The sequence below is a fragment of the Weissella sagaensis genome (assembly GCF_005405285.1).
Lineage (GTDB): Bacteria > Bacillota > Bacilli > Lactobacillales > Lactobacillaceae > Weissella > Weissella sagaensis.
Window position 1 is genome coordinate 173,015 of the sequence record NZ_BJDT01000003.1, and the last position, 54,449, is coordinate 227,463.

Below are 54,449 nucleotides of genomic sequence, written 5' to 3' on the forward strand. Positions count from 1 at the left end.
TCCTAACAATAAAATTGAAATTGGCCTACCCGATTTCATAACACTTGAAACATCACGCGCCTTTTTCATTGTTGGTTCTACATATGATTTATCGATTGCCCCTTTGGTTTGCATATAAGCATAACCAAATAAACCAGCGACTATCAAAATCACCAATAATATTAAACTTAAAATAGTATTGCGTATTTTATGTGATTTTTTAGGGCTTTTCTTCTTACCACTGCGATTACTGCGTGATACTTGTTGCTCGTCATTCATGAGCTTTTCCTCCTAATATAGTGATCATCATACCTATCTATGCGATTAAAAACAAGCACTCTAACATGTATGATAATTAATACCTATAAAACATTATACACAAATAAGTTCATAAATAGCTGCTAAAATTATTAAGATAAAAAAAAGAATTGAAAACCTGTGCAGTCCCCAATTCTTTTTGAATAATTAACTAGCTTAAATCGTTAATAATTCTTTTTCTTTTTCAGCAGCAATTGCGTCAACATTCTTAATGGCTTCATCTGTCGCCTTTTGAATATCATCCTCAATACTGTGTGCTTCATCTTCAGATAAGTCATTGTTCTTTAAAGCCTTTTTAGCTTCATCCATCGCATCACGACGAACGTTACGAACAGCAATCTTAGCACTTTCTGCTTCACCCTTAACTTCTTTAGCTAAATCTTTACGTGTCTCTTCTGTCAACGCTGGGATAACCAAACGAATAACTGAGCCATCATTAGCTGGTGTTAAGCCTAAATCAGATGCGAAAATAGCTTGTTCAATGCCTTTAAGAGCTGTCTTATCAAAAGGCGTAATCAACAAAACTCGTGCCTCTGGCACAGTAACTGATGCCAATTGATTCAAAGGTGTTTGTGCACCATAGTATTCTGCAGTAACATTACGCAAAATTGATGGGTTGGCAACACCGGCACGAATATTTCCTAATTCACGCTGTAAAGCATCCCCTGCTTTACTCATGCGCGTTTTTGCTGATTCAACAATTGCATTGGCCATAATACTAATTTACCTCCACGGTTGTTCCAATATTTTCACCCAAGGCAACACGTTTAATGTTCCCTGTTGTATTCATATTAAAGATTACCAAATTGATATCATTATCCATAGATAGTGTTGAAGCGGTTGAATCCATAACCTTCAAACCTTTATCAATAATGTCTTTATGTGTTAACTTTTCAAACATTGTTGCATCTGGGTTCTTACGAGGATCGTCGCTGTAAACACCATCAACACCGTTTTTAGCCATTAGAATAGCTTCAGCATTAATTTCAGCTGCACGCAAAGCAGCAGTGGTATCAGTTGAAAAATATGGTGAACCTGTACCTGCACCGAAAATAACAACGCGTCCCTTTTCTAAGTGGCGCACTGCCTTACGGCGAACATATGGTTCAGCAACTTGACGCATTTCAATAGCAGTTTGTACGCGTGTTGGAACATCGTGTGATTCAAGTGCATCTTGCAATGCTAATGCATTCATAGTAGTACCTAGCATACCAACATAATCAGCTTGTGCACGTTCCATACCTAGTTTGGCACCAGCTTCACCACGCCATAAATTACCACCGCCAACAACGATTGCAATTTCAACACCTAGTTCATAAACTTCCTTGATTTCCGCTGCGATATTGTTAACAGTTTCTGGATCAATACCATAACCACGTTCACCAGATAATGCTTCACCTGATAATTTTAACAATACTCGTTTGTACTTTACATCTGCCATTCTTTAATTGCCTCGGACTTCTTATTCACCCATTTGTGCTGCAACTTCAGCAGCAAAGTCATTTTCAGCCTTTTCGATTCCTTCACCCACTTCATAGCGAACGAATGAAACAATCTTGCTGTTATTGCTTTCAACATACTTTGCAACAGTTTCTTTACCATCACCCTTAACGAATGGTTGGTCAACTAGTGCAATTTCAGCCAAGAACTTGTGCAAACGTCCTTCAACCATCTTTTCCTTGATGTTGTCAGGCTTTCCTGCCAAATCTTCTGACTTCATTTGAACGTCTTTCTCATGAGCCAAAACTTCAGCTGGTACTTCTTCACCTGAAACATACTTAGGTGCAATAGCTGCGACGTGCATTGCAACGTCCTTTGCAACTGCTTCATCAGAACCATCTACCAAAACAAGTGATGAAATACGACCACCCATGTGTGAGTAAGTTCCGAATACTTGTCCATCTGTCTTTTCAATAACAGCAAAACGACGTAGTGTAATCTTCTCACCAGTAATTTGAGTTGTATGAACAATCATGTCATTCAAAGTTTCATTTTCAGCCACTTTTAATGCCAAAGCTTCTTCAACATTAGCTGGTGCATATTCAACAACTGCATTTGCAACAGCATGTAGCAATTCGTTAAATTCTGCATTACCAGCAACGAAATCAGTTTGTGAATTCAATTCGATGATAGCAGCTTTATTATCCTTTGAAACAACATAAGTCATTCCTTCTGCAGCAACAGCGCCAGCCTTTTTAGCGGCTTTTGCCATTCCCTTTTCACGCAAAGCATCAATTGCCTTGTCCATGTCACCTTCAGTTTGAACCAATGCCTTCTTGGCATCCATCATACCAACACCGGTCTTCTCACGTAACTCTTTAACTTGTGAAGCAGTAATAGCCATTTTTATGGTCTCCTTGTATATGCTAAATCTTATCTAAACTAGTATACACGAAAATTAAGTCATTTTCTATATAGTTAGCTAGATATCTACTACCATTTTACATGAGTTTTGCTCATAGCGCAAAAAAAGCTTACGCCCAATTAGGCGTAAGCTTTTTTATATCTTGAAAAGCAGAATTAGTTCTTCTTACCTTCAACAAGATCAGTCAATTCTTCGATTGAAGCTGGCTTGTCACCTTCGGCAGCAAAATCAGCCTCTTCAACAGAATCTTCACCTTGGTTACCTTCAATAATAGCATCAGCCATCTTTGAAGTAATCAAACGTACGGCACGGATTGCATCATCGTTTGATGGAATCTTAACGTCAATTTGATCAGGGTCAGCATTAGTGTCAACCATAGCCACGATAGGAATGTTCAACTTGTGTGCTTCTTGCACTGCCAATTGTTCCTTGTGAGGATCAACGATAAACATCAAATCAGGAATCTTAGGCATATCTGCGATACCACCCAAGAATTTGTTCAACTTTTCACGTTGCTTGATTAGCAATGAAACTTCCTTCTTTGGCAAACGATCAAAAGTACCATCTTCTTCCATTGCACGTAATTCCTTAAGACGGGCGATACGTGCTTGGATAGTATTCCAGTTTGTCAAAGTTCCACCTAACCAACGGTGGTTAACGTAGAACATGTTTGCACGAGTTGCTTCTTCAGCAATTGAGTCTTGTGCTTGCTTCTTAGTACCAACAAACAATACCGTTGCACCATCAGCTGCTGCATCACGAACATAGTTATATGCTTGATCAACCAACTTAACTGTCTTTTGCAAATCGATAATGTAAATGCCGTTACGTTCCGTAAAGATGTAATCTGACATCTTTGGGTTCCAACGACGAGTTTGGTGTCCAAAGTGTACACCAGCTTCAAGTAATTGCTTCATTGAGATTACTGCCATGAGTATCTGCCTCCAAATGTTTTGTCCACCTAGCCTCGCATGTAGCCTGGCGACCCGTAAAAGGGGCACCCGTCAAACTATTGAGAACTAGTGAGTATTTTTGGTATAAAACCAATTACTTACTATACTCATTTTTTTCATAAATGTCAATAAATTAATCCATAAATACACTAACTTGATGATTTCGCAAAAAGGCCTCTTTTTGCTTTCTACTTAATTGTTTAAACATTGCCTCAGCATGAAGTGCATCATGTTTCGATTCAAAAGCTTCTGCATAAATTAATTGTAATGGATGCCGCTTAGCTGGTCGCGTAAATTTTGCCCCCTTACCGGCCTCATGCGTTGCAAAGCGTTGCCCAACATCATTTGTAAAACCACAATACAACATATTATCTGCTGTTAATAAGACATACATATAATAAAGTTTATTCATGTTGTTGCCGGCCTTCATAAATTGACCATACGGCATCAGTATACGTATCGTCTTGATTATGTGTAATAATTGGTGGTAGTATTTGTGCACCTGACAATTTACCATCTTTAATAGCATCAATTAATAGCACATTAGCAGGTTCACCTGCTTTAGGATAAACAAACTGAATTCGCTTAGGGGACAAATGATTTTTTTGTAAGGTAGCTAAAATTTCAAATAAGCGATCTGGTCGGTGCACCATATAAAAATGGGCTTTATTTTTTAACAATTTTTTTGCTGTATATATTACCAATTCTAAATCAGCCATAATTTCATGACGTGCAATCGCATAATGCTCATTTTCATGAATAATGGTTTGATCATTATCTATTGAAAAATATGGTGGGTTTGACACAACCATATCAGCTGATCCTGGCCGGATATCATCAAAAATATCACGCATATCTGCGTTTATGATTCTAATTTTATCCGTCAAATCATTCATCATAACTGAACGTTTAGCCATATCAGCAAGCCTTTCTTGAATTTCTACACCAACAATATTACCCGTGACTTTATGTGCCATAAATAATGCCACTGCCCCATTTCCTGTCCCCAAATCAACAGTTAACCCACGTCCGCCCTTACGTGGTTGCGCAAAGTTTGCAAGTAAGACTGCATCTAGTGAAAATGAAAAAACATTTTTACTTTGAATAATATGAACATCATCGTTATATAACATGTCAACACGTTCATCAGGTAATAATTCAACTTTCATAAAAATTAAACTCCTTATTTCATAATTATTTGCCAATAACGCCATTTTTGTGGGATAATAAGGCGTTATTATTAGGGAGGATGAACAAAATATGTTCTATTCATTCATACGTTATGTTGCTGCTGGCGTTGTCTGGCTAATTAATGGTCGTTATAAATTACTTGGCACAGATAAATTACCAAAAGGCAATTATATTTTAGTCGGCCCACACCGTACTTGGTGGGAACCAATTTTCTTTGCACTAGCAGGCTGGCCACATCGTTTTAGTTTTATGGCTAAAAAAGAACTTTTTAAAAACCCCATTTTAAAGTGGATTTTAATTCATGCCAATGCTTTTTCGGTTGATCGTGATCATCCTGGTCCTTCAGCAATCAAGACGCCTGTTCAAAATCTTAAAAAGACTGACTTAAGTTTGATTATGTTTCCATCGGGCAGTCGGCATTCTGAGGAAATGAAAGGTGGTGCATTAATAATCGCCAAACTTTCTGGTGTACCATTAGTCCCAATTGTTTATCAAGGACCTGTTAAATTTTCGGGATTGTTTAAACGTAAAAACGTGACTATGGCCTTTGGTGATCCCATTTATATTGATAAACGAACGAAAATCAACGAAGAAACGACCAATGAATTTGGTAATACTCTCCAAGCTTCATTTGATAAATTAGATCAAGAAATTGATCCTAATTGGGTGTATGTGGATCCTAAGCCAACAAAGAAAAACAATCATTAAATATGAGTGGGATATTTTCTCACATAAAAAGGTAAACTCATTTTAAACAAATGTTTTTACCTTTTTTATTGCCCTCGTGCATAAACATATGCCTAATAAAAAAGTTGAGTTGTTGTCAACTCAACTTTTTTAATCACACTATTTCTTCTTTGAAGAAGTTTGTGCTTGATTCTTCATTTGTGACATCATTTGGTTCAAACGCTTTTGTGACGGCTTTTGTCCCATTGAAGTCATCATTGATTTCATCATTTCTTCTGAAATTGGTGGATTATTCTTAATATACGTCTCCATTGAGCGACGTGCAATAAAGAAACCAGCGACAGCACCAAGTATCGCAGCAAGAATGACAATAAAAATCCAAATTGTTGTGTTCATTTTATTACTCCAAAAATATATTCAAATGCTATTATATCTAATTATACGCCTTTTTACTAGTTATTAGAACGTTTAATTATCGCGAATACCTTTGTCACGTTGAATTTTCTTTACTTTTTCAGGCGTGACTTCATTACCATCTTCATCATAAACCTGAAGCATTTCTACTTGTGAACGAAATGCTTTTCTAAAATTATCCAAAAATTCAGCTCGCAATTCAGCACGTTCTGAAATTTCTTCCTCTGTTAACCCTTCTGAGGTTTTTGCTTTAGCAGCTAATTCGTTAATTCGTGTACGAACAGCCATCATATGTTCAGTTTCAGCCATGCCCATTCCACCTTTTCATTGAAGTTAATGGTATCATTTTAACATAATTCACTCGATTCATTACATAATTAATTATACAAATATCAACAAAAACAATATTTAACGTAGAATAGAATTGATAAAAAGGAGTACTCGATGATGACTAACAAGTCTACCAAACAATTAGATATTTTGAAATTTATTTATGAAAAACAACAACAGCGTGGTTATCCACCAACCGTCCGTGAAATTGGTGATGGTGTTGGCTTAGCTTCTTCTTCTACTGTTCATGGTCACTTAACAAGATTACAAGATAAAGGCTTTATTCAAAAAAAAGCAGAAAAAACACGCGCTATTACGGTGACACCTACAGGTATTCAAGCCCTCAAAAAGGCAGATATACTCACTTTAGCTGATACACCAGCTCCTATGATTAATACACCTCAAGATATAGTAGCCTCACTAGATGAAGAAACTATTATACTAAAACATAATAGCAACACGATGATTAATATTGGTATTTTAAATCATGATTATCTGATTATTAAAAAAGAGACTGCTATTCCAGATGGTGCAATTGTTGCCGTAATTTTAGATAAGAATAGTGATGGTGCACGCCAAACAAATGTCTATCGTTATTTTAAAGAAAGAAATCAAGTCCGTTTACAACCAGAAAATAGTAATCTCAAACCAGTTATTACTAATAACGTTGAAATTATTGGCCAAGTTATTGGTGTTTATCGTAACGAAATTAATTAAAAAATGAGTGATGTCAATTAAAACATCACTCATTTTTACTATTTATTACGATTATCGTAGTAATCTTTTTCTTGTTGTTCCCAATTAGCTTTATCAGCTTCTGTAATTGGGCGCATTACTTTAGCTGGATTACCAACAGCAACAGTATCAGCTGGGATATCTTTAACCACCACAGCACCGCCACCAATTACAACGTTATCACCAATCGTGGCCCCCGGGCCAACAAAAACGTTAGCACCAATCCAAACATTGTCACCAATTGTTATTGGCTTACCATATTCTAACCCACGTACACGGACAGCTGCATCAATCGGATGACCAGCAGTAATTAAACTAACACGTGGTCCAATCATAACATTATTACCAATATGTACTTCACAAGTGTCTAAAATCGTTAATCCCGTGTTGCCGTAAAAGGTATCGCCAATATAGATATTTTTCCCGTAATCAATATACAGATCAGGCTCAATATAACTATCTTTACCAATTTTCCCCATTAAATCTTCTAATAATTCTTGTACCTGTTCTTCATCTTCATGGGCCGTTTGATTATACAATGCCACACGTCGTTTACCAGCTTTACGAGCAGCAATCAGTTCTTTATCACCTGATTTATAAAGCTTACCCGACAACATAATTTCACGTTCTGTTTTCATTAAATCACCCCAAATATATAAGTATGGCTATTATTTTAACATAAATTATGAGGTACATCTAAATGCTAAAAATTCTATTAAAGATAAAATATGGGATATATATTAGCGTTATAATAACTTAAAGATTATTTATACAATGAGGTGTTCTTTTAATGAGTAAACAAATGCAACGTGATGCCACTTTTGACATCGCCAGGGCAATGGGCGTTTTGGGTGTAATCATTGGTCACACTTTAATGGGTGGCCATTTAAATTTCTTACAAAATATTATCTTCGAAATGAATTTACCCATTTTTTTCTTCGTTTCAGGCTATTTTTATCGAAATAAAAAGATAATGTCACTAATAAAAGGCGGCTTCAATACCTTACTGTTTCCATACATAATTTTGGCTATAATTTGGATTATTTTAAATTACATAAAAATTCCGACACTACACACTATTAAAGTTTTTACAATAGCTGCATTTTATGCCTCAGGTGCACCCGGAATAGCATTATTTGGAGATGGCAACATTGCAATTGGTGCCCTTTGGTTTTTACCAGCCATGTTTATCGGTAACATACTATTTCATTTTATTATGAAGTTAAAAAGTCATTCTCTACAAATTATTTTTGTCCTAATTTGCGTTTTACTTGGTTTTTATCTAGGTCCTTTATATCGATTCCCACTTTCCTTGGCAGCAGTTCTTCAAGTACAACTTTATTACTATGCTGGACATTTATGGAAAAATTATCGTCAAAAAATTGAAAATAATTGGACATATTATTTACTGATATGCATTTGTGCAACTTTTTGGATTGTCGGTGCTTTATCAGGTTGGTATGGTTTAACCGCTGGTACAGCAAATCATATTTTATTAGCAACACTTGGCGGACTTGGTACACCGTTTATTTTACTATTACTGGCCAAAGGTATTATTAAATTTACAACTAATTTTGCTGCTCTTTTTAAATGGATTGGGCAAGTGTCGATTTTGTTTTTCATCTTTAACTGGCTTGATATTATCTTCATAGATTCGATGGTTAATACACACCTATTGATACCACTATCCGCTGCTGTGAGTGAAAATGCTGCTTATATCATCATTAGTCTTATCAGAGTATTATGGTCCATTATTGCTGTTTTTATCGTTCTAAAATTTAAATTTATTAGAACCATTTTTTTAGATAAAAATGCACCTCTTCATATTTAACAAAAACTTCATCCCGTGAGAGTTCCGGGATGAAGTTTTTGTTTGTGCTCATATTTTTTGCATAAAAAATCCCCTATTGATAGATAAAGAATATAATGCAAATTCATCTTTATCTATCAACTGGGGACTCCAACAATGTATTTAAACTGGCCCGTTAATCTTTTATTACACCTTATTGATTATCTGTAAAACTATCATCTAAATAATGATTACCAGCAGTAATATCATATTGTACTAACATGAATTCATGTAACAATTTTTTCTGCTTTGACGTCAAATCTTTTGTATTTAACTTATGCCCCTGCTCATCAACAAATGTGTCTCGTGTGTAATTAGCAAGTGCTGGTAATTCATCAACAAATTTGGTCTGCAAAGCAAAGAACGGTGTCAATTTACTGTTAGTAGCTTTTAATGCCAATGCTGGAAAATCACTTGGTGATGCGTACGGACGCTCATCATGCTGTAACTTACTCTTATTCATTTTACGGGCAGCTGCATTCTGATAAATAAAGTAATCAGTTTCATGACTTGTTTGCATTTGCTTATTTTGATCGACAAAAGTAAATACAACCGGCCAATGATCACCATAAAAAACCATCGTTATTGGGCGCTTAATCTTTTCAACTTTAGCAATTAATTTTTTCGTTGCCAAATCGGTTTGGTGTACACCTGTAATGTATGTTTCAATTTGATCCTTAGTTGAATTTGAAACAGCCGGTTCTTTCATCTTATAAGGACTATTCGGATATTCTTTAGCTGAATATGGTAAGTGATTCTGCATTGTCATTAATTGTAAAAACTGTGAATCTTTATTATTTGTGGTATCCACTTTATCTAATAAGAATTTATACGCATTTTCATCAGTTGGATACTCTGCACGAGATGATAATTTACCAGTGTACTTGTCCGGATACTTATAGGTTAACCCATCAGTTGTGTAGAACTTTTGAATTCCCATATCTTTGTAAGCATCACGCCGGTTATAAAACATTCCTGCATATGGATGAAGTACTTCTCGTTTATCAAATAGACTTGGTAGAATGGGTGTTTTATGTGCAAATGGTACAACTTGTGTATAAGGAACTGCCATTTCTGGTGCAAAAGTTGCTAAAGGAAGCCCAGCAATTGTCATATATTCAATGTTGGCTGTACCACCACCATGACCTGACGACAGCATTTTACCAGAAATTACTGCTTTATCTTTAATAGCATCAATATTTTTATAAGCATCTGGCCCTTTATATGCTAAATTAGGAACATCATCTGGATTGGTTAATGATTCACTCAAAATAGAAATAACTGTTTGTCCTTTTAAATTATCCTGTCTTGTTTCATTTAATTTATCTGCATATTGGGTATATTTCTTTTGTAAATGTGCCATTTCTTTAGCAGAATAACCAGCCGGTTCTCGCATAATGACACTAGAAATATTTGATACAAATGTCATAATTGGGCCATTGACCATGGCATCATCAACGCCTATTTTATTTTGCCATTGATACCCAAAATGATTTAAAATAGCACGATTTTGATCAGCATTAACGACAAACGGTGTTGCTAACATTAAAAAGGTAACGATTAAAACAACCAATCGGCTCCCTGCCTGCTTAAACATCATACTTTGCACTGACTCAGAAAACTTACCAACTTTTTTTCGGCGTATATAGAGCTCTAATCCAACTGCAAGTACAAGCAGTATGACAATCCCTGCTACAGCCGCAACTAATAAGTCTTTATCAACCATTTTTGTCAATCCACTGACAGCAGTAACTTCTGACATATCACTAAAAATAATTGGTTCGTTACGCGTTTTCATTTTCATATATTCAGCCACAATTGCTACAATTGCCGTTAACGAATATATCGCAACCCCCATAAACAAATGATTAACCAGCACTACTATAAAAATAAATAATGTTAAACAAGCTAGTATTGAATAGAGTGCTTGTGGTCGCATCATATATTGACGGACAAAATCTAATACAACTGGTATATCAGTAGATTGATAGTTCAGGCGCCCCCATACTTGAAAGTGCATTGCAAATTGCAACAAAAAAACTGTCACAATACTTAAAACTAACCCAATAATTAATAATTTCATCCAGCCATTGAAAGAAGGTCCTATAAATTTAGATTTATTAAAAATTCTCTTCATCTAATTTACCCTATCCTTATCCCAATAATCCGTAATTTTAATTACTGCCCATTTCGATACAATAATAATAAGCAAAACGATTACCCAAGCCAGCATAAAAACAAGCCATTCAGTTGTAATTATATTGTTTAGCTGATTTTTTATCGGCACAATCATCGTCATAAACGATAAAATAGCAATGCTTATACTGTAATGTTTACCTATACCAATCAACCACATCGTCCAGCGAGATAAATGCTCACTAATATACCAAATAATTGATAGTATCGCTTCAAGTATGATTATGGCTGCCAATGTTCCAATAATCCAATGATTAATTTGCGCAACAGTTAATTCATACGCACCATTATGTGACATTATCCAACTAATAATACCACCTGCCAAAATTGTGGCTCGTGCTGGTTGCCAGGCCTTGGTTTCATCATTAAAATAGTGACCTAATAACATAAATGGTTGCACCACTACCCCTGATGTAAAAGACCAAGGTAATTGGACCCCTCGTGAAACATAAAATCCACCATATGTTATTAATACAACTAATACAATTTGTAGGGACAGTGGCTTAATTTTAATAATTAAAGTTGTTATAATAGTTCCCCAAAACAAGGCTAATAACGCCCAACCAAGGCCAATACCGGTCTCAAATTGCCAAAACATTGTGGCTCCTGGCCAACCATTACCATATAGCATCGCCTTTACACCAACCCGAATCGCTTGAAATGGCTGGTTAAGTAACGATGTTAATCCAAACATTTGGACAAATTTACTACTAGCAATCAACAAGAGACTAATTAAAAAATATGGTACTAAATATTTTAATATTGATTGTGTAAGTGTTTGTACAATTCTTTGATTAATTTTAATTGCATATCCAGCAACAAAAAATATCATTGGCCAAGTGGTCCATGTTAAAAACCGATACCACGCGATATTCTGCTGTTGGCTAACCATTTGCATCGCAATCAACATAATGATTGCAACGCCTGTTAAAACGCTAACAGTTCTTTTTCTAATATTCATTATTTCTTTGTCCATACCCAATCTTACAAATTAAAAATTTATTCATTATATTTTAAAAAAACGCTCTTATTATATTACCATTTTTAGTAAATAAAGCACAAATTATTACCAATTCACTCTGTCATACATCTCTATTTAAGTAAATAAAAACACCAAATCAAAAAAAATAACAACTTTTGATTTGGTGTTTGCTTTATCTAAATTATTTATTTTTATTTCTTAATACGCTGACTAATAATAATAAAAATGTCACCATGCTAATTATCCATGCAATATACGTTGTTATTGGGGTAATGGCACGAACAGTTACTTTATTAATAGCCACATTTCTAGTTTTGATAACTAATTGCTTATCCTTATTTATTTTATAATCATAGTGCTGATGATGATTATCGACTATTTCATAATTCAATCCCTGATACCCCACCATCGGCAAAATTGTCTGTACTTGTTTTTTAAACTTAGATTGATAGATTAAACCATTACTAATTGATTTTGTTGACGTACTAATAAGTTGACCATTCTGTATAATTTTCTTTTCTTGCAAAGCTTTATTAAACTGAAAATTAGCTGGCATATAATCAAAAGCACCATAAGTTATCCAATACCCCATAATATTCTTAAAATCATCATTTTTAATTTTAAAATTAGCAATCGGTGTATAACTAACTGGCTTTTTTGACGTAGGTTTATAATCTGTGCGTACTGACAATGCATTAACTCGATCGACAAACCCAAATTTCAAGCTAAATAATGTAACAACAACTGATATTATTGTTAATCCTACATATAAAATACGTTGCACTTTAATAGATTGGAAGATATTACGAATCATAAAAATTGACGTTAAACTCAATAAAAAGATAGCGATAATAAATACACGATGTGGAAATTGAATAACGCCCAACGGTGTCGTATACAAATATTGCCAAATATAACTCATACCGCTAAAAATAATTAACATTGATACAATTGTTGCATATTTAGTAAAACGATCTTGTTTCCACCAAGTAAATAACACACCAAAAATTGATATGAATGCGACAATACCAATACTATTTGTTTTAAAAATAACATCTGATTTAAATGAAAAAGCTGTCTTAAATAATTCTTGAATATCTGGTGCAGACCAAATCGTTAATGTCGTAGCACCAGGTGTGGCTAAATCATTACGCAACATTGCAATAATAAACGGCATTAAGAATACCATTGATAACAAAATTGTAACAATAGCTGACACAGACAAATTAGCTAAGCTATTCAATTTATTTTTTTTGAAAATCAATAAAAAGCCCGTAAATATTGCTGTGTAAACCGTAATAATAACAAAAGATAACATGTGTGACAAGATAATTAAAGTAAAGCCAATTGCTAACAATAAAATAGTCTTTCTATCTAACTTCACAATATTATCGGTCGTACTTTTTACCAAGCGAATCAATCCCAGTACCACCAATGGCATAAACGACATCGCCCATACTTCTCCAAATAACCATTGTTGGACCGATTGCGATATCAATGGCGTTGTTATTGTATAAATAAAAGCAGCAATTGTACTTTCTAACACCGATAACGAAAGCTCTTTTCCGACCCATTTTGCAATACTAAATTGGACCATTAACTGTGCCCACATTAAGACATACAATGACGTAACTGGTGGGAAAATAAATTGTAAAATTGCACCAATATATATTGGTAGTGACGGATACATGGTTGGTACCAAACTACCAATTTGATTTGATGAAAATGTTGAAATAACAGGAATTAAATTCCCGCTTTTTAAATGATTGTAGTATTCAAATATTCGATTAGCATGAAATTGCAAATCTGCACCTGAATAAAGAAAGCCAAAGCGGCCAACATACGCTAACAGCATGACGAAAAATAACGCTGGTATTAAATAATAAATCCCTTTTTTGATGGCATTAATCCCCATGTTTACTCCTTAAAAAATAACATTTTATGCAAAATAAAAGTGCTTTTTTAACTAGCACGATTATTATTATATCATTTCACTTCATCAAAAAAACCATTAACTAAGCATGTGATTGTCATTACTTGATAAAATCATTTTTTAAGTAATGATTACCCGAACTCAAATCATATTGCACCAATTTCAAGTCATGTAATAACATTTTTTGTTGTTTAGTTAAGTCTTTCGTTGATAACTGATGGCCATTATTATCCACAAAGCGATTGCGTTGATAATTTGCAAATGCTGGTAGTTCTTTCACAATTTTTGTTTGTAAAGCAAAAAGTGGTGATACCTTACTATTCGTTGCCTGCAAAGCTAGTGCCGGAAAATCACTTGGTGATGCATAAGCACGTTCATGTTTATTCAAATTTTGCTTGCTTTGTTCTTGTGCAGCTTTGTTTTGGTATATAAAGTAATCAGTTTCATGTGAACGTTCCTGTTGCTTATTTGGATCAACAAAAGTAAAAACACCTGGCCAATGATCACCATAAAAAATCAGCGTAACTGGTCGCTGCAATCTATCTAATTTAGCAATCAAATTCTTTGTTGCAACATCAGTATAGTGAACACCTGTGATGTATGTTTCAATTTGTTCTCGTGCTGTATCTGATAAAGTTGGTGATGTCACTTTGTAATTGTTCTTACCATATTCACCAGGGTTATATGGCATATGGTTTTGCATTGTCATTAATTGCAAAAACTGCGAATCTTTATTTGAAGATTTTGCAATTTTCTTTAACAAATATCGATAAGAATTTTTATCAGCTGTATATCCTGAATCACCTAAAGTACCTGCATATGAAGCGGGATATTTATATTTTTGGCCATCTGTTGTATAAAACTTTTGAATTGCCATCTTCTTATAGGCATCACGCCGGTTATAAAATGTTCCCACGTATGGATGAATTACTTCACGCTTGTCAAATAATCCAGGTAGCGTTGGTACTTTATCAGCAAACGGTACTAATTGGGTATAGGGAACTACCATTTCTGGCGCATACGTATTTAACGGGAATCCCGCTAAAGTCATATACTCAATGTTAGCAGTTCCACCGCCATAGCCAGATGACAACATTGTTCCAGACATGACAGCATTCTTTTTAATCTGATTAATATTTTTGTAGACATCTGTCCCTGTATACTTTAAGGCGTCTACTTTATTGGGGTCTGTTAGTGACTCACTTAGCAACGTAATAACTGTTTGACCTGCTAAATTATTTGTGCGTGTTTTATTAATCTCTGCTGCATATTTCTCATATTTTTGATCTAGTTTAGCCATGCTTTTAGCTGAATAACCTGCTGGTTCACGCATAATAACGGTTGCAATATTCGATACAAAAGTCATAACTGGTCCATTCACCATGGTATCATCGCCAGTATTAACACTTTGCCACTGATACCCAAAATGCTCTAATAATGCGCGATTACTGTCTGCGCTTGCTAAAAATGGTGACCCTAGTAACACAACTGACGCACATAATACTAACAAACGTTCCCCCATCTTTTGGAACATCATGCCGTGCACTGATTCTGCGAACCTACTTGTGCGCTTTTTGCGTACCCATGTCTCTAAACCAACAACAATAACAATTAATACTAAAATCGTCACGATTGCCCCAAACAGCAAAGTTTTATCAACCATCTGTGTTAAACCACCAACAGCCGTAACCTCAGATAAATCACTGTATAAAATAGGTTCATTACGTGCTTTCATCTTCATATATTCAGCAATGAATGCCACAATCACTAACACCCAATATGTTGCGATACCAATAAATAGATGATTAATTAGTACAATAATAAAAATAAATAAAATCAAACCAACTAATACTGAAAAATATGCTTGAGGACGCTCCATAAACCGGAATGCTGCTTGGAAAGCTTGCCCAATATCATTGGTTTGGTCAAACCGCCCCCATGTTTGGAAATACATTGCAAACTGTAATAGTATTGTGGTACAAATACTAAATATTAAGCCAATCAACAACAGTTTCATCCACCCATTAAATGATGGCCCAGTTAATTTAAAATTTTGAAATCTTTTTTTCATTTAACTAATTCCTTCATTACTAGACCAATTAAAGTAGCGTTGGCCCATATATTGAATCATAAGTTTTACTACGAAAACAATAATAACCATAACTAACCAAATAATCACAAAAGTACCATGAGGTAACTTAATTATCACACTAACATAGTGTGCAATCGGAAACATCAAGTTAACGAAAGCCAACACTGCAATATTAATTGACTGTTTATCGCCCAATTTGACAAAATAATCATATAAAGGATTAGACAATAACTTTGTCAAATAATTGGCAATTAAAATCAACATAATTAACCCTAATAATGCCGTTATTATACCCCAAAACCAATAACGTGTTGTTGCTAAAGTTAATTCAAAAGGACCACTACTAATCGACATCAACCAAACAGTTAGCATCCCTACACCAATGGTAACCGGTGCACTAATATTTGTTATAACGACTGTTTTAAAATATTTTCCTAATAGAATATATAGTTGCATAATCAATGCTGCATCTAACGACCAAGGTAACTGCACTTTAGTACCTAAATAAAAACCTAATACCATCAAAACTAAGCTAATGATTACTTTAACTATTTGAATCCGTAACTTATCTATCATTAATTGGATACATACCCCAAAAAGCAATGCTAGCAAAATCCAAAGCAAACCAATACCAAAATCATGATGGCCAATCAATGTATCTGTTGGCCAACCATTACCATATAACATCGTTACTGCGCCAATTTTCATTGATGGAAACGGTATTTTTACCCATTCTCCAGCTAAATGAAGAACCTGCATTATTTTATTAACAACGACAATAAGTACTCCCGTTATTATGTATGGTAATAAGTAACATCTTATAATATGTAATATGCTAGCTTTACCTTCTTTGTTAGTCATATAATAACCTGCAATAAAAAACAATGATGGCCATGTTAACCATGTTAAAAAATTATATATCACTGGATGATCTGGAATCGTAATCATTTGCATCAATACTAACATCAGTGTAACGATACTGGCCAAGATATTAACAATTCTATTTTTTTCAAGTAATTGCAAAATACTTCCCCTTTTTAGATAACTAATTAAAAAGAGCTAGGTAATAACACACTAGCTCCTTCATTCTGCATTTTTTAAACCTAAGTAGCTACGCTAATAAATAAGAATAACATATTTTCCTTTAAAAGCCCTTATATCTATACTATCGTTTTCTAATAATGTAAAATACTCATTTTTATTTCATGGTTTTTGTAAATTTATTAGACAAATAATGTTGGCCATCACTCAAATCATATTGTACTAACTTAAAATCTGCTAATAAACGTTTCTGTTTACTGGTTAATTGTTTCGTTTGGATAGTATGGCCTTGTTCATCTACAAATTTTCCCCGTGTATAATTAGCAAACGCAGGCAATTGTTCACTCACCTGTGTCTGTAAAGCATAAAACGGTGAAACTTTGACATTCATCGCGTCTAATGTCAAAGCTGGGAAATCACTTGGAGAAGCATATGGCCGCTTAAGATTACTTTGTAACTGTTCCCTTTTTTTAGCAGCATCATTTTGATAAATAAAATAATCTGTCTCATGAGCTTCTTTTGCTTGAATTTGCGGGTCAACAAAAGTAAAAATTCCTGGCCAATGATCACCATAAAACACCAATGTAATTGGTCGCTTTGAATTATCAACATGCTTAATCAATTTTTCCAAGGCCAAGTCAGATTGATGAACACCTGCTAGGTAACTTTCTATCTGGGTCTTAGTATTTCCTGAAACAACTGGTTTTGTCATTTGATACTGATTATTAGGATATTCTCCTTGATAATACGGCATATGATTCTGCATGGTCATTAACTGAATAAATTGCGATTTTTTATCAGTTGACTTCAAAATTTTATTTTCTAAGTACTTAAAGGCATTATCATCTGTCGGATAGGCATTCTCAGAAGCACCACCCAGATACTTTTTAGGATAAGTATCATCCTTATTATCCGTAGTATAAAAATGGTTAATCCCCATTTTCTTATACGCTTCTTTACGATTATACAAACTTCCCACAAACGGATGTAATACTTCTTTTTTATCAAATACTTGTGCAATATTAGGCACTGTATGCGCAAAAGGTACTAATTGCACATATGGAACAGTCATCTCTGGTGCATATGTTGCTAATGGAAAACCAGCTAATGTCATATATTCAATATTAGCAGTCCCTCCACCGTAACCAGAAGATAACATTTTTCCAGACACAGTTGCTTGTTGTTTAACAGCCTCCAAATTCTTAGAAACGTTATCCCCTTTATATTGGAATCCTTTAATATCATTTGGATTAGCGAGAGATTCACTTAAAATATAAGCAACTGTTTGTCCCGCTGCTTTTGATTGTCGTGTTTCATTAATTTGTTGTGCTGTATTACCATACTTCTTCTCAATACGTTGCATTTCTTTAGCCGAATAATCATGAGGTTCACGCATAATAACGGTTGAAATATTCGCCATAAAAGTCGCAATTGGGCCGTTCCAAAGTGAATCATCCCCAGAACTATAAACAACCCGTTGATAACCAAACTTTTGTAGCCAAGCCTGATTATGATCGGCATTAACAACAAACGAAATTGATAATGAACCCATTGTAACGACCAACATAACCAAACGAAACCATTTATTTTTGAACTTTAATTGGCTAAAAAAATTATTTAAACGGCCAAGTTTTTGTTTATGTACGAGATATTCTAGTAATACCGCAATAATAAGGATAATTAATCCTAAACTAACGGCACCAATTAATAATTGGCGATCAATCATTCCTGTTAGGCCACCAACAGCAGTCGCTTCCGACATGTCACTAAACATTATTGGTTCATTACGTGCTTTAACTTTCATGTACTCAGCAACAAAAACAACAATTACTGTTATCAGATAAATCGCTATCGTCATAAAAAAGCGATTTAAAATTGCATAAATTAAAACAAAAAATACAAAACAAATAAACACTGAAAACCAAGCACGTGGCGCTAACATAAATTTAATTGATTCACCTAGGGCTTTTGTAAAATCTGTTGTCTGATTATAACGACCCCAATCTTGGAAAAACATTGCCACTTGCAACATAACTGTCGTACCGATTGCTAATAATAAACCGGTTAATGTTACTCGCATCATTCCAATATAATTTAACGGTCTAATTGGTGTTTTTCTTTTTTTATTTATGCCATTCATTTTTAACCCCTACTTATATACTTTTGTTCTAATGCGCTATTTTTTGATTAATAGTATTAACTTTTGTAACATAACTATCACAGCAATACTAATTAATACTATCAAAATTGTATAAACGTTTGCCATGACACTGTTTATCTGGATAAACAACAATACCAACGTGGCTACTGATAGCCCTAGTATAAAATGATCACCTAAATATTTTAAAATTATTTGCAATGGCTTAATTTGATAAATTACCCTATCATGAAAAACATAAATAACACTTACTGCAAATAAGCTTGCAATGGTGCCAAGAATAGGATGTGGATTATACGCAACAGTAAAATCAAAGGCCCCACTAATACTACTAATAGACCACAAGATAATACCAACAAAAAATGTGGCTAGGGTCATGGGCATTTTTTGTTGGTCTTTAATTAAAGAACCAAAATACATAAAGGGTTGCGCAATCAATGCTGCTTCCAATGACCATGGTAATTGCACAATAGTTCTAAACCAATAACCAGCGGCTGTCAGCATAATGATTGCTATTACCATCAACCACGACTTCTCTAATTTGGTAACCAAATTAAAAATTAACGTCGCAAAAAAGATAGCTAGTAATAACCAAACCAAGCCAACGCCAAAACTGCTTTGACCAAATAAAGTATCTGTTGGCCAACCAATACCATAGGCAAATGTTTTAATAATGGTCTTAACATCTGAAAAAGGTTGCTTAATCCATGATAGTTGGCTAGCCAATATATTCAAAGCCATAATAACAATACTGGTTATGACATATGGTATAACCATTTTTTTTATACCATTTAATAATAGATGAGAAAATGATCGGGTACTATCTATAAAATAACCAACTACAAAAAAGATAGTTGGCACCGTTACTATCGTCAACAGTTGATAAATATGTATGTGTTGCTGTGCATTAATAACTTGCTCAATCATTAATAAAATAAATACTAAACCAACTAATGATTTCATCCGCCCCTTTAGTGTATCCATATCTCCTCCATACCCTATTATAAAAAACAAGAGACCCAAACAAATGTCTGAGTCTCTTTTCAATATATCTTTAGTAACTCATCAATGATAAGATATCATAACCTTCAAGTTTTTCACGACCATTTAAATCTTTTAACTCAATCATAAAGGCCAATCCAGCAACTATACCCCCTAAAGATTCTACCAACTTAATGGCAGCAGCAATTGTGCCACCCGTAGCAAGTAGATCATCAGTAATCAACACTTTTTCACCGGGCTTAATAGCATCTTTATGCATTTCTAATGCTGCTTCACCATACTCTAAAGTATATTTTTCACTAACGGTTTCTCTTGGTAACTTACCAGGTTTACGTGCTAAGACAATACCAGTACCTAGTTCATTAGCAACTGGTGCCCCAACTAAAAACCCACGAGATTCAGGACCAACTACAACGTTCACATCACGCATTTTAGCAAAGTGTGTGATGCGCCGGGTTGCTTCGGCGTACGCTTTTGGATCACCCCATAATGGCGTGATGTCACGGAAGATAACACCTTTTTCAGGAAAATCCGGAATAGAGGTAATATAGTCATTCAAATCCAACATCTGTTTAGCTCTCCTGCTTACTTAAATTCATTAATAACGTTTCTAATTCAGTTGTTGTACTGTAAATTAGTTGTCGTTCAAGATCTCGCTGTACCATAAATTTTTGAAACGTCTCTGTTTCGGTTAGATTCAATGGCGCCGGATTTGGTACAGCATTTAAAACACCATTCTCGATTATAACAAATTTTGCTTCCAAAAACACCTTTAATATTAACTGTAATGTTAACTTGTGTATGCTCAAATGATTGACAGCATCATCCAACTGCCTATTTAAATCAATATTTCTAAACGAATTAACAAATTTAAAAACCTTTGCAAAAGTTGGCTTATCTGGTACTTTTTGTAAATAAACGGGATTTTTAACATAAAACATTGGTACCAAAAGCTCCGGTACAGCATTTTGTAATAGTTCTTGTAATTGTGGCAATGATTCCGGTAAATCCACTAACACCATCGTTTGAATCCCTGTTTGCCGATCAATATCATGCCACATCACTGCATTTGCGGGTTGTGTAATATACTCAGATAGCTGTTGATAATGATTTTTATTGAAAAATACATATGTCGCATTAGCAGCAAAAGTTTGTTTAGTTAAGCGACTAGTACGCTTATCTAAAATTGCGGCCCCCTGAGCGGCCATATCTTTCAACATTAACTGATAGGTTGTACTGCCTCGAAACGTATTTTGACTCATCGTTCCTGTAACTTGCAATGATGAAAAATGGCCATTCAAAGCATCTGCTTGTTGACCCCAACCAAAAGCAATAATTGGTAGTACACCCGCTGCTGTCTGCGCTGTAAATCTTAAATGCTTACCCTCAGACATTGTTTTAACTTTATCAACGTTGTCTACATTAACGACAAATAATGGCTCCGGATTACCCTCACCAAATGGTGCTAACACCTGTAAATCATCAAAATTTTGTTGCGTAAAATCTGATGCAGTAACTTCAGCAGCAATTTGCAATTTTGGCTTTTGAGCTGTATCTAGAGCTTGTTTAGTCGCTTCATCTTTTAAAACTGACCTAATCATTGCCAAATTATCTGTTGGTATCGTCATCCCAGCAGCACTCGCATGACCACCAAAGTTTGTCATTAAATCACGATGACCATCTAAAGCCTTAAACAAGTCAAAAGCTGCTACTGATCGCCCAGATCCCTTCATCTCGTTATCATTTATTGTTAACACAATCGTTGGTTTATCAGTTTGCTCAACTAATTTGCTAGCAACAATACCTAATACACCTTCATGCCATCCTTCACCAGCAACCACTAAAACTGGATCAGCTGATAATTCTTGTGCTTGAGCCTGTGCAGCAACCGTTATATCATTCACTAATTGCTGTCGCTTTTGATTAAGTTCGTTAACATGTTCTGCTAAAGTTTTAGCACTTTCATCATCATCCATCAATAACAATCGAACACCCGTCGTTGCATCTTCCAAACGTCCCAAAGAATTAAGACGCGGTGCAATCGTGAAGCCAATTGTTGATGAATCGATATCTGATAATTGTGTACCAGCGGCTGCTAACAATGCTGATAACCCCGGACGTGGATCTAACTTTAAATTTTCAAGCCCTTGTTTTACAATGATTCGATTTTCATCTGTCAATGACATAACATCTGCCACCGTACCTAGAGCAGCTAAATCCAACACTTCATCTGCTGGTTCTTCAAGCAATGCTGAAGCAACTTTAAAAGCAACACCAGCACCTGATAAACCACCAAATGGATACTCACCATCTGGATGACGGGGATGTACAATCGCTGTCGCTACCGGTAAATCTGCTGGTAACTCATGATGGTCTGTAATAATAACATCAATACCCTGTGACATTAACCAAGCTACTTCGTTTTTACCTGAAACACCATTATCAACTGTCACAAGCAACTGCATCCCATCAGCAGCAAGTTTTTGATAATTATCTAAATTAGGTCCGTATCCATCACTAAAGCGACTTGGGATAAAATAAGTCACATTAGCACCCATCAACTCCAAAGCCCACGTCATAATTGCCGTACTGGTCATACCATCAACATCGTAATCACCATAAACAACAATGTTTTCACCGTTGTCAATAGCCTGGAATAAACGTTCAATCGCTTTATTCATATCATGCAATAAGAATGGATCATATAACGCTGAGATTTCAGGACGTAAAAAGGCATTTGCTGTTTCAACGGTATCATAGCCACGATTGACCAAAATTTTAGCAATTAATTTAGAGATACCAAATGTTTCGCTCAGTTCATTAATCGCTTTTTGGTTTTGAATATCCGGTTGTTCCCATTGATAACGTGAATTAATCATGAAATGCCTCCTCGTTCTATGAAATAGTGTCTGTTTCAGGTAATGTCATTGGTTTTGAATTTGTTTGTTCACCAAATGGCACATCATACACATCAAAATCATTAACAACACGTATGTTTTCAAAAGTTGAACGTGCTTGATAAGCCAATTCATTTGCTGCCTTACCTGCATAACGTGCCGAAATATGTGTCAATAATAACCGTCCAACTTGAGCTTGCGCTGCAATTTTAGCTGCCTGTATGCTAGTTGTATGGTAGTGATTACGTGCTTGCTTACCTTCACCTTTACCATATGTTGATTCATGAACCATAACATCAGCATTTTTCGCCAGTAGTAGCGTATTGTCATTTTTTCGTGTATCCCCGATAATTGCAACACAACGACCAGGCTTCGCTTCACCAATGACATCCTTACTATAAATAGTTCGTCCGTCTGACAACGTAATATCCTTACCTTGTTTTAATTGTCCATATAATGGACCTTCTGGTACGTTCAATTCGCGCAAGCGTTCTACTAGTAATTCACCTGGATGTGCATGTTCTTCAACACGGTAGCCAAATGATAAAATACGGTGGTCTAATGGTAGAGCTGTTACTGTGAATTTAGCCGTTTCTAATACCTCGCCACCTGCGTCAGGTAATTCCACAAAAGAAATTGGATAGGTTAGATGGGTTTGTGAAACTTGTAAACTAACTTCCACAAATTGACGGATTCCTTTCGGCCCATATATCATTAAGGGCTCATCGCCTCCTTGAAAAGAGCGTGAAGACAATAGTCCTGGTAATCCATAAATATGATCACCGTGTAAATGCGTGATAAATATTTTCGTGATTTTGCGTGGTCGAATAGTTGATTGTAACATTTGACGTTGCGTACCTTCACCAACATCAAACAACCAAACTTCATTAATTTCCTCAAGCAAACGTAAAGCAACACCCGTTACATTACGAAAACGTGCTGGAGAACCAGCGCCAGTCCCTAGAAACTCAATTTGCATAATTAGGAACTCCTTATCCTTTTAAATTATTTGTGCTTATTTCTAATTGAATTTTACTCAAAAAGAAAACCGCCTAAATGACGGTCTATACTAGTTATAATTTTAGCATTTTTTAACTGCTTTATACAGCAGTTTAATGATGCTAAAACGTAATTGTCCTAACTGATGATGGTTTTACAATCTCATTATTTGCTGAATCTTTAACTGTCGCAAATTGTATATCCAGTGATGATAAATGTTTTCCCACATGTTTAGGAACCAATACAGTTGTCGTTGTCGACGTCGTTTCGTAAGGTACAATACCTGAAGTATTTAAACGACCATCGTTGTAGATACCACTCAATATCGACATCGTTGTGTCATCAGAATATTTAATTGCTGTAATACCAGGTGTAATTGCTGTTACTAAATTATTGTTTGTCACATCATAGTTAATAACCAACGTGATAAATTTGGCACCTAATTTGCGATCGTTTAACGAACGTTTAGCTGATAATAGCGAATTTTGTGTGCGTGCAGTATTCTGAATAATATTGATATTTTTAATATGATAAATCATATTACCATTCGTAATGGTACTATCAACTTTTTTATTATCTACCCACTTCTGTTCAAGTCCTGTTTCTGTTAGTTGGTACTGACCAATTTTTTTAAGTTGTCCACGTTCAACATAGTTTTTATTTGCTAAATCTTTTTTGGTCGGTTGATATTCTTCATAACTGTCTTGTCCTTTTTTGGCAAAAGGAAGTTTATTATGATTCATAGCTTCTTCTGCCATTGTTCGTACACGCGTTGGTTGCCCATTGTTACGATATAATACTAAAACCATAATGAGCGCAACAATCGCAATTATGGTCGTTAAAAGCCAGCCCATTCGTCTATGCATATTACCCTTCCTTAATTAGGCTAACACAATAATGTTGTCTATAATACGATAACCGTATATTTTATGTAATAATTGTTCGCTATCACGAATCATTATCTCCAAATCATTTTCATCATACTTTTGTAAATCATGAATCGTTGTGCTTTGATTTGGCGCTAACGTTAAAATTAATTTTTTATCTTCTTTACCCATAATTTCAACAAACACATACTCTGATGAAAATAATTGTGTTGCCAACGGACGTTCTAATGGCATACCAAGTAAAGAAATTTTTAAATCTCCTAAGCGCATTTAGTAACCTCCGTTTTCTTTATCAATTATGCCATACAAAAAAGCAAGTAACCTTAAACAAAGTCACTTGCTTGTATTTTTAGCCGAAAAATCCTTTTTTATGTTCACCAGTCATTGCTTCTTTAAAAGCTTCAAGTGCTTTCTTCTGTTCCTTATTCAATTTCTTTGGAACATCTACATACAATGTCACAATGTGATCACCGTTGTTACCACTACGCATATGTGGTGCACCTTTACCACGTAGACGGAAATTAGTCTCAGTTGCTGTACCAGAAGGCACCTTTAATTTAACATCACCATGCACTGTTTTAACTGAAATTTCGCCACCTAATGCAGCTGTTGTAAAGTCAATTGGCATACGTGAATAAATCGTTGTCCCTTCACGTTCAAAATCATCCTTTGACGGTGAAACACGGAATACAACAAACAGATCACCATATGGACCACCATTAAAGCCGGCTTCACCTTGACCAGTCAAACGCATTTGTTGACCATTTTCAACACCAGCTGGAACAGTAACCTTTAGTTCTTTGCTTTCTTGTTTACCGTCATTTGTTGCACGTGTATACGAAATTGTTGCATCTTTACCAAAAACAGCCTCTTCAAAGGTTAGATTCATTCTGTATTGCAAATCTTGTCCCTTGCGTGGACGGTTAGGATCTTGGAATCCACCACCAAACATTTGACTAAAGATATCACCAAGGTCAGAAAAGTCGCCATATTGGGCGTTACCGCCACCAAAACCACCAAAGCCACCGAAACCACCTTGACCACCAGGTTGGCCATCTGTTGCACCATATTGGTCATACATTGCACGCTTTTGTTCATCACCTAATGTTTCATAGGCTTCTTGTATTTCTTTATATTTTTCTTCAGCACCTGCCTCATGATTAAGATCTGGGTGATACTTTTTTGATAATTTACGGTAAGCCTTCTTAATTTCATCTTGTGAGGCATTTTTATCAATACCTAAACGCTCATATAATTCAGTATTATTCATGAGGCAAATCCTCCTAAAAATTTTAATATGTATCGTGATTGCGAGCTGCTATTCTCACAATCACGTACGGTCTGTAACGTAGGGGTGTTCAGATCGTTAAATCATTTGATTATTTCTTATCGTCATCTGATACGTCTTCAAAGTCACCGTCAACAGTATTGTCATCTGATTGACCTTCTTGTGCGGCACCTTCTTGACCTTCAGCTGGTTGTGCTTGTTGATACAACTTAACAGCTAATTCTTGAGAAACCTTTTCCAAAGCTTCCTTCTTGGCCTTCATATCTTCTAAGTTATCAGCTTCCTTCGCTGCTTTCAAGTCTGCAACGCCATCTTCTACTGGTTTCTTATCATCTTCAGGCAACTTGTCGCCAACTTCTTCCAAAGTCTTTTCTGATTGGAAAATCAATTGGTCAACTTCGTTACGTAAGTCAGCTTCTTCCTTACGTGACTTATCAGCTTCTTCGTTAGCCTTTGCATCATTCATCATACGTTCAATTTCTTCATCTGACAATGATCCTGAGCTTTGGATGGTAATCTTTTGCTCTTTATTTGTTCCCAAATCCTTAGCAGATACAGAAACAATACCATTACGATCGATGTCAAACTTAACTTCAATTTGAGGTACACCACGTGGTGCAGCTGGAATATCTGCTAATTGGAAACGACCCAATGTCTTGTTATCGGCAGCCATTGAACGCTCACCTTGCAAAACATGGATATCAACAGCTGGTTGGTTATCAGCAGCGGTTGAGAAAGTTTGTGACTTTGATGTTGGAATAGTCGTGTTACGATCAATCAACTTTGTAAAGACACCACCCATTGTTTCAATTCCCAATGACAATGGTGTAACATCAAGCAAAACCACATCCTTAACATCACCAGTGATAACACCACCTTGAACAGCAGCACCAAGAGCTACGGCTTCGTCAGGGTTAATTGAGTGATCAGGTTCCTTACCTGTCAAGTTCTTAACAGATTCTTGAACAGCAGGAATACGAGTTGAACCACCGTTTAAGATAACCTTGTCAATTTCATCAATTGATAGACCGGCATCCTTCAAAGCGCTACGAACAGGTGCTTCAGCACGCTTTACCAAATCAGCCGTTAATTGATTAAATTGTGCACGAGACAAAGTTGTTTGCAAGTGCAATGGACCTTCATTAGTTGCTGTAATAAATGGTAGGTCGATTTGAGCTTCAGTAGCTGATGACAATGTCTTCTTAGCTGTTTCGGCTGCATCCTTCAAACGTTGCAAAGCAAGCTTATCATTCTTTAAGTCAACACCGTGTTCTTTCTTAAAGCCATCAGCTAAAAAGTCGATAACCTTTTGGTCAAAGTCGTCACCACCAAGGTGAGTGTCACCATTTGTTGACAATACTTCGAACACACCATCACCCAATTCAAGGACAGAAACATCAAATGTTCCACCACCCAAATCGTAAACCAAAATCTTTTGGTCTTGGTCTAATTTATCTAAACCATATGCTAATGAAGAAGCAGTTGGCTCGTTAACAATACGCTCAACTTCTAATCCAGCAATCTTACCAGCATCCTTAGTTGCTTGACGTTGTGCGTCATTAAAGTAAGCTGGTACAGTAATAACAGCTTTATCAACTGTTTCACCTAAGTAATCTTCAGCATACTTTTTGATGTATTGTAAAATCATAGCTGAAATTTCTTGTGGTGTATAGTCCTTACCATCAACAGTTACTTTGTAACCAGGCTCACCCATGTGTGACTTGATTGACAAGATTGTATCAGGGTTAGTAATTGCTTGACGCTTTGCTGTGTCTCCAACTTGCGTCTCACCGTTCTTAAATGAAACAGCTGATGGTGTCGTACGACCACCATTAGGATTAGTAATAATCTTTGGTGCGCCACCTTCCATAACGGCAACAGCTGAATTTGTAGTTCCTAAGTCAATTCCAATGATCTTTGACATAATAATTTACCTCTTATTGATCAGATTTTTTTATTTGTTAAATACTAATATTAATGAATAACTGCTTAATTATAAACAGATACCATCGCTGGTCGAACAACACGATCAGCTAAAACGTAACCCTTTTGAAGAACCGTTGCAATGGTATCCGCTGGATGATCATCATCTGCAGGTACTGATTGAATTGCTTGGTGGAAGTTAGGATCAAATGCTTCACCAGCCTCACCGACTGCTTTCACATCATGTTCTTCAAGTGCTGAAATTAGCGTTTTATACACCATTTCAACACCCGTCTTAATTTGTTGCGCTGAATCATCATCAGCTTCAACTTGCAAAGCACGCTCTAGATTATCTACAGCCGGTAAAATTGATTGCGCTAATTTTTGATTAGCAAATTTAACAGCTTGAGATTGCTCTTTTGCATATCGTGCTTGCATGTTTTGCATTTCTGCATGAGCACGCAAGTACTTATCTTCTGCTTCAGAAACTTTGGCTTCTAACTCAGAAATTTGATCTACTGTAGAAGTTGTTTCTTCATTATCAGTGTCAACATTGATTTGTTCACCGGTAACTTCGATTTCTTCTTCAGGAGTCTGCTTTTCCTTTGACATGTCAACACCTCTTTTCTAACGATAATATTCTAGTAACTGTTGCGTTAAAGCACTCCGGAACGCATCAACCAAGCTTATCATGTCAGCGTACCGCATAGATGTTGGACCTAATATAGCTATTGCCCCAACGCCGTACTGTGCAACACGATATGTGGCTGATACTAAACTATATGGTGATAACAAACTGTTACCATTTTCATCACCAATTTGTACCATCACTCCGTCATTTGCCGTTCCAACAACTCGTCGCATATCTCTAGCTGAATCAAGCAATTGATATAATTGTTTGATATCTTGCAAACTAGAATCAGTCGTGAAGTCAAGAACATTTAAATAACCGCCAATGAACACTTTATCATGAATAGAACGTGCCAAGACATCACCGAATAATTGCAAAAATGCAACTGGTGTTCGGATTGTACGTTCCATCTGCCAAGGCAAGTCACCAGTTAGGGTTCGTAAAACTTCAATAATGGGTTGGTTCACTAATGTCTTATTAATGTAATCAACCATATCATCAAGATTTTTTACGGACATACCTTCTGGTAAACGAAAACTTTGACTCGTAACTTGTCCATCATTCGTAACAATAATCGCCATAATTTGTTGGCCGTTAATTGGTACGAGACGAAAACCTGATAAGCGAATATCTGCTGATTCAGGTTTTAGAGCAACAACCGTATAACCTGTTAGGCTTGCTAATTCATTTACCATTGTTTGCATCAAATCATCAATTTCTTGAAAATTACGATTAAACACATGTTCTAAAGATTCCTGAACAACTTTTGATAAATGTTGCTGACGCATTAATTCGTCAACATAATAACGATAGCCTCGCTGTGAAGGGACGCGACCAGATGAAGTGTGCTCTTTTTGTAGCAAGCCCAATTCCTCTAATAGTGCCATTTCATTACGCACAGTTGCTGAACTTACTGCTAAATCTAATTCACTTAATAAAGTTTTAGATCCAACAGCTCTGCCGGTTTTTGCGTAATCACGAATTATGGTGGCTAATATTAGCCGCTGTCTTTCCGTTAACATACGCGTCACCTCCTTAGCACTCTCAACTACTTCGTGCTAACAGTTATTATAGTACACGCCTTATATCTAAATGTCAACACTTTTAGCACTCTTTATTGTAAAGTGCTAATTTATTTCTAAAAATGCTGTTATAGCTAGCTTTTTAAACAATGTAACCAATTAAAAATCCGTAAATTGATTACAAATCATCGAATTCACGGATTTTTCCATATTTACTTAGATACTTTTAACGAGACTCACCTACGATAACATTTCCTGCATATCCAAAACCGACCTTTGTTACATTCTTATTTAACACCCAGTTATAATGTCCCCTCGTACCAACGGGCAACATATTTATTTCATTAAACCAAGCATTAATAACAGGATAACCTTTTGACCACCCTATACCGATTACTTCACCAGCTGTCCGCCAGTGATCCGATGGAATCCCACGTGAATTTGTATAGTTAGCCCTTGTTGTTGCTAGGTTAGCTAATTCATTATCCCAGATAAGTGGCTTGCAGCCATTAGCTGTTCGTATTTTATTCAACTCTCGAAGTGTTACGTCATTTTCTTCTTGCTTATGGCCAACACCTTCATTATTAAAAGACCACTTATTGCCATTAATCATAACTGTTTGGTTTGTTATTTTTAAATACGTTATTGGATCAAAGTAATAATAGTTTTCTTGCCAACGTTGCAACCCACTCTGTACAACACCATTATTATCAACAAGATACCACTTACCCCATTGAGATAATACATAATCCCGCTTATTTAATAATTGACTTGTATTTAAATCAAAATAGTAATATTTACCTTCTATTTTATGAATACCTGTTAATAAAACACCATCATGATTTGCATAATATTTTCCTCCATTAATTTTTAACCACTGATTTTTACGAAGATAATGTGTATTATCTTCACCAAAATAATACTTGTTTCCTGAAATATGTTGTAACGATGAAACAGCTTTGCCATCGTTATTAAAATAGTATGTGTTACCCCATTGGTTTTTAAACACATTATCTTGCCGTAAGCCAGTATTACTATCAAAATAATAATATTGCCCATACCATCGTTGAATTCCAGTTTGTTTTTGTCCATTTTTAAATAGATACCAATTATGACCATCATTTAGATAGCCATTACCTAACATCCCATTTTGATAAAAGCGATGATTAATGTATTCATTCTTATTTTGGGCATTCACACACTTATCATTAGTTACCGTAACTCCCATAGAAATTGCGATAAACATCACACTTGCAATATAATAGCCTTTTTTCATCAAAATTCTCCTTATAACTTTGTCTTTCTTAACAACGTATATAAGGACGTTCAAAATAATTTTTTGTCTATTAAATTATTATCTCTATTTCTTTATAGATTTTGTTTTCGGGTCAAAATAATAGCATACACCATCCATTAGCTGCCAATCTACAAGTAGTATATTGTTATGAGCATATTGTCTATCACCTAGTTCATTCGTTTGCCACCCGTTAGATAGAAAGAGTGTACTATTCTTATCATCAATATTTTGTGTCATATTACGATTATGAACAATGAAATTTGATATTGCATATCCCATTTGTTGATAAACATCTGTTTTTGGATGAACACCATCGTTTAAAGAATATTGACTATAAGCAAAAGGTGACTGTTGCCAATTAATAATCGGAATGCCAAAACTATTAAACGTTACTTTCAATGCGTCCTGCAAATCTTTAAGCGTATAATCACTGGCTTTTTTTTGCAGATAAGAATCAAACGGGACACTCCCCATAATTTTTAAATTAGGATTTGCCTGTTTTAATCGATAAATATTTGATTGTAACCTTTGTTGAACATAACTAATATTATTATCACTATAATTCAAATCATTCACACCGAGTGCAATTAGCAAATAATCTGCACTTTTAAATTCTACATCATTAATAATGTTAGTGACATTATTTGTTAAATCGACTGGTTTAGTTGCGCGATTACCACTTATCTGTGCACCAGAAAAAGAATAACAATCATTTAGTGAATTAGGTTGCAACAGTCGCCTTACAATATTGGGACATGAGTTACTAACAACCCGATTACCATTCCAACCGATCATTAAAGAATCACCAATTATCCAAATATTTTTATCTTTAAAATAGGCTAGTTCCACTAAATTGGAACAATTTTTATTACCTTCGTTTATTTCCAAACCTTTTTTATAATTAGCATTAACAAGTCGTCCTTCGTAAGCTCTGACTACTTCACTTTCTAAATTAAAAACAAAAAAACCAGCTAAGAGAGTCAACAGAAGCCTTATTATTAACATGCTTACCACCTCATTTAATTTATTGTCTCATCATACTACGAAACAAATTACGTAGAAAAAATAAAATTAAACAACCAATAAAAAATTAGTTTTTTTGGCAATTACACTAATCAAAAAAAGATAGACCAGCGACTGCTGATCTATCTAATCGGTTTAATTTTTTATTATTCATCATGATATTTTCGTGATACTAATTAACATCATGCTTCTCGTTAGGAAATTCAATAGTCGGATTGAACTCCTTACCTGCAGCAATACCATCACGCATAATTTTTAAACGTGCATCTTTATCGGGTAAATTACTTTTCTTTAAACGCATATAATCCCACTTAATTTTCGTCTCACCACGAACTCGTCGATAAAAATTACGCTTTTGCATCGTATAAACACGATTACGATACATATTAAAGTAACGTGGCACACGTTCCGGAATATCATTGGTAATATCATCTTCTGTATTAGAACGCATTTTATGCGTTACATTAGAAGCAGGAACTAAGTAACCCGGAGCAAGTTTTAAAGCCCGCTCTGTATATTCCAAATCATCAATCCAAATAAAAAAATCTGTAATTGGTAAACCAATTTCACCAACAATATGACGTGGGAATAAAACTGAAACAAACGTCCCATTTTCTACTAACACAGGCTTAGTAAATTTTTTATTCAATGTTGTATTAAACGTACCGTATTGACGTAATACATTTCTAACTGATGGGGTCCCATCAGTGAACAAAACATTTGATGATAAGAAACTAAAGTTTTGATTTTCATTAGCAAATGCTAATAAAGGTTGCAGTGAATCTTGATGTACAATCGTATCATCATCCATTACCCAAACATAATCATCATCAGTTTGTTCATAAAAATAACGAATACCAGCATTAAATCCGCCTGCACCACCGACATTTTCAGCCAGGCGGACATACTCAATACGGTCACCCAGTGATTCTAAAAATTCCTTCGTGTCATTATCAGAGTTATTATCAACAACAATTAAGTGCGATAATTTTGGTTCAACAGATTCTAATGCTGCAATAGCTTCTTTAAGCATTGGTAATCGATTATAGGTAACAATGACTGCACTTACTTTTCCCATTTGATTACTCCTTTACCTTGTTCTTCGAATATTCCACTGACGGATGGAAAAACCAACCATGAACAACACCTTTAATTACCATTCTGACACGTAGCCATTTTTTAGGCTGTCCATTAAAGAAAATCATTAACATTTCATAGGCTATCCGAATATGAGCACGCAAAAAACGAATAAACCCACGATTACGACTAAAGTACATCCGATTTCTAAAGGCATAGAAATATCTTGGTACACGGTTAATTGAATCTAACGAAACATTAGATTCAACATTTTGTGCCATCTTATGAATAATCCGTGATGTTGGCACCATATATCCTGGTAATTGCCGTGCTGCACGTTCCGTATATTCAATATCATCCCCCCAGATAAAGAATTCTTTAACTGGCAGACCAATTTTTGCAACAATTTGACGGGTAAACATTACTGAAACAAAAGTTGCGTTTCGTAGTTGTTCCATTTCAGTTGCATCTAATGGGATTTTTTTAAAGCGGTTAATTGGAAATGGTAAATTCATTTTAGCACGAGTATTGTCAGTCCAACGCACATCTGAAGCCAAAAAGCCAAATTGATTATTAACTTTTTTAGCACCTTCAAGTAGCTCCGTTAGCGCAGAAGGCGTTGGCACAGTATCATCATCCATTAACCATACATAATCGTCATCCGTTTCTTCCATAAAGTAACGAACACCTTTATTAAACCCACCAGCACCACCAATATTCTCAGGTAAACGCACATAACGAATTTGATTACCAAGACTAGTTAAATATTCTTGTGTATCTGCTTCACTATTATTATCAACAATAATAATGTTATCTACCTTTGTATCAGAATTCTGTAACGCCGCAATAACTTCTTTTAACATCGGTAGACGATTATACGTTACTACCACAGCACTCACTGTCATGTTATTTTCTCCAAACTAAATATAATAATTTAATATTAACAAATGAACAAATACTTCGTCATTCATTACCTTAATAGATGTACTTTACTTATTTTTCTTTACGTGAAACATAAATTGGACGATGTTTTGACTCTAAATAAATATTAGAAATATATCTACCTAAAATACCAATACTCAATAGTTGCATCCCACCTAGCGCTAACACAATAACCACAATTGATGCCCAACCAAAAACTGAAGTTTCAGGATATATAATGGCTCGAATGAAAACGATGATTGCGCCAATTAACGCTAATAAGAAAGAAAACATCCCCAAAAATGAAACCAGCACTAATGGTGCTCTCGAAAAATCAATAAATCCTTCAATTGAGTAACTTAACAATCCCCAAAATGACCACGACGTATTACCAGCAACACGATCCTTATTTTCATATTCTAAATACTTTTGCTTAAAACCAACCCAAGAAAAAATCCCCTTTGAGAAACGATTATATTCTTGCATGCTTAAAATTGCATCCACCATTTGTCGTGTCATAACACGAAAGTCACGCGCACCTTCAACAATATGCGTATCTGACATGGCATTAATTAATTTATAGAACAACTTAGAGAACCATGAACGAAGGATAGGCTCACCTTTACGACTTGTACGACGTGCACCAACTGCATCCCACTCACCTGATGACACACCAGCTAACATCTCTGGTAACATTTCAGGTGGATCTTGCAAATCAACATCCATTACGGCAATAAAATCACCTGTTGCATGTTCTAAACCTGCATATAAAGCTGATTCTTTACCAAAATTACGTGAAAAAGAGACGTAATGAACGTTTTCATCTTTGGCTGCTAATTTTTCTACTTCAACCATAGTATGGTCTGTAGAACCATCATCAATATACCAATATTCTAAATCATACTCTGAAAAATTCTGATGCTCTGCTTCCAAAGCCTTATAAAATAATTCGACCGTATCTTGTTCGTTGAAAACAGGGACCACTAACGATAACTTAGACATAAATTTTTCTCTTCCTAACTAACTGTACTAGTTATAAGTATAACAAAAAAAGCACCCCTTCACGGGCACTTTTTTTAATCATTTATTTATTAAAGTGTTCTGCGATAAATTTTTTGATATTACCAATAAAGTTAGCACGTAATAAAATCGTCAAACTAAAGTAAATGATAATCCCGACAACAATCTGAATAACTGATCTAGCTGGTGTTGCCGCCATATTTATCGTCATGATAAGTAACACAATAAACATCACAATACCAGCCACAAAGTATTTCCAAACACCATTGAATAATTTAGCAAAAGACAAATCATAACGCACAACCCAAAACTGGTAAATCGTTACTGCTACTTCCGAAATAACAGTTGCAATTGCAGCACCGTATAGACCCCATAATGGAATCGTAATAAAATTCAACAAGATATTAACAAAAGCACCCACCGTTACAGATATCGTAAAATCTTTTGTCCGATTAATTGGCATTAAATATTGTGTGCCAATCACATTACTCCAAGCAATGAATAACACAATTGGCGATAAAAGCGAGATTGTCCAACCAGCAGGCAAAAAGTTAGCACCCATATACCAAATAGCCGTTTTGGGTCCTAATGCCATCATACCAAACATCAATGGCACAGCTAAGGCCGTTACAAAATCCATCGATAGATAAATTGCTTTGTTAACAGCCTTCATGTTGCCTTTTGAAAAATAACTGGCAACACGTGGTAACATAACCGTTCCCATCGCTGTCACTAACGCAAGTGATACTTTCACTATTTTATCAGCATTTTCATAGAATGCGGCTGAGTCAATCGTGCTATTTTGGAATAATGGCAACATTGTTTTATTCAGTTGTAAATAAACCTGTGTTGCAATTGTTGGTATAAATAAACCAATCGTTGGTAATAAATGACGTCGTAGATCCAAAGTACTGATTTTTGGGAACTTAACCTTACCTGGTATATAAAACCACATCGTAATATTACCAACAACTTGCGTTAGAGCTAATAGTAAAATATAACGATTAACATCAGCTGGTGACTTCACAACTAAGAAAATTAAGATAACCATCGCAATTTTAACTAGCGAATTACGAATAACTGTTTTCTTAAAATCTTCCAAGCCCATAAAATACCATGAAATATCAAGCAATCCTGAAACAATCACCCAAGTTTGTAAATACAATTGGTGATTATTTTGACTAAATTCACCTGATACATTTCGCATGCTATAAATAAATAATATGTAAAGTGCTATTGAAATTAAACTAACAATTGTGTGCAATAGTTGAATTTCCCAAAAGCGCTTATTTTGTAATGCAACATCATCACGGACATACGCAATTTCACGTTGCCCATAAAGTGTAATTCCTAACGTTGCAAACAATAAGAAATAACTAACAATTGAATTTGTCCAAGCTTGAACACCCATTCCTGACGCACCTAAAACATGCGAAAGATAGGTCATTGTAATTAAGGGCGCTAACACCGTTAGTAATTGATAAAATACATTGTATAAATAATTTTTAACAACTTGCATATTTTCCTCTATTCATACAGACAGGTTGCTCACTCACCTGTATTCCTATTATTAGGGTAATAACCTTTTAACAACTGGGATTCTTTGTAAAATTAATATCATGATGACACTTAACAGCCACACAATCAACGGTAAAATAAATAGATGTACCCATGATGATGCCGACAAACTAAATACATGTTCAATTATCATAATCAAAAATTCATGAATCACATATACACCTAGTGAAACACCCGAGAGTTTGCGTAGCCATGTTGCAACCTTTGCGGATGGTTGCCAGGTTATATCAAATCGGTGTTGTGTCCACGCCCAAATACCTAAAGGAATGAAGAAACCACCAATTGAAAAGACACTATACACATCACGAACTGTTTCACCACGTATAGCTGACAGCACAATTGTGGTTAAAATCATAAAAATGATACTTAATCCAGTACCAGCATATAACCAATACCGTACTTTTTTAGTTATCTCAAACGTATGTAAATACCAACCAATAAAGAAAATACCAACACCTGTTGACAAAACCAATGGCACATTATTGACCATTTGATCTGGTGTACGTTGCAACAACATATAGCCATAATTAATAATACCAACGCCGATAACATATAAAGTGATGATATATGTCACAACTTTTTTATTAGCTTTTGTTGCCAATACTGATAAGAAAGGCATTGCAATATAGATTGGAATCACAAAATAGAAGAACCAAAAAATAGGTTGTATCGTATCATATTCTATCCCATTGATAAATCCTTTAATCGACCAATTATCTTGATGCATGACAAAATGATTCCACGCATACCAAATAAATGACCAAAAAATAAATGGCAGCAACACACGAAGCATTCTTTTTTTGAAAAAAGTTTTCGTATCATAACGATCACGATAATTTAACAAATTAGCACCCGATATCATGAAGAAAATTGGTACTGCCCAGATAAATACAACTTGAATAATTAAACTAATATACCAACTAGGGTCATGTGGCTTATACTCAAAAGCATATTCTGATGTATGTAACCATAATACCGCCATCGTTGCCATAATGTTTAATATATCCATATAGTAGTAATGCTTTTTTTGATTATCTACTAGGATTGGTTTTGCCATATTTTCTCCCACTCTCATTGTTAAGTCATATTTCTTAATCTTTTGGTTTCACATATAGCGCTGTCGTTAACACAATTAACCATAATTCATATGTCACAGTGCGCTACTTTATAATATCCAAAAATAAAGACCCAATCAACCGAAGATGACTGAGTCTAATTACTTTAGTGCTTTTCATCATGTGCAAAATTAAAATCTGCTGGTATATCAAATTCTTTCTTAACAGTATTAAATGCTGCATTGAATACTTGGTCCATATCATAATAACGATATTGACCTAGACGACCACCAAAAATAAATTGTGCTGAATGCTGACGTGCTTCTTTTGCATATTGCTTATACAAATTTGTGTTTTTCTCATCATTAACTGGATAATAAGCTTCCTTTGAACGATCCCATTCTTGTGGGTATTCCTTCGTCACAATAGTGACACCATCATCTGACAAACCATCAAAATGCTTCCATTCCATCACACGCGTGTAAGGTGTTTCTGCATCAGTATAATTAATAACTGAGTTACCTTGGTAGTTATCAACATGCTTCAATTCTGATTCAAAACGAACTGAACGATATTCTAATTCACCAAACTTGTAATCGAAGAATTGATCAATCATTCCGGTATACACAATACGTGGGAATTCAGCAATGTATTCATCTTTGTGATCAAAGAAATCTTCATTGACACGAACATCGATTAAATCATTGTCCAACATCTTTTCAAAGATTTGTGTGTAACCACCTACTGGGATACCTTGGTAACGGTGATTAAAGTAGTTATTATCGTAAATGAAACGAACTGGTAGACGCTTAATAATGAATGCTGGTAGCTCAGTTGCCTTACGTCCCCATTGCTTTTCTGTATAACCCTTAACCAACTTTTGGTAAATATCAGTACCAATCAATGAGATAGCTTGTTCTTCCAAATTACGTGGCTCACGATCACCTAATTCAGCTAGTGCTGCCTTTTTTTGCTCTTCAATCTTAGCTTGTGCTTCAGCAGGTGTCTTAGTTCCCCACATCTCATAGAATGTATTCATATTAAATGGTAGGTTGTATAGTTCACCCTTATAGTTAGCAACAACTTGATTTTGATAACCATTAAATTCAGCAAATTGATTAATATACTCCCAAACTTCTTTATTATCAGTATGGAAGATATGGGCACCAAAGTCATGGACCGTAATACCATGTTCTGTATGTGTATACGTATTACCTGCAATATGTGGACGCTTTTCAACAATTAATGAGCGCTTACCACGCTTTGCTGCTTCATAAGCAAAAATTGCACCAAATGGGCCTGCACCAACAATTAGATAATCATAATTTTTATCGTTTAAAGTCATTTTTATTATCCCCTATTACATCTTTATATAAAATACATTAAATATACTCTATCATAATTTATGATTCCACAACCTTAAAAATGAACCTTTTTGCGACCATTTTTGAAAAATTTTCGTTTCAAAAATTGCGTTCCTTTATCAATCCAATTTGTTTTTTCAGTTGTGATAATCGGATATTCCGCAAATGTTTTTTGTTCCGTGTACAACCAAGTATCCATTAAGCGTTCAGATAGAAAACCAAAAACGCGTTGCTCTTGACCTTCGTACTCACGGTACGGAATACGCTTTTCAACTTCATCTAATACATCAAACATAAATGATGTATATGACTGAAAGTTTTCCTGGTTCATAATACTCATATTAAACAAATGGGCCCGCTTTGATTGTCCCATTGTGATAAATGCCTCGTAATAAGTTGGAAATTTTTCTTTTATCACATCTGCCATCACAAAGTATGGTTCATTCTTATGCGCATTCAAATAATGATTTTTTTGGCTTTCAATATAATAATTACGTTGCTTCGGTAATAACACGTCCACTTTTTTCAGTGCTGTGCGAATTTGTGCTTCTGATAGAATATTATTCAAATCATGACCACCCTTACTACCAAGGTAGCGCCGGTAATGTACTAAACCAATAATATCTTCGTCTTGTAAGTTGTTTTTTGCCCAATACAAAGCTGTTAATTCATTATAAAACGGATTCATTTTTGACATATTTTTCCCAGTATTATCTTTTAAATAACCTGCAGGAATTTGATCTCGTAAATCCGCACCCACCATAATGGGGTAATAAGCCGCCTCATCAGGGATTTGATATGGTTTATGTGTTGCTATCAAAACTTTCATACAATTATATTTCCTTACTTGCTACTAACTTCATCTTCTGCTAAATGAATAACTCGCCAATAGAAAAATAGCATTAATAAAATTGGCCATGATGTCACGTTGGCAGGTGTTACTGCTGCCACTATTAAAATAGCTGCTGTTGTGACAAAAAATGCCTTAATAACAATCCGATAAAACACAATATGTTCAGGATTATTTAATTGTCCCAATGACTTTAAGACGGTCATTGCACGCTTGATCAAGCCAAATAATAACCAAGCACCAGTAGCCATAAATAATAATCCATACCGTGCTAACCAACCAAACACATCATTTAAAATTGGATATGATTGATTTTTATACACTGCCATGTATTCATAATTATTCTTAGACCATTGTGGTAAGTTGTCTACAATGTACGGACCTTCATATCCATAACCTACTCCCAACAATGGATGATGTAACCAGGCACCGATTAGACCAATCGTACCACCTAAACGATTATCAGTGCCACCTTTTTCAAACAGCCACCGATTAAGTAATTCATTAACTGATGGCATTGCAACATATGCAAGCGCACTACCTACCAAGGCTATCATCCCCAAAACAAACAACCACAATTTTTGATTTCTAGGTGCCATTAACCAATACAGCAACGCTAAAATAAAAATAATTAAAAAGCCAGTGGTTGTTTTAGCATAAAGTAAGACTAAAGCAATAAAAATAACAATTAACCAAGATAATATATACAATTTACGATGATTTTTAAACGACTTTATCGGTTCTTGAATAATCATCAATAATAATGGTGCAAATGCTAACCCTAGTAACAATGCCAAAAAAGATGCTTCGGGCTCTAATCCATTTAAACGGAATAATGTGGTCACATAACTACCATTATTATAAAAGTCACGATCTAACCAATGACGCTCAAACAGACTCGCTATAGCATTTGTTATTCGACTAAAGCGTCCAACTCCGAGTAAAAACAGAATTTGTGGCACTAGAACAATAACTGAATAACCAATAATCGTCCAAATAACACTTTTAACAAATTTTTTTGCATCATCAAATGATTGAATCGCCATTTTTTGAACAGTGTAGGCTACCCAAATAACCAAAATCATTTGAATAAAGGATACTAAACTGTGTAATAAACCATATGTTTGCTGACTATTCCCTATTTTCACTGATTGGTAGGCCATCAAACATAACTGTACAACCACAAACACACCCCAAAGACGTAAAGTGGTTGTTTTGGGTAATACCGTGCTTAATAACTGTGGTTGTACATACAATTTACCTAATATATATAATCCAAAAACCGCAATCGCAATTTGAGCAAACGAATCAAAGAAGAAAAATGTATACGTCTTTGGAAGCATTGCAAATGGCATTAACCAAGACATCATATAAAACTCCTTTTTAATTCTTTACTGCTTTCATATTTTTGTAGATGCCGGTAAAGAATGCCAAAACAATTCCCACAGCCAAACCAACAACTAAACCAAACAATGCTGCTTTCTTTGGTGAACCGCCAGAAACAATTGTCGCCGTTTGTGCATTTTTAGCTGATGACATTAATTCTGGTTGTGGCATATCAGCAATTAATTTTGGTGCATTCTTAGCGTATGAATCCGTATAAGCATTCACCATCTTCACTGCTTTAGTGCCCTTATCAATACCAGATATTTTTGCTTTAATTAACAAAGTAGTTTCTGGTGATGATAAGGTTAATGCTTGGCGCAATTGTGCGCCAGTCACCTTAACGTGTTGCTTTTTTAATTGTGCAACAGCAGGGTCAATAATTGTACGATCTTTTCCGATTTCTCGATAAGTTTTTAACATCCAAGCGTTTCCATTAACTTGTGAATTAGGATCCTTAGCATTGCTATCAATCTTACCAACATACATTGTGCGTGTAGCACTAACATTAATTGATGATGGTTGCTTGTTAATAAAGAACATCCCCATTGCACTAATAATGCCTAAGATAATAATCCACCAAGCATTACGAAGCAAATGCTTAAATAAATCGGTAACAGTAAATTGATTATTCATTTCTATTATTCCCTTTTAAACTTAAAATTTCTGATTAAATTTTAATCAGTTAAAAATTAAAACTTATTATTTCTAATTATACAGGAGAAATAATAAGTTTTATAGTTGAATACGCTACATTGCGCCTTCACCCTTAAAAACAGCGATAACTGTCATAAACAAAATTTTGAAATCAAACCATAAGTCAGCTTGATCAACATAGCCAATTTCTAGCTCAGCACGTTCTGGATATTGTATTTCACTCCGCCCACTAGCTTGCCAAAGGCCCATTGCGCCTGGTTTAACTGATAGGAATTTATCAACATCATCCCCATATTCAACCAATTCTTTTTCTACTACTGGACGTGGACCAACAATACTCATCTCGCCATTTAAAATGTTAATAAACTGCGGTAATTCGTCAATAGATGTTTTACGTAAAAAAGCACCAAATTTCGTGATGCGTGGGTCCTCTTCAGTTGGTAATTTATAGCCATTCGCAACGAATTTTGCGTATAAGTCTTTATTTGCATATAATTTTTCTTCAGCACCTACGACCATCGAACGAAACTTATAAATACCGAATTCTTGATGCCCCATACCAACGCGTTTTTGTTGATAAAAAACAGGACCTTTATTATCACCAAATAAATAAAATAATGATATCACTAAGAAAACTGGGGATAAAATGATCAACGCAAATAATGCTACTGAAATATCTAAAAACCGCTTTGAAAAAATATAACTTTTTTCTGACAAATCAAAATCTCCTTTGCAATCAAAAAACATTACAAATACTTTGCATCAAATTCTGAATCTTGTGATGTCAAAATCTTAGGCCCCTCATTTGTAATGGCAATCACATGTTCATATTGCGCTGACCAAGAACCATCCTCTGTTGTAACTGTCCAACCATCTTCTGTCGATGTATTGACTTTCCAGCCACCCAAATTAACCATTGGTTCAATCGTAATCGTCATACCTGGCTTCAAACGCAACCCATGACCAGCTTTCCCATAGTGTGGGATTGCTGGTTCTTCATGCATAGTTGGCTGAATACCGTGACCAACATATTCACGGACATTACCGTAGCCATTTTCTTGCGTCACATATTGATCAATTGCGGCACCAATATCACCGACACGATTACCTACTTGCGCCTGATCAATACCAATATAAAGTGCTTTTTTTGTAACAGCCATTAATTTTTCCACTTGATCAGATACTTGACCAACTGCATATGTCCAGGCTGAATCAGAATAGTAGCCATCAAGGTCGACAACCGTATCAACTTTGACAATGTCACCTTCTTTTAGATACAAATGTTTACGTGGAAAGGCATGTGCCACTTCCTCATTGACCGATACAGTTGTTGCATATTCAAATCCTTCGAACCCGATTTGGGCAGCACGACCACCATGACTTTCAATATAGTGACGACTAAACTTTTCAATCTCCCATGTTGAAATACCTGGTTTGATTAAATTCCGAAGTCCTTTATGCATACCTGCAATAATAGCACCAGATTTCTTCATCCCTTCGATTTCTCGTTGTGATTTTATTGTAATCATTTATCTATAACCTGCTTTTCTTAATTCAGTTTAATTACTTGTATTATACGCTTACTTGTACAATTGTTGCTAATTTTTACATTATCTTATAAAAAAAGATTGAGACAAAAAGATGCCCCAACCTTTTGTATTATACTAAATTAAAATTCAACTTAAATATATCATTAAATTGATATTCTTAACGCAAATAAAATGTATTATCATTACCGAAATAATACCAGTGGCCATTTATTTTTCGATGACCTTGTACAGCACGGCCATCTGATCCCACATAATAGCGGTAACCCCAAGCACTCTTCCATTTATTTTCTTGACGAACACCTTTTTCAAACCAGTAGTAAGCACCCATGTAAAATCTAAATCCTGTAAATAATTGATTATTTTCAAACCAGCGCCATCCCTGCGGGGTATCCAAATATCCTTGGCGCTTGGTATTAACTTTAGTTAAAACACCTTGTTCATTCGCTAGAAAATGTTGCTTATTGATGGTTACTTTTTGATTTGTTTGTAGATAAAACGTCCCATTATCACCAAAGTAATATTGCTTTTGATTAATAGTTTGTAATCCCTGCACAGCTCGTCCATCAAAGCCAACATAATAGCGATTACCCCAGGCACTTTCCCATTGATTGACTTGACGAACACCATTTTTAAACCAATAATAAGCACCCCTATAAAACCTAAATCCTGTGAAAAGGCGTCCTTTTTCATACCAACGCCATGCCGTACCATCATCAATGTATCCTTGATAATGAGTCGATTCTTTTTTTCAACTGGTTTAGTTGGCAAAACTGGTTTTGGCTGCGTCTCATGCTCATTATTTTGTATTGCATCATTCACGTTAGTTGTCGTTGCCTGTTCTTCTAAGAATTGTGAACCATAGTCAACAGATACATCAAATACGCCTGTTACGCCTGGAAAATTCGTATTAGAATTCCATTGCCACGCACCATATTGTTGATGCCATAAATTATCACTAGTCGGATTATAAGGATACGAAGCCATCCATATATTGCGATTACCAAATAAATTCACGTCTAATTGGATTTGCGAAATGTAGTATGGCGCTGTATACAACATTTGACGCTGATAGCCAAGTGCTGTTAAACGATTACGAAACGCCAAAGCATTATTTGTAACATTTCCTGCCTGTGTCTGTGAATCTTCTAAATCATTTGCTAAAACAGTTGTGGTTGGCAGACCCAGCTTTTGAACTTGATTCGCAAAATAATCGGCTTCTTGATATGCTTCCTGTGGTGAGCGATATTTGGCATAGTGATAAGCTAAAACAATTAATCCTGCAGCGCGCGCATTTGAAATCTGAGTTGCTGCCACTGGACTAACATAATAATTTCCTTCAGTTAGCTTAATAATCACTCCCCGCACACCATGCGCCTTCATTTTTTGAAAATCAGTTACTGATAGTGTTTTATTCCACGACGACACATCAACCAAATCCATTCGTGGTTTGTTTGCTTCGCCTGCTGTGATGTTGGGGACACTATTTGCCGTCACATCATTTGTAGATAATGCATACATGCCAACTATACTAGTTGCGGCAATCATCACGATTTTTTTTAAGTTATTCATATTTTCACCTTAATCATTTAACATAATTAATTTGCTGCTTTCGTTAGGATAATAAAATCAGCACTGTGCACAAGCGCTTTTTTAGAATACTACATCGGGTGAGTCGTATATGAATAACTTTTTCTGTTTCATTAAATTTTTAGTCAATATTCCAGTTGTATTTGAGATTTAACATATTTTCCAAAAAAAATTTGCTTTTTTACATAAATAAATTTAGATAACCGTCATAAAAAAAGAGTCTGAATTTACGAAAAATTCAGACTCTATCCTATTACAGAAACGTCATCAAAATATTCTTCAATGCTGCTGCTGCTTCATCCCCATCATGAGGATTATATTTTTTAGTAAGCTCTTGTAAAAGATGATAATCATAATCATCCTCTTGGAGCAATTGCATCAATTCAACTTCTGAGTAAGCAACCGGTAAATTCAAATCTTTTTTTGCATCTAGATAAATGCCCCGACGCGCACAGTACTCACTAACATCTGGCTGGAATAAATAAATTTTTTTCCCATACACTGAAAAATCAAAAAAGACACTTGAAAAATCGGTAATCAACGTATCAGCAATCATAAATAGCTTGTACAAGGAATAATTTTCTGCAGTAATAATCTGTCCTTGTTTCATACCATCGGTAAAGTAATGCCCACGATAAATGACTGTATAGTTTTCGGATAATTTAGCCAACGTTGCTTGTGTTAAATTAGTTTGTTCTTTTGCATCATACCCTCTAAAAGTCGGTAAATACAATAACACTGGTTTATCAGACTTAATGCCTAGCTGATACTTAATTCTTGCTGGTGTAATATTTTGTTCATACCGTTTAACAATATTTTTACGCAGCTGCCCTTGGGTTACAAATTGCTTGGTTCTAGGAAATACTTCTCTGAACTTCGCTAAATCATAATCACTATACGTAAACATGAAGTCAAATTGCACATGATCATACCAATACTGTACTAACTTAGATAACCCGACTTCTGAATGGCCTAACGCTTTAAGTGGGACACCATGCCAAAACTGAATATAAATATGTTCCTTATGTTCAAACGGTATTAAACGATCAATACTCGAATTAGCAATCCAATATTTGGATTTTAACAAATGATAGAAAAAAGTTGGTGAATTAGATGATATTTTCCGACCTAATTCTGGTTGTTTATACAACTTTGGTTTATTAAGTGCCCAGACCAACTCATAGTCCGCAAAATCCGGATCAGTACGTAACATGTTATACGCCTCTTTGGGCGTGTCTGAATATTGTCGTCCACTATATGAGATGAATAATATCTGTTTTTCATTTGGTTTGATAAATAATTGTAAGAATTTAACCAATATCAAAGTGCCCGTCAGATAGCTCATTCCAAAAAAGGACGAATTTTTAATACGATTCTTTATTTTTTGTGCTCGACCCATTCTATTACCATGTACCCTTAATTTAGTTACTTTAAGTGTAACAAAAATATGTTGCCATCATGTCACAAATTTCACATTTTCTAACTTATTTTGTTTCTTGCATCACTTCTGAACCACGATTAACAATCAAATAAGCATTTCCTTGATTATCCCAACCTTGTGATTCAAATTCACGCGTGCTGTAAACTTTCGTATAAACACCACTACTGATGTCAGCCTGTTTTAAAGTACCATTGGGCCATTTATCAGCTGGTAGCGCATAATAAATACCATCAGTTAGATAAAAAAGTTGTCTTGTTTGATTCTTAGTTGCTAAAAATTGACCAAAATAACCTGGTTTTTGACGTACAACAGTATTTGATATGGCCATATAAAATCGACCATTCTTAATACGGCCATGGTATAACATCAAATCGCCTGCTTTCACATTTTTAGCTGCTAATTGCCGTTTTGTCTTATCTGAAACCATACCTACCATTGCAACATTTCCTTGATCATCAATGCTTAAATTATGTTCACCATGAAATGATTGTTTATTTTTCTTATCCTTAAAAATAAATTTGTGTCGTTCACTCGGATACAATGTTTTTAAATCAACTTGTATTAACTGTTGCTGTCTTGATTTTTTAGTTAGTGATACTAGCCATAGCTGTTTTTGCTGTTGATTGAATGACACAGCTTGACCATGTCCCATGTAAAACTCAGGACCGATAACAATTGTTTGTAATAGTTGCTCGTCTGCCGTCGTTGCAAATTTATGATCATTGATTTTTTGTTCCAACTGACGTAAATTATCACTACCATTTTGCCAAATACCTAGTTCTTTAAGTCTTTTAACATCATAGCGAACAATTCGACCATAACTTTTATGTGCTTGCGATTCATACATAACATATAAATATTGTCCATTCATTACACTGCCCTGTGGTAGTTGCCAATTAACTAACTTCGTTGATTCTGTTGGTAACAATAATGCTGTTTGGAAGCCTTTAATCTCATTATTTACTGAACGATCATTTTCTTTAAAAGTTGTCACATTACGATGACTGGCAATGTAGCGTGGTTTCTTTAAATATGACAACCCCGTCTTAGGTGCTTGAACAACCTGATATTTTTTGGGCTCGATACGACTATTTTGAAAAACATTTCCCCAGTCACTGGTTTTAATCTTAGTGTTAGGTTTACTTAAAACTCGCCATTTCGTGGGTGTAACACGTGAAGGTCTTACGACTGATGCACCACTTTGGTCTTGTAATTCCATTGTGATTTGATCTTGTGCTTTCAATTTCCTACTCAATTGCGCTTCAAATGGTTGGTTCAACATAATATCAGTATTTAATAACGTTTCTTGTTTATTTTTTACAACAAGACGATAGACCCTGGATTCTGATGATTGTGAATCCGTAATAGTCCCTTTAATCTCCTTGTTACCAGTTTGCATCTGCACGTTCTGTTTTAAGTTAACAGTTGTTAGGCTATCATTTGTTTGCCCATAAATTGTATGAACTGCTACCTGACTACTCATTATGACAACAATCAGCATCAGCACCAATTTTTTAAATAACATCATGGTCGCTTTCCTTCCATTTATCGTATAAAACAAAAATTATGAACTTCATTTTTACATGTCGTCCATAATTTATTGTCATTTTGCTTAATATTACATATCTTTACGAATTAATGCACGTTTAATCGCTTTTTTACTTACTTTAAACGGTTGATTGTCAATGCTATCTAAGGGCATAACCATCACAATTGCTGGACTAACATCACATACTAAATAATTCATATCTGAACGTAATATTTGATTATTGGTCAATTCAATTGTTTGACTAACAGTAAACACATCATGCACCATGAGCTTTTTTGATTGCTGATGATTAATAAAATGTCTACTTAAAAAACGAATTATCCAAAATATCATGGCAAATTTGGCCGATGATTGTAATTGATTTGATTGTTTGATAACGATGCGTCGATTGCTTTTCTGCATTAAAGATTGTCCTTCTTATCTATCTACTAACCACTAAAATTTAAATCATACATTATAAATATACCATACATCTCCAAGACACCTGCTTAATAAAAAAGATGAAACAGTTTCCTATTCCATCTTTCATTGGATTAATGATGTGTTTGCAATATCATTGCGTATTCGATAACCATTGCTTGTAGACTTTCATCCTGTAAAGTTTGTGCGTATGTTGCTAATTTCATCGGCGTTACTTGTGGATTATCAATCTTCTTTAAAATCTCACGTTTCTCTTCATACGCTATCTCAGCACCTTGTAATTGTGTGATTAATTGTTGACGTGCCCGCGCTACTTGTCGATTATCAGCTTGCACGCTAACTATTTTTTCATCACTACCCATTAATAGCAATTCATAACTATCATCTACTGTAAACGCATGGCCCTTAAATCTATATTGACGATCATTAGGTACAATCTTGTTCGGATCATCAACAATCGTCTTAAAGTGCCCATCAATTATAGCTATATCTGTTTTGGCAATTGCATGACCAACATGTTCATACATCGTATATGTATTATTAGCATTACCATAAACATGAATTTCGATTTCTACAGGTAATTCGTCGATTTGTTGCATTGGATCAGCTACCATTGGTACAATTGCACCAACTTTAGCAAGTACTGGAATATTCGCCAAAGTACGTGACATTTTAATAGTTGTTGCGCCACTCTTATACTGACCAACTAAAATAGTACTTGAAGCAAGTGGCTGATTATCAATTTCATCGCCTTGATAAAGGATATCACTGAAGATATCCATCCATTGTCCCTCAGGTAACCAAACATCTACGGTTCCAGTATTACTTATCTTATTTTGTGGTGTCGTAATTGGTGCAACCATTAATTGGCTACCAAACATGTATTGATTTTTATACAAATAACTTTCTGTATTATCTGGATATTGATAGTACATCGGTTCTACTAGTGCCCTATTATGCAAATTTGTTATAATATTAGCACTATCTAAATAGGGTATTAATTTACCACGCAAACGTAGATAGTTATCCATGTATTGACGAACATCTTCGCGGAACTTCCAAGGCTCTTTACCAGAAAATGGATTATCTGAACTATGCAATCGATTAATTGGACTAAAAACACCATATTGAATCCAACGAAGTGCTAATTCAACATCAAAACTTCCTTTCATATGGCCCCCAATATCATGGCTCCACCATGTATAACCAATATTCGTTGCCATGCTAGTGAAATATGGTTGGAAATTCAATGAAGCCCATGTAATAAAGGTATCCCCTGAAAAACCAATTGGATAACGATGTGACCCTGGTCCTGCATAACGTGATAAGATAAGCCCCTCGCCATCATGTGATTGCGCATTATCAAGATAATGATAATGATTCAAATTCCAAAGTGGCTCTACTTTTTCTTTATTACGACTTGTCCCTTGTTGCCAATCCATCCACCAAAAATCAATCCCCTGTTTCTCTAATGGGTGATGTACCTTTTCAAAATAAGCCTTTCTAAACTTTATATTGTCTAAATCAAAGGGAGCTGATTCTTCATGTTCGATATCTAAACCTAAATACTTCGCAACAGCAGGATAACTATCTTCAAAAGCCCTAATACCACCAGCTGGGTGTGTATTAATTGTCACATGGCGATGTTGCTTTTTTAGTTCAGCCAAAAAGCCATCCGGATCTGGGAATAGATTTCTATCCCAAGAATATCCAGTCCAAGTACTACCAAAACGTGACGGAACGTCTGTCGTACGATGCCAATCCATATCAATAACTGACACGTTAATTGGTACTCGTTCTTTATCAAAGTCGTCCATCAATTTTAAATACTCATCTTGTGTATACTTATAGTAACGACTCCACCAATTACCTAATGCAAAACGCGGTAAAATTGGTGTTTTACCACTCAATTTATAAAAATCGGCTAAAGCTTCTCGATACTCACGCCCGTATGCAAAAAAATACCCATCAACTTGTTCTGTCACGCGCTGTGTAAATTCATTATCTGCAATTGCAAATGATTCGGTGTCGTCTAAATAAGCATACCCGTTTCGACTCATAATACCAGTATCTACTGCTATTTCTCCATCTGCATGGTCTAACGTTGCAAAAGTACCACCTAAATTGCCATCTTCATCTTCACCAAAATACCAACGACTATCATGCAGTGTATATTGATATTTAGCATCAATCCATAAGTTACTTGACGCAAACTCACCACCATCATAATACAAGTGAAAATATTTTGTTTCTATTTCTAATAAATGGCCATCATTATGCTCTTTTAACGTATAATTAACATCCCCAAATATACGATTTTGGACTAACTGTGTTTGCCGATCTTCAAAACGGCCATCTTGTGCATACTCCAACCGAATTAGTCGATCTGTTAACAAGGTAAACCGATATGTCTCACCTTGAATGAAATTATGTGCCATTAAAAATGCTCCCCTTTACTAAATTGTCTTGCTTCACAACGCTCCCAAAATAAGGGTAAACGTTTTCATTTTAAAAAACAAGCATTTCGAATTCGTAGTACTACGCTTCTTTTACATCTTCATCCATAAAAGCTATATAATATAGTTAAAAAAATGAGAGGCATTCTTCCAATGAGTTTAACTGTAAATCTATACTATACTGGCAAAGATGGCAGCGCCAAGAGATTTGTTGATGAGATGATTAATAGCGGTGTTGTTGCGAAAATACGTCAAGAGCCTGGGAATTTAAAGTATCATTATTTCCAATCATTATCAGACCCTGAAACAATTTTACTGATTGATAGCTGGGAAAATCAGACGGCTTTAGATAAACATCATCAATCGTCTATGATGAAAGATATTGCTAAACTTCGTGATAAATATGATCTACATATGCATGTTGAGCGTTATCGTGAAGATGATGCATCAAATGATACCGATAGCGACTTCATTCGTCAATAATATAAAATGAGGCGCTTCACTGAAATGTGATAGCGCCTCATTTTTGTTATTAATTATTTTTAATATCTATCGTTACCTTTACAAATTTAGCAAAGTCATCGTTTTATCCCACAATTTCTCTTGCAACACAACATCATTGACTTGTGGATTTACCTTATTAGACAATTTTTGCTTACTATAATATTGACCTGATTGCCACGTAACGTCTGGTGTGCCTTCAATAAAATAGCACAATGTCTTACCACCAGTCTCAGCACTTGGTAAGACTAGTTTACCCAAAGCTGATTGATAAATTTGACGCCAATTTTTTTGACCATTAGAAAAATTAGTTCTAATAACACCTGGATGAAATGCCACTGTCTTTAATCCTTGATCATGATAACGACGCTGTAATTCCTTAGTAAACAATAAGTCAGCTAACTTCGAATCCCCATATGCTTTACTAGCATTGTATTTACCATCGTTATTGTTCAAATTATCTAAATCAATGTGCCCATACAACTTATGCGCAATACTTGATGTATTGATAACCACTGCTTGTTGCTGATTAAGTTGTGGCAACAATAAATTAGTTAGTAAAAACTGGGCTAAATAATTTATTTGAATTGTACGTTCAAAGGCATCTTCAGTCAGTGCAAAGTCATCAAACAGCCCACCAGCATTATTAACCAAAATGTCGATTGGTTCATCACCTAAAGTATGCTTTAACATATCAGCTAAATGACGCACTTGCGCTAACTTTGCAAAATCGGCGATAAAATATGGTGCTTGTACTTCCTTTGCAACTGCTGCCGTCTTATCACGATTACGTCCAACTAAATATAGATTATAATTTTCATTATTGGCTAACTGCCTGGCCGCGGCTGCACCAATACCATCTGATGCACCAGTAATAATCACATTTTTCTTAGACATATAAAACAGTTCCCCCTTCGCTACGCTTGATCAATAATTTCTAAAATTTGTTGTATTGCTGGATCCCAGACTCCCCACTCATGTGCACCAGGTACTTCCAAAAATTCATGGGTGAGTCCTTGTTTCTTAATTTGTTGGTCCAGTGTCTGATTCATGGCATAAAATGGATCTTCTACCCCACAAAGTTGCCAAATTGCAGGTGCATTCGTGGTTTGTTGAGAGATTAAATAGGCAATATCATTATCTGATTCAATTACCTGTTCAGGTGACCCAAATAAACGACGATACCAACCATCACGTTCCGGCTTATTTTGCCAACTTCTCACGATATCAGGCATCGCTGATAGCGCAAAAATTTGTTTAAACTGGTTCGGATGCGTTAAACCGACTTTTAATGCACCAAAACCACCCATTGATACACCAGCAACATAACATTTATCTGGATCAGTTGGCAAATTAAACCATTGTCGACAACATTGTAATACTTCATCAGCAATGTAATCAAAATACTGACTACCACCTACTATGTTTGTATAATAACTTCGGTCAGCTCGTGGCATGATAATTGTAATTTGCGTTTTGCTAACATATGAAACCAAGCGTGTTTGATCTATCCATGAGTTTTCATCATCATGTAGACCATGTAGTAATAACAATATTTTACCCGTGCCTTTTGGTTGATTAGGTAAAATCACATTAACTCGTGTATTCATCTGTAATTTTTCTGAATAAAACTCAAGTCGATTAATTGCCATATTATTCCCCTTTGGCATCATTCTATCATATTAAAAAAAGCTATTGTCAATCGTTACATGACAATAGCTTTTGATAGTTATACGTGCCCTACTATTATTTCAACTTTTGCTTTCACTAATTAATGAAAACAATATTCGAACCAATTAATCTGACATACATCTAAAGCAGACGCCTAGTTACACTTTGGACGACTTAAGTATTCGAACCAATTAATCTGACATACATCTAAAGCCAAAGCAGTTGCAAGGTAGAAGCTCATAGTGTATTCGAACCAATTAATCTGACATACATCTAAAGCATCTTCATCATCATTCAATAAGTTAAAAATGTATTCGAACCAATTAATCTGACATACATCTAAAGCTGATGATTTTGATGATTACGATTTTAATGAGTATTCGAACCAATTAATCTGACATACATCTAAAGCAACCTGCTTAGCTTCAATTGGAATAGCAATGTATTCGAACCAATTAATCTGACATACATCTAAAGCAGAACGCATGTTCGTATTATAAAAACGTAAATCTTATTACTTTAGGTCATCACTCCTAAAATCAACAAAATCACCATCTATAAAGTACGTCACTACATCATCTGTAGTAATTTCATGAATTGCACTTGAAAGCGTCAAACTAACTAGTAATATCGAAACATTTTTTATTTTAGCTTCATTTGCTAATAATATAATTTGCTCATCAGACAAATAATATCTAGCATTGATAAACACATATAAACTGCTATCGGATAACCGATTAGCAATATCTATAATATACTCAATTATATCATAAACTGATTCACATTTTAAATTTTCAATTGATAAATCTAAATATTTTAGTAACTTAAGTACATCAAAATTTTCAGTAATTCTAAAAGGTAAATCATTATCAAAAATAACCTGTAATATATTATTTTTTATTGAAAAATCCGCAGTCTGTAATTGTTGCATTAAATCATTATCACAATGTCTGACCAATATTGCTCCTATGTCAATAAATGGCACATATTTTTCTAAACACTCGTTCTAATTCTGTCGGAATTAAACCAACTGATGTAATTTGAGGTTCGGATTACCAAGTCCTCAAAATTGGAAAAAGTTGTTTGAAAGGCAAACTCTCTCTTCAACAATGAGTGAAAAGCTTCAATTGGCCCATTATCATAAGGATAACCTTGTTTTGAGTATGAGTGGCTAATC

At 35.1% G+C, this 54,449-nt stretch carries 53 protein-coding genes and 1 CRISPR repeat array (1 of these 54 cut by a window edge); of the genes, 4 read left to right on the forward strand and 49 right to left on the reverse strand.

What is annotated here, in order from left to right; all coding sequences use genetic code 11:
- From FFM55_RS04515 to FFM55_RS04545, 7 genes are all read right to left on the reverse strand, one after another.
- On the reverse strand, window positions 1-258 hold the 5' portion of the coding sequence (locus FFM55_RS04515; RefSeq protein ID WP_137600579.1) for an LCP family protein. It extends 855 nt beyond the left edge of the window; 258 of the gene's 1,113 nt are visible here — the first part of the coding sequence; it begins with the start codon at window positions 256-258; its stop codon lies beyond the left edge, outside the window.
- Window positions 259-453: 195 nt separating this feature from the next.
- Complete coding sequence (gene frr, locus FFM55_RS04520; protein WP_042493833.1) at window positions 454-1,011, reverse strand: ribosome recycling factor; 558 nt, start codon at window positions 1,009-1,011, stop codon at window positions 454-456.
- 4 nt (window positions 1,012-1,015) lie between these two features.
- The gene (pyrH, locus tag FFM55_RS04525) at window positions 1,016-1,738 is read right to left on the reverse strand and encodes a UMP kinase (protein ID WP_042493832.1); all 723 of its coding nucleotides are present in this window, start codon (window positions 1,736-1,738) and stop codon (window positions 1,016-1,018) included.
- A 21-nt stretch (window positions 1,739-1,759) separates the two neighbouring features.
- The gene (gene tsf, locus FFM55_RS04530) at window positions 1,760-2,641 is read right to left on the reverse strand and encodes a translation elongation factor Ts (RefSeq protein WP_042493830.1); all 882 of its coding nucleotides are present in this window, start codon (window positions 2,639-2,641) and stop codon (window positions 1,760-1,762) included.
- Between the two features lie 176 nt (window positions 2,642-2,817).
- Window positions 2,818-3,594: a 30S ribosomal protein S2 gene (gene rpsB / locus FFM55_RS04535; protein ID WP_042493829.1), complete on the reverse strand. Its 777-nt coding sequence runs from the start codon at window positions 3,592-3,594 to the stop codon at window positions 2,818-2,820.
- Between the two features lie 154 nt (window positions 3,595-3,748).
- A complete protein-coding gene (locus tag FFM55_RS04540) occupies window positions 3,749-4,027 on the reverse strand; it encodes a GIY-YIG nuclease family protein (RefSeq protein WP_042493828.1) in 279 nt (92 codons plus the stop codon).
- Window positions 4,020-4,784, reverse strand: coding sequence for a tRNA1(Val) (adenine(37)-N6)-methyltransferase (locus FFM55_RS04545; protein WP_137600580.1), 765 nt, complete (start codon window positions 4,782-4,784; stop codon window positions 4,020-4,022). The genes FFM55_RS04540 and FFM55_RS04545 overlap by 8 nt, the downstream gene beginning before the upstream one ends.
- 91 nt (window positions 4,785-4,875) lie before the next feature.
- On the opposite strand from FFM55_RS04545, the gene FFM55_RS04550 reads away from it, so the two are divergent.
- The gene (locus FFM55_RS04550; protein WP_042493824.1) at window positions 4,876-5,514 is read left to right on the forward strand and encodes a lysophospholipid acyltransferase family protein; all 639 of its coding nucleotides are present in this window, start codon (window positions 4,876-4,878) and stop codon (window positions 5,512-5,514) included.
- Window positions 5,515-5,652: 138 nt separating this feature from the next.
- Here the strand turns inward: FFM55_RS04550 and FFM55_RS04555 are convergent, their stop codons facing one another.
- Complete coding sequence (locus tag FFM55_RS04555; protein WP_042493823.1) at window positions 5,653-5,889, reverse strand: YneF family protein; 237 nt, start codon at window positions 5,887-5,889, stop codon at window positions 5,653-5,655.
- A 72-nt stretch (window positions 5,890-5,961) separates the two neighbouring features.
- Complete coding sequence (locus FFM55_RS04560) at window positions 5,962-6,216, reverse strand: DUF896 domain-containing protein (protein ID WP_137600581.1); 255 nt, start codon at window positions 6,214-6,216, stop codon at window positions 5,962-5,964.
- Window positions 6,217-6,351: 135 nt separating this feature from the next.
- Between FFM55_RS04560 and lexA the strand changes: the two genes are divergently transcribed.
- Window positions 6,352-6,954, forward strand: a complete 603-nt coding sequence (gene lexA, locus FFM55_RS04565) for a transcriptional repressor LexA (RefSeq protein WP_081839325.1) — start codon at window positions 6,352-6,354, stop codon at window positions 6,952-6,954.
- 38 nt (window positions 6,955-6,992) lie between these two features.
- Here lexA and FFM55_RS04570 read toward each other — a convergent pair whose 3' ends face one another.
- Window positions 6,993-7,610, reverse strand: a complete 618-nt coding sequence (locus tag FFM55_RS04570) for a sugar O-acetyltransferase (protein WP_137600582.1) — start codon at window positions 7,608-7,610, stop codon at window positions 6,993-6,995.
- Window positions 7,611-7,762: 152 nt separating this feature from the next.
- On the opposite strand from FFM55_RS04570, the gene FFM55_RS04575 reads away from it, so the two are divergent.
- Window positions 7,763-8,803 (forward strand): acyltransferase family protein, encoded by a 1,041-nt coding sequence (locus tag FFM55_RS04575; protein WP_137600583.1) that lies wholly within the window; start codon window positions 7,763-7,765, stop codon window positions 8,801-8,803.
- A gap of 172 nt (window positions 8,804-8,975) precedes the next feature.
- Here the strand turns inward: FFM55_RS04575 and FFM55_RS04580 are convergent, their stop codons facing one another.
- From FFM55_RS04580 to FFM55_RS04750, 35 genes are all read right to left on the reverse strand, one after another.
- Window positions 8,976-10,958, reverse strand: a complete 1,983-nt coding sequence (locus FFM55_RS04580; RefSeq protein WP_137600584.1) for an LTA synthase family protein — start codon at window positions 10,956-10,958, stop codon at window positions 8,976-8,978.
- Window positions 10,959-11,978, reverse strand: coding sequence for an acyltransferase family protein (locus FFM55_RS04585; protein WP_137600585.1), 1,020 nt, complete (start codon window positions 11,976-11,978; stop codon window positions 10,959-10,961).
- A gap of 202 nt (window positions 11,979-12,180) precedes the next feature.
- The gene (locus FFM55_RS04590) at window positions 12,181-13,914 is read right to left on the reverse strand and encodes a putative glycosyltransferase family protein (protein WP_137600586.1); all 1,734 of its coding nucleotides are present in this window, start codon (window positions 13,912-13,914) and stop codon (window positions 12,181-12,183) included.
- A gap of 118 nt (window positions 13,915-14,032) precedes the next feature.
- Window positions 14,033-16,003: an LTA synthase family protein gene (locus FFM55_RS04595; protein WP_137600587.1), complete on the reverse strand. Its 1,971-nt coding sequence runs from the start codon at window positions 16,001-16,003 to the stop codon at window positions 14,033-14,035.
- The gene (locus FFM55_RS04600) at window positions 16,004-17,047 is read right to left on the reverse strand and encodes a hypothetical protein (protein WP_137600588.1); all 1,044 of its coding nucleotides are present in this window, start codon (window positions 17,045-17,047) and stop codon (window positions 16,004-16,006) included.
- A 175-nt stretch (window positions 17,048-17,222) separates the two neighbouring features.
- On the reverse strand, window positions 17,223-19,205 hold the full coding sequence (locus FFM55_RS04605) for an LTA synthase family protein (RefSeq protein ID WP_137600589.1): 1,983 nt from the start codon (window positions 19,203-19,205) through the stop codon (window positions 17,223-17,225).
- A gap of 36 nt (window positions 19,206-19,241) precedes the next feature.
- Window positions 19,242-20,207 carry an acyltransferase family protein gene (locus FFM55_RS04610; protein WP_137600590.1) on the reverse strand — a complete coding sequence of 322 codons (966 nt, stop codon included), beginning with the start codon at window positions 20,205-20,207 and terminating at the stop codon, window positions 19,242-19,244.
- 70 nt (window positions 20,208-20,277) lie between these two features.
- Window positions 20,278-20,793 carry an adenine phosphoribosyltransferase gene (locus tag FFM55_RS04615; RefSeq protein ID WP_042493805.1) on the reverse strand — a complete coding sequence of 172 codons (516 nt, stop codon included), beginning with the start codon at window positions 20,791-20,793 and terminating at the stop codon, window positions 20,278-20,280.
- A 4-nt stretch (window positions 20,794-20,797) separates the two neighbouring features.
- Window positions 20,798-23,104 (reverse strand): single-stranded-DNA-specific exonuclease RecJ, encoded by a 2,307-nt coding sequence (recJ, locus tag FFM55_RS04620; protein WP_137600591.1) that lies wholly within the window; start codon window positions 23,102-23,104, stop codon window positions 20,798-20,800.
- Window positions 23,105-23,120: 16 nt separating this feature from the next.
- Window positions 23,121-24,101 (reverse strand): ribonuclease Z, encoded by a 981-nt coding sequence (gene rnz, locus FFM55_RS04625; protein WP_042493800.1) that lies wholly within the window; start codon window positions 24,099-24,101, stop codon window positions 23,121-23,123.
- 142 nt (window positions 24,102-24,243) lie between these two features.
- Window positions 24,244-24,987 (reverse strand): hypothetical protein, encoded by a 744-nt coding sequence (locus FFM55_RS04630; protein WP_137600592.1) that lies wholly within the window; start codon window positions 24,985-24,987, stop codon window positions 24,244-24,246.
- A gap of 15 nt (window positions 24,988-25,002) precedes the next feature.
- Complete coding sequence (locus tag FFM55_RS04635; protein WP_137600593.1) at window positions 25,003-25,278, reverse strand: hypothetical protein; 276 nt, start codon at window positions 25,276-25,278, stop codon at window positions 25,003-25,005.
- 79 nt (window positions 25,279-25,357) lie between these two features.
- Window positions 25,358-26,278, reverse strand: a complete 921-nt coding sequence (locus FFM55_RS04640; RefSeq protein ID WP_042493797.1) for a DnaJ C-terminal domain-containing protein — start codon at window positions 26,276-26,278, stop codon at window positions 25,358-25,360.
- A gap of 109 nt (window positions 26,279-26,387) precedes the next feature.
- Window positions 26,388-28,220, reverse strand: coding sequence for a molecular chaperone DnaK (gene dnaK, locus FFM55_RS04645; RefSeq protein ID WP_137600594.1), 1,833 nt, complete (start codon window positions 28,218-28,220; stop codon window positions 26,388-26,390).
- A gap of 65 nt (window positions 28,221-28,285) precedes the next feature.
- Window positions 28,286-28,831 (reverse strand): nucleotide exchange factor GrpE, encoded by a 546-nt coding sequence (grpE, locus tag FFM55_RS04650; protein WP_042493793.1) that lies wholly within the window; start codon window positions 28,829-28,831, stop codon window positions 28,286-28,288.
- A gap of 15 nt (window positions 28,832-28,846) precedes the next feature.
- Window positions 28,847-29,872: a heat-inducible transcriptional repressor HrcA gene (gene hrcA, locus FFM55_RS04655; protein ID WP_137600595.1), complete on the reverse strand. Its 1,026-nt coding sequence runs from the start codon at window positions 29,870-29,872 to the stop codon at window positions 28,847-28,849.
- Between the two features lie 226 nt (window positions 29,873-30,098).
- Window positions 30,099-31,148: a CAP domain-containing protein gene (locus tag FFM55_RS04660; protein WP_137600596.1), complete on the reverse strand. Its 1,050-nt coding sequence runs from the start codon at window positions 31,146-31,148 to the stop codon at window positions 30,099-30,101.
- 84 nt (window positions 31,149-31,232) lie between these two features.
- On the reverse strand, window positions 31,233-32,174 hold the full coding sequence (locus tag FFM55_RS04665; protein WP_137600597.1) for an SGNH/GDSL hydrolase family protein: 942 nt from the start codon (window positions 32,172-32,174) through the stop codon (window positions 31,233-31,235).
- A 190-nt stretch (window positions 32,175-32,364) separates the two neighbouring features.
- On the reverse strand, window positions 32,365-33,270 hold the full coding sequence (locus tag FFM55_RS04670; protein ID WP_137600598.1) for a glycosyltransferase family 2 protein: 906 nt from the start codon (window positions 33,268-33,270) through the stop codon (window positions 32,365-32,367).
- 4 nt (window positions 33,271-33,274) lie between these two features.
- Complete coding sequence (locus tag FFM55_RS04675; protein WP_137600599.1) at window positions 33,275-34,174, reverse strand: glycosyltransferase family 2 protein; 900 nt, start codon at window positions 34,172-34,174, stop codon at window positions 33,275-33,277.
- An 88-nt stretch (window positions 34,175-34,262) separates the two neighbouring features.
- Entirely contained in the window at window positions 34,263-35,192 is a 930-nt protein-coding gene (locus tag FFM55_RS04680) for a glycosyltransferase family 2 protein (RefSeq protein ID WP_137600600.1), read from the reverse strand.
- 82 nt (window positions 35,193-35,274) lie between these two features.
- The gene (locus tag FFM55_RS04685) at window positions 35,275-36,729 is read right to left on the reverse strand and encodes a flippase (RefSeq protein WP_137600601.1); all 1,455 of its coding nucleotides are present in this window, start codon (window positions 36,727-36,729) and stop codon (window positions 35,275-35,277) included.
- Between the two features lie 51 nt (window positions 36,730-36,780).
- The gene (locus tag FFM55_RS04690; RefSeq protein WP_170999655.1) at window positions 36,781-37,845 is read right to left on the reverse strand and encodes an acyltransferase; all 1,065 of its coding nucleotides are present in this window, start codon (window positions 37,843-37,845) and stop codon (window positions 36,781-36,783) included.
- A 164-nt stretch (window positions 37,846-38,009) separates the two neighbouring features.
- The gene (glf, locus tag FFM55_RS04695; RefSeq protein WP_042494642.1) at window positions 38,010-39,188 is read right to left on the reverse strand and encodes a UDP-galactopyranose mutase; all 1,179 of its coding nucleotides are present in this window, start codon (window positions 39,186-39,188) and stop codon (window positions 38,010-38,012) included.
- Between the two features lie 74 nt (window positions 39,189-39,262).
- Window positions 39,263-40,036 carry a DUF4422 domain-containing protein gene (locus tag FFM55_RS04700; RefSeq protein WP_042494640.1) on the reverse strand — a complete coding sequence of 258 codons (774 nt, stop codon included), beginning with the start codon at window positions 40,034-40,036 and terminating at the stop codon, window positions 39,263-39,265.
- Window positions 40,037-40,050: 14 nt separating this feature from the next.
- Window positions 40,051-41,427 (reverse strand): O-antigen ligase family protein, encoded by a 1,377-nt coding sequence (locus tag FFM55_RS04705; protein WP_137600603.1) that lies wholly within the window; start codon window positions 41,425-41,427, stop codon window positions 40,051-40,053.
- Window positions 41,428-41,440: 13 nt separating this feature from the next.
- Window positions 41,441-42,076 (reverse strand): YveK family protein, encoded by a 636-nt coding sequence (locus tag FFM55_RS04710; protein ID WP_137600604.1) that lies wholly within the window; start codon window positions 42,074-42,076, stop codon window positions 41,441-41,443.
- Between the two features lie 114 nt (window positions 42,077-42,190).
- Entirely contained in the window at window positions 42,191-42,814 is a 624-nt protein-coding gene (locus tag FFM55_RS04715; protein ID WP_052348471.1) for a sugar transferase, read from the reverse strand.
- A gap of 29 nt (window positions 42,815-42,843) precedes the next feature.
- On the reverse strand, window positions 42,844-43,626 hold the full coding sequence (gene map, locus FFM55_RS04720) for a type I methionyl aminopeptidase (RefSeq protein WP_042494633.1): 783 nt from the start codon (window positions 43,624-43,626) through the stop codon (window positions 42,844-42,846).
- Window positions 43,627-43,804: 178 nt separating this feature from the next.
- Window positions 43,805-44,200, reverse strand: a complete 396-nt coding sequence (locus FFM55_RS04725; RefSeq protein WP_137600605.1) for a hypothetical protein — start codon at window positions 44,198-44,200, stop codon at window positions 43,805-43,807.
- Window positions 44,116-45,216 (reverse strand): GH25 family lysozyme, encoded by a 1,101-nt coding sequence (locus tag FFM55_RS04730; protein WP_137600606.1) that lies wholly within the window; start codon window positions 45,214-45,216, stop codon window positions 44,116-44,118. The genes FFM55_RS04725 and FFM55_RS04730 overlap by 85 nt, the downstream gene beginning before the upstream one ends.
- A gap of 271 nt (window positions 45,217-45,487) precedes the next feature.
- Complete coding sequence (locus FFM55_RS04735; RefSeq protein ID WP_081839353.1) at window positions 45,488-46,633, reverse strand: CDP-glycerol glycerophosphotransferase family protein; 1,146 nt, start codon at window positions 46,631-46,633, stop codon at window positions 45,488-45,490.
- 85 nt (window positions 46,634-46,718) lie between these two features.
- Window positions 46,719-48,203, reverse strand: coding sequence for a hypothetical protein (locus tag FFM55_RS04740; RefSeq protein WP_137600607.1), 1,485 nt, complete (start codon window positions 48,201-48,203; stop codon window positions 46,719-46,721).
- 90 nt (window positions 48,204-48,293) lie between these two features.
- Entirely contained in the window at window positions 48,294-48,626 is a 333-nt protein-coding gene (locus FFM55_RS04745; protein ID WP_137600608.1) for a hypothetical protein, read from the reverse strand.
- Between the two features lie 131 nt (window positions 48,627-48,757).
- Entirely contained in the window at window positions 48,758-51,082 is a 2,325-nt protein-coding gene (locus FFM55_RS04750) for a glycoside hydrolase family 31 protein (protein ID WP_137600609.1), read from the reverse strand.
- 171 nt (window positions 51,083-51,253) lie between these two features.
- Between FFM55_RS04750 and FFM55_RS04755 the strand changes: the two genes are divergently transcribed.
- Window positions 51,254-51,583, forward strand: a complete 330-nt coding sequence (locus FFM55_RS04755; RefSeq protein WP_137600610.1) for a putative quinol monooxygenase — start codon at window positions 51,254-51,256, stop codon at window positions 51,581-51,583.
- 78 nt (window positions 51,584-51,661) lie between these two features.
- Here FFM55_RS04755 and FFM55_RS04760 read toward each other — a convergent pair whose 3' ends face one another.
- The 4 genes from FFM55_RS04760 to FFM55_RS04775 all read right to left on the reverse strand — a co-directional run.
- Window positions 51,662-52,498, reverse strand: a complete 837-nt coding sequence (locus FFM55_RS04760; RefSeq protein ID WP_137600611.1) for an SDR family NAD(P)-dependent oxidoreductase — start codon at window positions 52,496-52,498, stop codon at window positions 51,662-51,664.
- Window positions 52,499-52,518: 20 nt separating this feature from the next.
- Window positions 52,519-53,253, reverse strand: a complete 735-nt coding sequence (locus FFM55_RS04765) for an alpha/beta hydrolase (RefSeq protein ID WP_170999656.1) — start codon at window positions 53,251-53,253, stop codon at window positions 52,519-52,521.
- Window positions 53,254-53,384: 131 nt separating this feature from the next.
- A CRISPR array of direct repeats spans window positions 53,385-53,750; the repeat unit is 36 nt; unit sequence GTATTCGAACCAATTAATCTGACATACATCTAAAGC.
- 36 nt (window positions 53,751-53,786) lie between these two features.
- The gene (gene csn2 / locus FFM55_RS04770; RefSeq protein WP_137600613.1) at window positions 53,787-54,257 is read right to left on the reverse strand and encodes a type II-A CRISPR-associated protein Csn2; all 471 of its coding nucleotides are present in this window, start codon (window positions 54,255-54,257) and stop codon (window positions 53,787-53,789) included.
- An 8-nt stretch (window positions 54,258-54,265) separates the two neighbouring features.
- The coding region (locus FFM55_RS04775) for an integrase core domain-containing protein (protein WP_170999657.1) at window positions 54,266-54,449 on the reverse strand (184 nt) is incomplete at its 5' end.

Excerpts from the sequence above, each read along its gene's own strand:
- frr (WP_042493833.1), bottom strand. The coding sequence starts at position 1,011 with ATGGCCAATGCAATTGTTGAATCAGCAAAAACGCGCATGAGTAAAGCA.
- pyrH (WP_042493832.1), bottom strand. The coding sequence starts at position 1,738 with ATGGCAGATGTAAAGTACAAACGAGTATTGTTAAAATTATCAGGTGAA.
- tsf (WP_042493830.1), bottom strand. The coding sequence starts at position 2,641 with ATGGCTATTACTGCTTCACAAGTTAAAGAGTTACGTGAGAAGACCGGT.
- rpsB (WP_042493829.1), bottom strand. The coding sequence starts at position 3,594 with ATGGCAGTAATCTCAATGAAGCAATTACTTGAAGCTGGTGTACACTTT.
- FFM55_RS04540 (WP_042493828.1), bottom strand. The coding sequence starts at position 4,027 with ATGAATAAACTTTATTATATGTATGTCTTATTAACAGCAGATAATATG.
- FFM55_RS04545 (WP_137600580.1), bottom strand. The coding sequence starts at position 4,784 with ATGAAAGTTGAATTATTACCTGATGAACGTGTTGACATGTTATATAAC.
- FFM55_RS04550 (WP_042493824.1), top strand. The coding sequence starts at position 4,876 with ATGTTCTATTCATTCATACGTTATGTTGCTGCTGGCGTTGTCTGGCTA.
- FFM55_RS04555 (WP_042493823.1), bottom strand. The coding sequence starts at position 5,889 with ATGAACACAACAATTTGGATTTTTATTGTCATTCTTGCTGCGATACTT.
- FFM55_RS04560 (WP_137600581.1), bottom strand. The coding sequence starts at position 6,216 with ATGGCTGAAACTGAACATATGATGGCTGTTCGTACACGAATTAACGAA.
- lexA (WP_081839325.1), top strand. The coding sequence starts at position 6,352 with ATGATGACTAACAAGTCTACCAAACAATTAGATATTTTGAAATTTATT.
- FFM55_RS04570 (WP_137600582.1), bottom strand. The coding sequence starts at position 7,610 with ATGAAAACAGAACGTGAAATTATGTTGTCGGGTAAGCTTTATAAATCA.
- FFM55_RS04575 (WP_137600583.1), top strand. The coding sequence starts at position 7,763 with ATGAGTAAACAAATGCAACGTGATGCCACTTTTGACATCGCCAGGGCA.
- FFM55_RS04580 (WP_137600584.1), bottom strand. The coding sequence starts at position 10,958 with ATGAAGAGAATTTTTAATAAATCTAAATTTATAGGACCTTCTTTCAAT.
- FFM55_RS04585 (WP_137600585.1), bottom strand. The coding sequence starts at position 11,978 with ATGAATATTAGAAAAAGAACTGTTAGCGTTTTAACAGGCGTTGCAATC.
- FFM55_RS04590 (WP_137600586.1), bottom strand. The coding sequence starts at position 13,914 with ATGGGGATTAATGCCATCAAAAAAGGGATTTATTATTTAATACCAGCG.
- FFM55_RS04595 (WP_137600587.1), bottom strand. The coding sequence starts at position 16,003 with ATGAAAAAAAGATTTCAAAATTTTAAATTAACTGGGCCATCATTTAAT.
- FFM55_RS04605 (WP_137600589.1), bottom strand. The coding sequence starts at position 19,205 with ATGAATGGCATAAATAAAAAAAGAAAAACACCAATTAGACCGTTAAAT.
- FFM55_RS04610 (WP_137600590.1), bottom strand. The coding sequence starts at position 20,207 with ATGGATACACTAAAGGGGCGGATGAAATCATTAGTTGGTTTAGTATTT.
- FFM55_RS04615 (WP_042493805.1), bottom strand. The coding sequence starts at position 20,793 with ATGTTGGATTTGAATGACTATATTACCTCTATTCCGGATTTTCCTGAA.
- recJ (WP_137600591.1), bottom strand. The coding sequence starts at position 23,104 with ATGATTAATTCACGTTATCAATGGGAACAACCGGATATTCAAAACCAA.
- rnz (WP_042493800.1), bottom strand. The coding sequence starts at position 24,101 with ATGCAAATTGAGTTTCTAGGGACTGGCGCTGGTTCTCCAGCACGTTTT.
- FFM55_RS04630 (WP_137600592.1), bottom strand. The coding sequence starts at position 24,987 with ATGCATAGACGAATGGGCTGGCTTTTAACGACCATAATTGCGATTGTT.
- FFM55_RS04635 (WP_137600593.1), bottom strand. The coding sequence starts at position 25,278 with ATGCGCTTAGGAGATTTAAAAATTTCTTTACTTGGTATGCCATTAGAA.
- FFM55_RS04640 (WP_042493797.1), bottom strand. The coding sequence starts at position 26,278 with ATGAATAATACTGAATTATATGAGCGTTTAGGTATTGATAAAAATGCC.
- dnaK (WP_137600594.1), bottom strand. The coding sequence starts at position 28,220 with ATGTCAAAGATCATTGGAATTGACTTAGGAACTACAAATTCAGCTGTT.
- grpE (WP_042493793.1), bottom strand. The coding sequence starts at position 28,831 with ATGTCAAAGGAAAAGCAGACTCCTGAAGAAGAAATCGAAGTTACCGGT.
- hrcA (WP_137600595.1), bottom strand. The coding sequence starts at position 29,872 with ATGTTAACGGAAAGACAGCGGCTAATATTAGCCACCATAATTCGTGAT.
- FFM55_RS04660 (WP_137600596.1), bottom strand. The coding sequence starts at position 31,148 with ATGAAAAAAGGCTATTATATTGCAAGTGTGATGTTTATCGCAATTTCT.
- FFM55_RS04665 (WP_137600597.1), bottom strand. The coding sequence starts at position 32,174 with ATGTTAATAATAAGGCTTCTGTTGACTCTCTTAGCTGGTTTTTTTGTT.
- FFM55_RS04670 (WP_137600598.1), bottom strand. The coding sequence starts at position 33,270 with ATGGGAAAAGTAAGTGCAGTCATTGTTACCTATAATCGATTACCAATG.
- FFM55_RS04675 (WP_137600599.1), bottom strand. The coding sequence starts at position 34,174 with ATGACAGTGAGTGCTGTGGTAGTAACGTATAATCGTCTACCGATGTTA.
- FFM55_RS04680 (WP_137600600.1), bottom strand. The coding sequence starts at position 35,192 with ATGTCTAAGTTATCGTTAGTGGTCCCTGTTTTCAACGAACAAGATACG.
- FFM55_RS04685 (WP_137600601.1), bottom strand. The coding sequence starts at position 36,729 with ATGCAAGTTGTTAAAAATTATTTATACAATGTATTTTATCAATTACTA.
- FFM55_RS04690 (WP_170999655.1), bottom strand. The coding sequence starts at position 37,845 with ATGGCAAAACCAATCCTAGTAGATAATCAAAAAAAGCATTACTACTAT.
- glf (WP_042494642.1), bottom strand. The coding sequence starts at position 39,188 with ATGACTTTAAACGATAAAAATTATGATTATCTAATTGTTGGTGCAGGC.
- FFM55_RS04700 (WP_042494640.1), bottom strand. The coding sequence starts at position 40,036 with ATGAAAGTTTTGATAGCAACACATAAACCATATCAAATCCCTGATGAG.
- FFM55_RS04705 (WP_137600603.1), bottom strand. The coding sequence starts at position 41,427 with ATGATGTCTTGGTTAATGCCATTTGCAATGCTTCCAAAGACGTATACA.
- FFM55_RS04710 (WP_137600604.1), bottom strand. The coding sequence starts at position 42,076 with ATGAATAATCAATTTACTGTTACCGATTTATTTAAGCATTTGCTTCGT.
- map (WP_042494633.1), bottom strand. The coding sequence starts at position 43,626 with ATGATTACAATAAAATCACAACGAGAAATCGAAGGGATGAAGAAATCT.
- FFM55_RS04730 (WP_137600606.1), bottom strand. The coding sequence starts at position 45,216 with ATGAATAACTTAAAAAAAATCGTGATGATTGCCGCAACTAGTATAGTT.
- FFM55_RS04735 (WP_081839353.1), bottom strand. The coding sequence starts at position 46,633 with ATGGGTCGAGCACAAAAAATAAAGAATCGTATTAAAAATTCGTCCTTT.
- FFM55_RS04740 (WP_137600607.1), bottom strand. The coding sequence starts at position 48,203 with ATGATGTTATTTAAAAAATTGGTGCTGATGCTGATTGTTGTCATAATG.
- FFM55_RS04745 (WP_137600608.1), bottom strand. The coding sequence starts at position 48,626 with ATGCAGAAAAGCAATCGACGCATCGTTATCAAACAATCAAATCAATTA.
- FFM55_RS04750 (WP_137600609.1), bottom strand. The coding sequence starts at position 51,082 with ATGGCACATAATTTCATTCAAGGTGAGACATATCGGTTTACCTTGTTA.
- FFM55_RS04755 (WP_137600610.1), top strand. The coding sequence starts at position 51,254 with ATGAGTTTAACTGTAAATCTATACTATACTGGCAAAGATGGCAGCGCC.
- FFM55_RS04760 (WP_137600611.1), bottom strand. The coding sequence starts at position 52,498 with ATGTCTAAGAAAAATGTGATTATTACTGGTGCATCAGATGGTATTGGT.
- FFM55_RS04765 (WP_170999656.1), bottom strand. The coding sequence starts at position 53,253 with ATGGCAATTAATCGACTTGAGTTTTATTCAGAAAAATTACAGATGAAT.